Here is a 57,671-nt window from a genome sequence, read left to right on the forward strand (position 1 = left end):
CTTCCTGCACCACGAACGGCGGCGCCATTTCGAGCAGGTATTCGTGCGCGCCGACCGGCCGGCCGTCGACGAGCAAGGCGCCGTCCGCGCGCGTGTCGGCGTGCAGCACGACCACGCGGCGCCCGGGGTCGATCGTGAAATGACGCGTGCGCGCGGCGGCCAGCTCGGCGGCATCGGGGCGCTCGCCCGCGCGGTACGGCGACGCGATTTCGGCATGCGCGCGACTCCAGGCGACGCGCGCATCGAAGCGGGCGACACCGCGCGATGCGGTGCCGGTTTCGTCCATCCGCGGCGCGGGCATCCGGCGCGGCATGCCGCCGCGCCCCTTCTGGCGCGACCACGCGTCGTTGTAGAACGCGCGATAGGTCGCGCCGTCCGCCCCCGACGTGTGCACGTCGCCCAGCGTGCTCGCCAGTCGGTCGACCGTGCCTGCGTAGTCGTGCGACCGCCCGCGCCAGTTCGCGCCTTCGCGCGCGATCGGGTCCGGGTGAGCGAGGTGCGCGGCAATGTCGGTGCCGCTGGCCAGCCTGATTTCGTAGCGGGCCTCGAACGCGCTGATCTGCGCGCGCGCCTCGGCCTCGAGCGCCTTGCGCGTGAAGCCGCCGCGCTGCCCGGAGTCGTGGTCCAGCACGCCGGCCATCGCCTCGACGGCCTTGCGCGACTCGCGCGCGAGCACGTACGTGATGCTGCCCGCATCGCGGAGGCCGCCGTCGATCGTCACGCGGCGCTTGCGCGTATCGACGTGGCTGCCGCGGCCGCGTTTGCCGATCGTCACGCGCCAGCCGGCGTCCTGCAGCATGCGCAACTGCGTCGCAAGCGTGCCCGACTGCATCGCGAGCGCCTGTACGGCTTCCGGCAGCGGTGCGCCGCCCAGCCGCATCTGCATCCGCGTGATCCAGCCGGGATGCGGGGTGGCGTAATCGGGTGTCGCGGTGCCGGGCGTTTCCGCGGGCGCCGCGCGCGCCGGATCGTCGGTCGGCAGGGGCGTGCGTGCGTCACCGGCCTGCGTGCGGACGGTCTTGCCGCCGGCGGCTTCGGCGGGCGTCTCGTCGCGCGCAGAGACGGCGGCCGTACCGCGATCCGCCACGGGTTCGGCTGCTGCTTCGGCAATGGCGGGGTGGTCCGGTTTGACCACCACGAGCACGCGGTTCGGCGCGCTGAATATGCCGTCGTGCGCGGTGACGGGTTCGGGCGTGGCGACCGCGCGCGGCATCGCCGGCTCGTTCGGGCCGCGCTTGCCCGCGAGCACGATCAGCGTTTCGTCGGGCGCCGCGGGGCGCGACGGCGCCGGCGATGCTTCTTCAGTCACGGCGGCTCCGGAAGGGCCGTTTTCCATCGCCACCGCTTCCGGTTCCGGGTCGAAACGCAGCACCCGCGCATCGGCGCGCAACTGGCCATCGGCGCCGAATGCGTCGGGCGCGGCCGCATAGACGGGTTTCTGCCAGCGGTTCGCCAGCTCGGGCGCGAGTGCCGCGTCGTGCTCGCCGGCGACGACGATCACGGGCTCGTCGAGTGCCTGCGGACTCGGGGCGGGCGTGCCCGGATCGCGGCTCGCGCCATTTCGCACGAGATAGACCGTGCGCTCGCCGACCTGCATCGGCTCGACGCTCGGCCCGCGCGGCACCGCGATGCCGGCCGGGTCGGACGTCGCCGGCCGCGTGGCGGGCGCTGCGTCCGTCAGGTCGACGACCCGTACATCGACGCGCGGCGGCGTGCCGTCCGGCTTCGTGCGCGTGCCGGCGCCGGCCGGTTCGTCGCTCTCGGCGGCGCGTGCAGCGGCGCCACGGGTGGCCGTCGTGCGGTCCGCGTCGATGTCGTCGTGCTGCCGGTCGGCCTGCGCGCGCGCCTCGCTCGTGCGCTGCGTACTGTGGGCATCGTGGGCCGCATTCGCGCTTTCACCTTCGGCGGCGGCCTGCTGGACGCGGCGTGCCTCCCTTGCCGCGGCGTCGCGCAACTGGCGGTGCAGGTCCTTGCCCTGATCGATGACCTCGTCCAGCCTGTCGAGCCGCGATTTCGCGACGATGTTCGACGTCGTGCCGATGGCGCCGTCCGGGCCGAACGTCAGGCGTTCGCCGGTGTCCGTGACGCTGTCGACCCGCGTGCCGTGAGTCCAGGCCTTCGGTGAAGCCGACACGACGGACAGCGTGCCGTCCTGGCCGAGCACCACCGACTTGCCGGGCGGCAACCGCTTCGCCGACGTCTTGTCGAGCACGCGGATCGGCTGGTCTTCGTAGGTCAGCACTTTGTCGCCGACCATCAGTACGCCGTCGGGTGCGACCTTCACGGCCTCGCCGTCGAGCGTCGCACGTGTGCGGTCGGCCGACAGCGACGCGGCGCCGTCCTTGTTCAGGATTTGCCCGATCGTCCGGTCGTCGATCTTGACGACGTTGCCATCCGTCGTGTGCGCGGCGATCGGTCGTCCGGTGCGGGTGCGGATGCCCGTGACCGCGCGTTGCTTGGCCGCCCCCGCACCCATCAGCGCGGTGTTGATGACGCCGGATTCGAACGCTTCGCCGGCTGCCTTCGTATTGCCTTGCCACAGGTCGACGCCGGATTCGACGAACGCCTCGCCGGCGCCGGCGACACCGGTCGCGAACGCCGTCCGTTCCGCACCCTTGGCGATGACCGACGCGACCTTCGTCGTGACCGCGCGCTCGAACAGCTTCGTGCCCGCGAGTTTCGCGGCGCCACCGGCGGCCATCGGCACGAGATTGATGTAGTCGGCGCGGGCGCCGGCGTCGAATGGGCTGATGCTCTGGTCGTGCTGGACACGGTTGGCGAGATCGAGGCCCGCCTTCGTCATCGCGGAACCGATCGCCGTGTAGGTCATCCCCGCGCCGATGATGTTCAGCGGCACGCCGATCGCCGCGCCGATCACCGTGCCGTCGAGCGCCGTGCCGATCACCTCGAGCGCCATCCCGCCGAGCAGCATCCCCATGTTGACGCCGGTGCCCGTGAAGAAATTCAGCACGGAGTCGAACGTACTGTCGTTGTGCGCGGCCTTCGACACGAGCTGCGGCGCGCCGTTCTCGTCGTGGCCGGTCAGGATGTCGACGGTGCCGTCCGACGACAGCTGATTGCTGTCGAGATAATCGTCGATGCTGTCGTAGTTGCCGGCCGATTCGTCGATGTAGTGCGTTTTGCCGTCCTTGCCCGTTACCTTGAACAGCGCGCTCGTCGTCGTCCCGGTTTCCTTCGCGGCATACACCATCGGCAGCACGCTGATCTGCGTGTCCTTGCCGCCGCCGACCGACAACAGCTTGTCGCGCACGGCGTCGATGACCGACAGCTTGTCCTTGTCGACGAAGCGCGCAGTCGAATCCTCGGCAGCCGAGACGGATGGCGACGAAGCATCGGCCGGCACGTCCGGCTGTTGCCCGAGCGCGATGCCGATCAGGTTGCGCTGCCGATTCTCGCCGAGCGAGCCGAACGCGATCGTGCCGCCGTTCCCGGTGCTCAGGCTGGCCGCGTCGAGCATCGAATTCGACATTTCGGTGCGATGCGCTTCGTAGAAGTCATGCATCGCCTTCTTGTAGTCGTCGGCCGCGTCGGATTTCTCGTCGACATAGCGCAGCCGCTCCTCGAGGCCCGCGTCGAACCGGTCGAGCAGAACCTGCTGGCGCGACGTGTCGCGCAGCAACTGCAGTTGCGGAAGGGCGTTCTCCGCCTTCGTGACGGCGTCCCGCGCGTCGTTCAGCTCGGATTGGTATGGGTTCGGGCGATACGACGGCGCCGGCATCACGTCGCCGTCCGGCAACGTGCGCAGCCGCAACGGCGGCGGGTTGGCGGCGGCCCATTCGTCGTACTGCTTCTGCTTGGCGGCGAGTGCACGCTTTGCCTGATCGACGTCGTCCTGCGCGTTGCTCAGTGCGACGTCGGCTGCACGCGAATTGACGTCGTCCGACAGCCGGTTGCTGGCCATCCTCAGCGCGCCGGCGACCACCTGCAGGCGTGTGGCGTCGATCTGCGTCGGGCCGTTCGCCGCAGCCGGCAGCGGCATCGTCGATCGCGACGGGTCGGTCAGCGACAGGATCGGCGCTGACGATGCGGCATGCCTGCCGGTCGGTACGGGCGCCGCGAAGGCCGTGGGCAGCGACGGGCTCGCGCCCGGCGCGGCACCCGCGGCCGTCGACAGCGACGAAAAGGGCGCCGGCGGTGCGGCGGTCGACGTCAGTTGCGGCGGTTGCTGGAAAAACGGCTTCAGCAGCGGCTGCTGCGCCTTCACCTGCGCGCTGATCTTCGACGCCTGATCGTCGTACTGCTGCGCGAGCGTCGCACCGTACGCGGCGACGAAGCCGTCGTGCGCGATGCTCGCCTGCTGTTTCGCCTTGTAGAGCTTCGCGTACGCGGCGGTGAGATCGAGATCGACCTTCGCGTCGACGGGCGGCAGATGCGGCGGCCGCGGGTTGTCCTTGTGCCACTTGTCGGACGCCTGCTGAGCGAGCGCACAGTCGTCCTGTGCGCCGTCGACCCGTTGCTGCGCGGCCAGCATCTGCAGATAGCCGCCGCTCGTGTTCGCGGCCGTCTGCGCGCGCTTGAGCGCGGCGTTCGCGTCCGAAGCCGAGTTCGGCGCGACGATCACCGTCCCCTGCTTGCCGGCGACCACGTCGAATTTCTGCTGTGCCTGCGCGAGTGCGATGGCGTCGTTGGCCGCGGCGAGCGCCGCGTTCGTGAGGTTCGCCGATTTTGCCGCGGCCGTGACGTCCTTTTGCGCGGCTTCCGGCGATTCGGGCGCCTCCGGCAGGTTCACCTGCAGATCCTGATCCGCCAACGCCCTGTTCAGCCGGCCGATCCCGGCGTCGAGTGCCGCCTTGTAGTCGGGATCGACGAGATACGATCGGAGCTGCGTACGGGCGAGGTACGCGTTCGACAGATCGGAAAAGTATTTCGCGGTACCGGCAGCCGCTTGCGCGTCGGCGTTTTTCCAGTCGTCGTAGCGCTTCGACTGCTCCGCGTTCTTGCAGTCGCCCGGCTTCGGTATCCAGTTCGGGTCGTTCGCGTGGTCGGGAAAAGCGGCCTGCAGCGCCTTGAGCTTGTCGTTGGCCGCATTCTGCGCGTCGCCCGGGTTCGTCACCTTGCCGTCGTCGTCGATCTGGATGCCGGACGGCTTGTCGGCGTCGGCCTGTTCGCGATACAGGATCGTGTAGCCGGCGTCGGTCGTCACGTTCAGCTCGCGCTGGGCGGCGTCGGCCGCCGTGCGCGCTTTCGCATAATCGGCCTGCGCGGCCTTGCGGGCCTCCGGCGTCGATTCGGGATCGCGGTTGACCACGTGCAGCACGTTCTGCGCGCCCTGCAGCGATTTAGACGCGTCGTCGTATTTCGTCTGCGCGTCCTGGATGGCCTGCCGTACCGCTTGCGTCGTCTTGTTCTCGACGGTGATGTCGGGCGGCGGCGCCGTGTATTGCGCGGCCATGCGCTGCATCAGCGACGTCGCGTCGGCGATCTCCGCGTTGGTCGGCTTCGACGGGTCGGTGGCCAACGACGCATTGACGGGAATCGGCGGGGCGGTGACCGGGTTCGCCGGGCCGGCTGCCGGATCGTCCTGTTTCGGTGGCGGCGGTGGAGGAGGAGCAACGACAGGATTCAGCGTTTCCGACAGGAAGCGCTGCCAGTTGACGCCCAGTCCCAGTCCGTCGATCAACAGCATGCTCGTCTCCGTTGAGCCGCGCGATGCGCGGAGCACCCGGCGCACGGTACGTCGCGCCGTCAGCTTTCAAGTGTAAGGAGACGCCTCGCGGCTGGCATGCCGCTGTTTCGTAGCGTGGCGGCGCGCTCGGGAGGCGTGCGCAACGCGTGCTACGAGGCGCGCACGGCGCGGCGTTCGATCAGCGCACGGCGGCCAGCGCCGCAGGTCGTCACTGATCGAGACACCGCACGCAGAGCCGCTTCGCCTGGTTTGCCGGCAGCCCGCGGCACATCATCAGAACCGGGCGCGCATGGCACGACGGCGCATCCGCGGATGCGGCGGCCGACGGCAGGCGGCGCGCGCGTTCGGGCGGCGTCGCGGCGGCCGCGGCCATGCGCCGCTGGCGCGCGGGCGGCGGCGTGTCGGTCACGACGGGAATCGGCTCGATGCCGCCTTCGCGCGCATTGCGCTGCGCGCTCGCGACGACGCGGCTCACGTAGCCGCTCGAAAAACCGGTCGTGAAGTTGCCGCTGTAGTAGCACGACAGCGCCGCGCGCAACGCGGCCTGCGTGGCGCGGCCGGTGCCCGACGAGCGCGCGAAGCATTCGGTCAGGATCGCGCCGCCGGCCTGCAGGTTGCGGCACGGCTCGAACATCGTCGCTTCGTCGAGCCCGTATTTCGCGAAATTGCGTTCGTTCACCTGCGCGAGGCCCACGCTGTAGCTGAAGCCGCGCGACGACAGCTCGCGCGCGGTCGCGCGCGCCTCGTCGAGCGAGGCGGGCTGGCGTGTCAGGTGCCCGCCGACCACGCCGATCGCGTACGGATTGAAACCCGACTCGGTGCGCACGAGCGCGGCGAGCGTCGCGGGATCGACGTTCGGCGCGCAGGCGCGCGCCAGTTGCGCGAAACCGGCGCCGCCGCCGGCCGCCTGCGCGACGCGCGCCGGCAGGCACGCGAGCGCGAGCATGGCCAGCGCGCACAGGCAGGCGGCGGCGGTCCGCAGGCGGCGCGCGTTCATCCCGCCCCCGCGACGCGGTACGACAGCACGAGCCCGTGCACGAGCAGCGACCAGCCGTCGAGCGCGACGAACAGCAGCAGCTTGAACGGCACCGAGATCGTCGTCGGCGAGATCATCTGCATCCCGAGCGCCAGCAGGATGTTCGCGACCAGCAGATCGACGACGATGAACACGATGTAGATCACGAAGCCGATCTGGAACGCCTTCGTCAGCTCGGCGAGCGTGAAGCTCGGCACCAGCACGAGCAGGTCGTCGTCCTTGATGCCGTCCGCACGGTTCTTCGGCCAGACCGACGTCGCGGTGCGCACGAAGAATTCGCGGTCGCGCTGCCGCGTATGCGATATCAGGAAATCCTTGATCGGCGGCAGCGCCGCATCGGCGAGCGCGCCGATGTCCGAGGTCGACAATTGCCCCGACGCATCGAAGTGGCGCGCCTGCAGCGCGTCGCGGATCGACATCCCGACGGGCGCCATGATGAACAGCGACAGGATCAGCGCGATGCCGTTCAGCACGAGGTTCGGCGGCACCTGCTGGATCCCGAGCGCGGAGCGCAGCAGGCCGAGCACGACCACCAGCTTCGTGTAGCTCGTCACCATCAGCGCCGCGAACGGCGCGATGCCGAGCGCGGCGATCACCGCGATCAGCGCGACCGGATTCGGCAGATTGCCCATCGTTCAGCGCTCGCGCGGCGCGGGTTGCGTCAGCGTGACGACGCGTACGCCGAGCTTCTGGCCGACCGCGATCAGATGGCCGGTGCCGATCAGCATCCCGTTCGCGACGAGATGGATCACGCTCTGGTTGATCCCTTGCTGCAGCTCGATCACGGCGCCCGGCTGCAGCGCGCTCAGTTCGCCGAGCGGCATCGACGTGGGCGGCAGCTCGAAGCGCAGATCGACGGCGAGGCCGTCGAGCGAGCGCGGCGCGTCGGCGGCCGGCGCGTCGTGCGTCGTCGGCGGCGAGTCGGTGCGGGTCGGTTCCAAAGGCATCTCCCTGATTCGTTCGACGGTCAGCCGGTTGCCCGACGGCAGTCCGGTGATCTCCCACGCCGGCGCGGCCGGCAGACGCGCGACGCACAGCAGGTTCTGCTCGTGCGCCTGCCAGCGCTCGATCGCGATGATGTCGCCGCCGACGACATCGGCCAGCTCGGCCGTCGTCAGCTCGGTACGGCCGATCTCGAACACGAGCGGCACGGGCAGGCTCGCATAGGCCGCGCGCGCGTCGGCGGGCGCGGCCGGCGCGGCCGCGAAGAACACGGCCAGCGCATCCGGTGCGTCGAACAGCAGCGCGCCGTGGCAGCGCCACGCGGCGTCGGCGCGCCGCAGCTCGAACCGCAGCGCGGCAGGCGATGCGTGCGAGGCCGGGGCGCCGTCCGGCGGCGGCAGCAGTTCCACGCGCTGCCGCGTCGCGGCCTGCAGCACCGCCGCGAGCGGCGCGCACAGGTCGGCGAGCAGCGCCGCGCGGATCACGGCCGGGACCGCCGGGTCGGCTGCATCGCCGAGCCATTCGGTTTCCGCGACCGGGTCGATCCACAGCGTGCCGGCCGCCGGGCCGACGACGAACCGGTACGCGTGCGCATCGGCGGCCGGCTCGGCGTCGACGCGCCAGCGCACCTCGTACGCATGCTCGCCGAGCGTGACCGGGACGGCGCCGGTCGCGCAGTACGCATGCGACAGCCCGCGCGCGGCGGCGGCGGACAGGCGCGGCAGATGGGGCGACGCGTCGAGCGCGACCGCGGCCGGCGCGGCGGCGGGCGGCGGGGAAGCGGCGGGCATGGCCCGGTTCGCGGCGTCGCCGGCGTCGGCATTCGTCAGGAACAGCGCAGGCACGGCGGGATCGGGGCGGATTCGGCGTTGGTTCGACGGATTGTTCTGGGGCCGGCGGCGCCGAGGGGCGCGCGGCTGCTGCGTCGATTGTAGGGACGGCGATGGCCGCGTGCCGCGCCGGAATCCGTAGTCGCGACCATCGCGCGAAGACGGCGCGAGCGGGGCGCTACGAAGCGCGACGAACGACGGCGGACGGCGGTGGAGCGCGATGAAGCGGGCGGCGCCGCGGCGGGCGCTCAAAAGCAACCGCCGCCCGGAGGCGGCGGTTGGGGTGCGACCGGCTGGCGGGCCGGGCGGCGTGCAGGCCGCGTCCGGCCGGCCGGTCGCGAGGGGCTGCGAATCCGCGCGGCGCGGTGGGGGAAGCGTTGCCGGCGTGCCGCGATCGAGCAGCGCGCGGATGACGCGTCAAGCGTAGTCGGCGGCCATCGACGGTTGCGGCGCCGTGCGCTGCATCGGCGCCGCTTCGTGACGTTCGACGTGCGTCATCGCCGCACCGAACAGCACCAGGCGATAGCCGACCGCGTAGATCGGGATGATCCGCAGATTCTTGTCGTGTTCGAGCTGCAGCTTCGAACGGATCCGCGAGATATGGGTGTCGAGCGTGCGCGACGACACGCCGAGCTCACGGCCCCACACGGCCTCCTGGATTGCCTGCCGCGGCACGATCTTGTTCATGTTGTCGAGCAGGAATTCGACGACGTCGAATTCGCGCGGCGTCACGTCCACGACCTTGTTGTCGATTTCGATCGTGCGGCGCACGAAGTTGATTTTTATATTGTCGATGTACAGGTATTTGCAATCCATGGTGGCCCTCGCATGTCCGTAAAGGAGTGTTTGCGGGCCTTGTGCTGCAACTTCCGGGCCAGGGGCGGATCGTCAGACGGTAATAACGGGCGGTCGCGGCGCGGAAGGCGCGGCAGCCTTGAATTTAAAAGAATTTTTAACGGGAAGCCGCTGGGCGATCGATGAAAGGGGCGGAACGGCGCTGAAGGATTGTTACGTAGCATCGCGTCGCGACGTTACGGGCGTTACGTCCGACGTAACGTGGCGGAGACGCCGGCGCCACGCGCTCGACCGAGGTGGGCGGCGGGCCTCGGAAACCCGACATGGAACCCTACATGGAAGCCTACATGTGACAATGAAAATTCAATATAAATCAGTGACATAAGTGACTATAATTGCCGACATCGAACCCTACATGGAACCGTACGAGAAAGCATGACGACCGTCGCTACCTTCGAACCGTTGTTTCCCGAAGATCGCGTACTCGATCCGCTGCTCGAGCAGGCCGCCGAGCTGGTCGATTCTTCGCGGCGGTTACTTGCCATCAGCGATACCCCGCTGGCCACTGCGCTCGTGCCGCAATTGCGTGCGATGAATTCGTACTACACGAACAAGATCGAAGGCCAGCACACTACGCCTGCCAAGATCGAGGCGGCGCTGCTTCGGGACTATTCGACCGATATCGTCGAACGCAGGAAGCAACGTTTCGCGGTCGCGCATATCGCGGCGGAAGCTGCACTCGAGGAGGAGTGGAGTGCGCTCCCGGTCGCTGCGTTGTTCGAGCCGGCGCGAATCTCGGCCATTCACGATCGTTTCTTTTCCTGCTTGCCTGACGATGAGCGATTGACCGGGGAGGGGAATGTCATCGTTCCGGGCGAATTTCGGCGCTCGGATGTGACGGTCGGCCGTCATCTGGCGCCCGAACCGGAAATGATCGAGCCGCTGCTTCAGGCGTGGGCGACACGTTATGCCCGCATCCGCGCCAAGGAATATCAACTGATCGGCATCGCATGTTCGCATCATCGTCTCGCCTGGGTACACCCGTTCATGGACGGCAATGGTCGCGTGGCGCGCCTGCATTCGCATCTCGGGTTGCGCGCTGCCGATCTGACCCACGGTCTCTGGTCGCCGCTTCGGGGGCTGGCGCGAGAGCATGAGCAGTATTACGCGAGGCTGAGCGAGGCTGATCAGACGCGTCGCAACGATCTGGACGGCCGTGGCAACTTATCCCAGGAAGGATTGGTCAAGTTCGCCCGGTTTTTTCTCGACTGCTGTCAGGACCAGGTCGGTTTTATGGTGCATATGACCCAGTTTGACGGGGTCACGGGGCGACTGCTGGATTTGCTGCGATTCCTGGAGGCCAACCCGTGGACGATTCGCTCGGAAAAATCCGTGATCAAACCGGAAGCCGCAGCGCTGGCGATCGAATTCGTGGCGCTGCGCAGAACCGTCACGCGTGCGGAATTCGCGCAGATGCTGGGTGTAAGCGACGTATTGGCGCGCAGGATCATTCGATCGCTGCTGGATTACGGGCTGCTGACCTCGCCGTCGCATCGCGGCGAGCTTTCTTTCGGATTGCCGTTGAACAGCCTCCGGTTTCTGTTTCCGCGGCTTTGGCCTGAAGTCGACCAAGCGTGAGCGGCGCCGGGCCGCCCCATATCGCGCGGCTTTAGCCCGGAAAAACACGGTGTTCCCGCGATGCATTGAAAAACGCCGGCCCCCGGGCATGCGTCGCCCGGCAGCCGGCGTTCCCGCGTATCAGGCCTTCGCGCTATCCGCCGAATCGAACGGCAGCACGTAATGCCGCTTGCCGGTCGCCGCGAAGATCGCGTTCGCCACGGCCGGCCCGACCGGCGCGACGCCCGGCTCGCCGACGCCGGTCGGCGCTTCCGCCGACGGCACGATATGCACTTCGACCTTCGGCATCTCCGCCATCCGCAGCACGTGATAGCCGTCGAAGTTGCGCTGCTCGACCTGGCCGTCCTTCAGCGTGATCGCGCTGTGCATCGCCGCGCCGAGCCCGAAACCGATGCCGCCCTCCATCTGCGCGGCGACGATGTCGGGATTGATCGCGATCCCGCAGTCGACCGCGCACACCACGCGCTCGACCTTCACCTTGCCGTCCGCGTCGACCGATACCTCGGCCACCTGCGCGACATAGCTCTTGAACGCCTCGGCCACCGCGATCCCGCGCCCGCGACCCTTCGGCAGCGGCTTGGCCGGATCCCAGCCGGCCTTCTGTGCGGCCAGATCCAGCACCGCGCGCATGCGCGGCTCCTTCGCGAGCAGATCGCGGCGGAACGCATACGGGTCCTTGCCGGCCGCATGCGCGGCTTCGTCGATGAATGCCTCGACCGCATAGGCCGTGTGCGAGCTGCCGACCACGCGCCACCACAGCACCGGCAGGCCGACCTGGGTCGTGGTGAGTTCGACCGACACGTTCGGCACCGCGTAGGGCAGGTTCGCCGCGCCCTCGACCGACGTCGCGTCGACGCCGTTCTTGACCATGAACGCCTCGAACGGCGTGCCGGCGAGGATCGACTGGCCGACGATCCGGTGGCGCCAGCCCACCAGCCGGCCGTCCGCGGTCAGGCCCGCGTCGAGCTTGTGGAAGTACATCGGCCGGTAGAAGCCGCCCTGGATGTCGTCCTCGCGCGTCCATTGCAGCTTGACGGGCTTGCCGTCCGCGCCGAGCGCCTTCGCGATCGACACGGCCTCGACCACGTAGTCCGACCACGCATTCGCACGCCGGCCGAAGCTGCCGCCCGCATACAGCGTGTGAATCCGCACCTGTTCGGGTTTCAGCCCGGCCGTCCTGGCCGCGTTGCCCTGGTCGACCGTCTGGAACTGATCGCCGGCCCAGATCTCGCAGCTGTCCGCCGTCAGCTTGACGACCGCGTCGAGCGGCTCCATCGGCGCATGCGCGAGATACGGGAATTCGTACGTCGCGCCGATCTTGCGCGCCGCGCCGGCGATCGCCGCATCGGCATCGCCGTCCTTGCGCGCCGACGTGCCCGGCTTCTCGGCGAGTTGCCGGTATTCGCGCATCAGCTCGTCCGAGCCGCGCTTCTCCGCCTTCGTTTCGTCCCATTCGATCTTCAGTGCATCGCGGCCCTGTTTCGCGGCCCAGAAGCCGGTCGCGACGACCGCGACGCCGCCCGGCACCTGCACGACCGATACGACGCCCGGCACGGCCTTCGCGGCCGTCGCGTCGAACGATTTCACCGTCGCGCCGAAGCGCGACGGCCGCTGCAGCAGCGCGACGCGCATGCCGGGAAACGTCGTGTCGAGCGTGAAGTGCGCGGTGCCGTTCGATTTCGACGACGCGTCGACGCGCGGAATCCGGTGCCCTATCAGCTTGAAATCGGCCGGCTGCTTCAGCGTGACCTTGTCGGGCACGGGCAGCTTCGACGCATCGGCGACGAGCGTGCCGTACGCGGCCGTCCTGCCGCTCTTCGCGTGCGTGACGACGCCGTCGGCGGTGGTCAGCTCGGCGGCCGGCACCTTCCAGCGGGCCGCCGCGGCCGACACGAGCATCGCGCGCGCCTTGCCGCCCGCTTCGCGCAGTTGCTGCCACGAGTTCGACATGGCCGAACTGCCGCCCGTGCCCTGCATCGTGCCGAACGCGAGGTTCGCATAGCGCTTCGCATCGGCCGGCGCGCTTTCGACGCGCACGCTCGACCAGTCGGCGTCGAGCTCCTCGGCGACGATCGTCGCGATGCCCGTATACGCGCCCTGGCCCATTTCGACGTGCTTCGCGATCACCGTGACGGCGCCGTCGGGCGTGATGCGCAGGAATGCGTTCGGCGCGAAATCGCCGGCCGGCGCGGTCGCGGCGAGCGCGCGGCGGCCGAGGCCGGCCCAGTCGAAGCCGATGGTCAGGCTGACGGCGGCGGCTGCCCCGGCGGCCTTCAGGAACGTGCGGCGCGACGGGCGCACCGAATCGGTGTGGTCGAGTTCGATCGTCATGGTCAGGCTCCCAGCGTCGCGGCGGCGTCGTGGATCGCGGCCCGGATGCGGGCGTAGGTCGCACAGCGGCAGAGGTTGCCGTTCATCGCGGCGTCGATGTCCGCGTCGGTCGGCTTCGGATTCTGTTCGAGCAAGGCGGTGGCCGACATGATCTGGCCGGACTGGCAATAGCCGCATTGCGGCACCTGCAGCTTGACCCACGCGGCCTGCACGGCCTGCGCGGGCTTGCTCTGCAGGCCTTCGATCGTCGTGACGTGCTTGCCCGCGATGCCGGCGAGCGGCAGCACGCACGAGCGGACGGCCTGGCCTTCGAGATGCACCGTGCACGCGCCGCACTGCGCCATGCCGCAGCCGAATTTCGTGCCGATCAGTCCCGCGTGTTCGCGAATCGCCCAGAGGACGGGCATCGACGGATCGGCGTCGAGCGTGACGTTCTTGCCGTTCAGGACAAACGAGGTAGGCATTTTGGGTTGTCTCCGTGGGGAAAACCCGGCGTAGGCCGGATTAGCGCGAGTGTGCGCGAGCCGCCGGTTTTTGCGTCTACCCAATCCTGCAAATTTATTGAACAATCCTGCAAATCCCCTGCGCGCCGCGAGCCGTTTCGCTATGCTCGCGCGACACGGGAAATCATTCGAGGATGCGTCATGGACATGACCGATATCGTGGCGTCGCGCGAATCCGGGCGGCGCGAGCTGGCGTCGCTGATCGGCCGTTTCGCGCCGGCGGACGGCTCGCACTCGACGGCCGTGCCGGGCCTGATGCTGCATCGGCACACGCGGCCGGTCGATCTCGGCTGCGGCGTGTCGCGCGCCGCGCTGGTGATCGCCGCGCAGGGCGCGAAGCGCGTGATCGTGGCCGGCCACGCGTACGAATACGACGCTCACAATTGCCTGATTACGTCGATCGACTTGCCGATCCTCTCGCGCGTGACGCGTGCGTCGGCGGAAGAACCGTACCTGTGCCTGTCGCTGACGCTCGATCCGCAGCGCATCGTCGAGTTGGCGGCCGAGATGCGGCTGCCCGAGCCCGACGCGGGCCCGGAAGGCGAAGGGATCGCGCTCGCGGAGCTGACGCCGCCGCTGCTCGATGCGGCGTTGCGGCTGCTGCGGCTGCTCGATACGCCGGCCGACATCGCGGTCGTCGCGCCGCTGATCGAGAAGGAAGTGCTGTACCGGCTGATGACGAGCGGGCAGGGCACGCGGCTGCGGCACATGGCGATCGCCGGCAGCCAGACGCACCGGATCGCGCGTGCGATCGAATGGATCCGCGATCACTTCGCGGAGCCGATGCGCGTCGAGTCGCTCGCGCAGGCGGTCAACATGAGCGTGTCGTCGCTGCACCATCATTTCAAGCACGTGACGACGCTGAGCCCGCTGCAGTACCAGAAGCAGTTGCGGCTGCACGAGGCGCGACGGCTGTTGCTGCGGCAGGGCGGCGACGTCGGGTCGGTGGCGGCCGTGGTCGGCTACGAAAGCGCGTCGCAGTTCAGCCGCGAATACAGCCGGCTGTTCGGCGCGCCGCCGATGCGCGACGTCGTGCATCTGCGCAAGAAAGAACTGCTCGGCTGACGGGCAGCCGGCCGGTCGTCGATCGTCATGTCGCGATGACGGCGCGTTGCGGTCGAGGATATCGGCCGCGACGCGCGGCCCGCCGCGGCCCGCGTCGCAATGGCCGGGCGAGCGATCGTCGTATGCGACACGGCTCGTGTTCGGTTTTCGCGAGCGCCTTGAACGGATGGCTGCCGATATGGCCGGCTGCTCGTGTGACGCGTGCTTTCATGCGAACGCTCCGGCGATGTCGACGAAGCGTCGCGACGGGCGCTCCGGTTTCGCCGACACCCCCGTTGATGCTTGAACGACGCAAGTATCGACCGGTGGCGACCTTCATCGCCTTTTCCACGACATGCCGGTTCAAGAGGGCCGCCGCCTGTATTTCGTGCGCCGTGACGGGCTGCTCGTCGAAAGCCGGACATCGGGCAACCGGCATGCCATGAACGGCGAAGTCCCGCTGCATGCGGGCGCGGCCGGGTCATGACCGTTCGGTGCACGCATCGGTGTTTCGTGCGTGAATCGTGGGGACAGGGAAGTACTCGCGGCGATCGCGGGATCGATACGGTTCGATGCGACGAAACGCGCGCCCAATCAGGTTTTTACGAGATTGACGATGTGCATGCTGTTTTGGGTCGTCATGTTTCAGTGATGAGAAAAGCCGGATAAATTCTCGAAAACGTTTCTTCGATGAATCGATCGTCGGGGATTCATGAAATGGCTGGTCGAATCGAAATGAAAAAGCGACGGGCGCGTTTTTTGTCCGGATCTCGTGTTTACATTTGTTTTAATTGTTACGCCCGCAGCGTGCCGGATGGCAAGGTTTTTCACCACACGATCGTGTGGCTATTTTCACGGATGAATCAAATTCGTTTCGTATTTCGGGGGAAACCCGTGTTCCGGCCGTATCGGCGGCCGGGCGGCGCGGGGCATCGAGCGGCCGGAACCCCTTTCGCTCCGAGGTAACGGACGGTTGCCGGCCTGCCGCAACACGCGGTTTGTCAGCGGAAACGCGCGAACCACGGGCCCTGCGTCGAGAGACGGCTCTCAAGTTTGAAACAACCGTCGGCGGGGACGTCCGGCGCGCCCCGGTTTGCCCGATTCGTCCGTCAAATCAAGGCATTGCGTCGTCGTGTTCAATGATCGCCGCCGTGCGGGGATCGTTATCGCGATACATTCGTGAAACGAAAAATGCCGTTCCTGGCGAAATGGGCGGGGCTGGCGGCCGCGAGCCCCGCGCAATGCGCAGTGGAATATCGCATGGCATGCCGTTTGCGAGAGTGGACGCACCGGCGAGCGGTCGACACGATGCAACAACGATGTGGGGGCGGCCAGTTCGTCACGAGCCAGTCGGGGAAGCGGCGATGAACACTATAAGCAGTGGCTTGATCCGCGCGTTTCTCGCGCACCATAGGGGTAGTCGGATCGATGGGGGTAGCGCTTGCGACGCAGTGCCAGCGTCGTCGGTGGCGCCTTGCCGATTGCCCGCCCTCCGCGCGCATCGCGTGCTGGAGCGCTTGTCGTTTCGCGCGACAACCTGGCGACAGCGATGCTCGACTTCATTCGGCGTTTCCGGGTGGGGCGCGCTGTTCGTGCCGGACAGCGTCGCGCCGATTCCTCTTCAACCGTGCAGAGCCGTTTCGATCGCGCCGGGCCAGTGCCGGCGCCGGCTGGGCTAGATCGAACGCGCGTCGGCCGGGTTATCCGGAAGGCCTTTCTTCGTCAGCTCAGGGAGCAGACATGTCGTCTGGCTGCAATGCAAGTCCGTCGTCGCCCGGCTGAAGGGCGCGTGTCGAGCGGGCGCTGCGTTTTGCGGTAGTCGATACATTCGCCAGTTTTCAATTCCGGAAACGGGTGCCGGTGCCGGTATCCGTTTTGGACGGGGTATTGAAAACCGCGAGCCGGAAAGATGTGTGCGTCATTCCGGTAAATTTAATGAATGGTGTTTGGAGTGAATTCCAATGTTCATAAAAATGATAGAAAACACCTACTCATAAATTTTGGACAACTTAGAAACATAAAACTAGACTTCGGCTGGCCAAAAAAATAAAAAAGCCAATTTACGAGCATGAAATAATTTCTTTATTCGATAGCAATCCTTATTTTTGAGGATTGTTCGAGGCAGGAAGGTCGATGGCGTGCGATCTTCCATGCTCATTCTCTCCACGCCGTTATGGAGTCGACCATGAAGAAGCTTCTGATTGCAGCAGCAGTTCTGGCGGTTTCGGGTGCAGCGTTTGCAGCGAGCGGCACGATCTCGAGCAGCAACTCGTCGAGCGGTGGCCAGACGATGGCCGGGGTCGCCGGGTTCGGCCACTTCACCGCAACCGATTCCGGCTCGGCACTCGGCGCAGCCGGCGCAACGGCCGGTGGCGGCAGCAGCGGTTCGATCTCGTACACGAACCATACGCAAACGTCGACGGTCGGCGGCTTCGGCTTCGGCGGCGCACAAGCAGGCGGCAGCAGCGGCGCGAACGCGGGCTCGACCGGCTGGACGTATCACCACTAAGCCGCGACGCGTAGCGTTCGTCATTGGCTGGCGGTACGGATGCCGGGCTTTGTCCCGCCAGGGCAGGCCCGGCTCCGCCACCGTCGAACTTCCTCACAGCAAGGAATTGCTATGAAAGCCAAAGTCATGTTAGCGACAGCGCTCACCGTCATTTCGTCCGCTGCGTTGGCGGCCGGATCGTCCACGACCAACCAGACGCAGTCCGTTGCGGCGGGTGTTTCCGGTTCGGTGCTGGTCGGCTCCGGCAGCTATACCAGCAATTCGACCTCGACGGCCGGCGCGAATGCAGGAAGTACCGTGACACCCGCCGGCTCCGCCGGCACGGCGTCCGCGTTTCACAACTCGACTTCGACGGCCAGCGGTTCGGGCACGAACGGGGGCGCGTTCGCGGCAGGCGGCGGGATCGGCGCCGCGGGCTCGTTCGCCGGAAACGGCAGCACGAACGAGAACGCGAATGCGCTGTCGGGAGGGGTGACCGCCACGATCGTACTCGGCGCGAACCACTACACGGCCACGGGCGCGAACGATCACGGCACAGCCAACGCGGGTGCCGCGGGGTGGACGGGCAGTGGCGGGTCGGGCGCGATCGCGGGCTCGAATCACTTCAACTCGTCGAGCGTGTGGAGTACCGGTCCGGCCGGTTCGCCGTCCGCGTCGGGCGGAAGCCAGGGTGACTCGAGCGCGACCGGGAGCAGTCATTAGTCAGGTGTGGGGGGACCAGTTTCCCAGCGACGCTGGTCTCTTTTCCGCATCGTTGTCACGTAAGGAGTTGGCATGAAGCAGAACCTGATTGCCGCCGCTCTGATGCTCGCGTCTCTGACGGCGTATGGCGCTGACCGTGCTGCCGATGGTGGGCAATCGAATATGCAGACGTCAAACAACCTTTCTCAGACAACCAAACCGTCAGAACAACAAACGCTTTCGTCGGGCAGCGCGATCGGCGGACCGGACGCCCAGCAATGGCAGGGCATGTCGGCCGGATCGTGGTCCCAGCTGGGCAGCGGCTGGAAGCAGTTCGGGGGAGCAGCGAAAACTGAAGGCATTCAGGGGAATTAGTACGGTTGCCTGGGTGGGAGGTCAAACCTCGTCCGGAGAGTGAAATGAACAGCAACAGGATCAAGGTGGCATGTGCGGCGATGTTCGCGATGACCACGATCGGCGCCCACGCGCAAACCGCCGATTCGACGTCGAGCGCGCAATCGTCGACCTCGTCGACGGCGATCAGCCAGGGCGGCGGCTCGAGCATGAACACGAATACGACGAGTTCGCGTGGGGGGAATGCCACCAGCTCCAGCGGGGTGCGCGGCAGCGGCAATTCGAGCGTGAACGTCAACGTGACGATGCCGGCCAGCACGGCCGGCGGCAACGTGACGCCGCAGAGCGTGAACTCGTTGCAGTCGTCCGGCGCGCCCGGCACCAACCCGTACAACACCCAGACCTCGGAAAACGTCAATTACTCGGGCACGCAGACGATCAAGACGAACCCGTCGATCCAGGCGCCCGGCCTCACGACCACGCTGTCCGATACCTGCATGGGTTCGGTGAGCGTCGGCGTGTCGTTCCCGGGGTTCGGCGCGACGGGCGGCACGACGCTGGTCGACCAGGCCTGCGTGCGGCGTCTCGATGCGCGCGAATTCCGTGCGATGGGCCTGACCGACGTGGCGCTCGCGCTGTTGTGCCAGAGCGATGCGAACCGGCGCGCGGTGGAGGCGACCGGGCATCTGTGCCCGGGCACGACCGCGCCGCTCGCGCGTTCGAACGTGGCGCCCAGCGTCGAAGCGACCGTCGCGGACGACATCAAGTATCGCGATCCGATCGTGCGCGACCGGATGGGCCTGCCGCCGCTCGGCTCGGCCGCGCCGGCGTCCGCGCCGACGCGCCCGATCGAGACGACGTCGGTGCGCGCTGCGCCGGTTTCGGTGCCGGTTCCTGTGCCGACGATGGCGCCTGTCGCCGCCGCTCCGGCTGTTGCGACGCCGGCTGTTGCCCCCGCTCCGGCAGTTGCAGCGCCGGCCGCTGCCGCCGCAGTCCCGGCTGCCGCGGCGGCTGCCGCACCCGCCGTCGCCGCTACCGCGCCCGCAGCGTCGGTGGTGCCGGCTGCCGTCATGGCTACCGTGCCGGCAGCGGCCGTCATCGCTGCGCCGGCCGCACCGGCCGTGGCGGACAAGGCTTCGCCGGAGCCTGTCGCGCCGGTCGCCGACAAAGCGCCCGAGCCTGCCCCGGCAGTGGCCGACAAGGCACCCGAGCCGGTGCCGGCAGTGGCCGACAAGGCGTCCGAACCTGTGCCGGCCGTCGCGGACAAGATGCCCGAGCCTGCCCAGCCCGTCGCCGCCAACGCACCGGAGCCGATGCCGGCCGCGACCGACCCGGTGCAGGTCGCAGGCGAGCCGGTTGCCGAACCGATGCCGGCGGCAACCGTCGCCGTGGCGCCGGCTGCCGATGCGAAGGCTGCCGAGCCGGCGCCGCAGGCAGCCGCCGAAGCGCCTGCACCGGAGGCCGCGCTGCCTGCCGTCGCGGCAGCGCCCGCCGACATGCCCGCAGCGGACGCGAAGGTGCCGGACGCAGCCGCGGCCGCAACGACTGCGCCGCCTGCCGACGTGCCGACGCTGACCGATCCGGCGCAAGCGTTGTCGCCGGCCACGGTCGACCAGCAGGCGGCACCGGCTGCACCGGTCGCGCCGGCGCCGGCCGTCATCTCGACGAGTACCTCGTCGTGAGCATGCGGGCCGGTTTGCCGTGCGACCGGAGCGCGGGTCGCACGGCAGGCGTTCGGCCCGATGCCCGACGGTTTTTTCCGGTTTGACGGGTGTTGTTCCCCTCCCCGAGGTCAACACCTCTTTTTGCGTGACGAGGATGCGAGGAGGCCGCAATCATGAGGATCTTTTTGGTCGCTTTGCTGCTGGCCAGCGTGCAAGCCGCTGCGCAGTCGCTTTTCCAGAATCCCGCGGTCTTCGTCATCCTGAACGAGCAGACCCTCGCGAACGCCGCGAGCGTCCAGCAGGCGCTGTCGACGCTCGGCCGTCCCGACAACACCGCATGCGCGCCGATGGTGATGATCGGCGACCCGCAGATGATCTACATGATGCCGGAAGCGGGCCATGCGCCGTCGTGGCAAGCGCCGGTATACGGTCGCGGTGCGCCGTTCGATGCGCAGAGCGGGCCGAAGTCGACCGGCAAGACGGTCGACGCGACGCAGCACACCGAGGCGATGCAGACGCAACCGTGGAGCGACGGCAGCGCGATCACGCAGAAGATCGCGGGCGAGTCGAGCGTCGCGGCGGCCGACCGGGTGAACGAATGGCGGTACACCGGGCTCGACAGGATCGAGACGGCCCGCGCGGCGGACGTGACGGTGAACGGCAAGACCTACCGCGCCTATCGCGACGATCTCAACGGCGCGGCGAAGCCCGCCGTCGAGCCGCAGATCTACACGCAGCGCGTCGTGTTCTGCCGATAGCGCGGCGTCGATTCGAGGACGGAGCGGCGCCGCGCCGCGGGACCACGGGCCCCGCCACGCGCGATCGGCAACGGCCGCTTCGATACACAACCTTATGCGGCGAGGCAATCGTGAACCATTGCTGTCAACTCGGCATGCCGGGCCCGCACGACGTCGAACGGCAGGCGAGCACGCCGCCGTTCGTCGCGGTCCGGCGCAGTCCCGTCGCGCCGTCGCGGCCGCTCGTCTACCTGTCGCGGCAACACGATGCCGCGCTCGTCGATTCGCTCGCGTCGCGCGGCTGGGAGGTGTGGTGCGCCAAAACCGTGGCAGACGCGCAGAATCTCGCCAAGGCGAACCGTCCGCATGCGGGCATCGTCGATTTCGGCAGTTTCGCGTCGCCGGACGTCGCGTCGTTCGAGGCGCTGCTGCGTGACCCGCGCGTCGGCTGGGTCGCGCTCGCCGACGGCGAGCGACTGCGCAACATCACGATCGCGCGCCTGATCCGCCGTTGCTGCTTCGACTACGTGCGCCACGCGACGGCCTACACGACGATCGGCTATCTCGTCGGCCACGCATACGGGATGCTCGAGCTCGCGGACGGCGACCCGGCCGCGGAGGCGCCGCCGCCCGGCGGCGCGATGATCGGCGCGTGCGATGCGATGCGCCGGCTGTTCGCGACGATCCGCAAGGTTGCGCACACCGACGCGACCGTGTTCATCGCCGGCGAGTCCGGCACCGGCAAGGAGCTGACGGCGGCGGCGATCCATCGGCAGTCGTCGCGTGCCGACGCACCGTTCGTCGCCGTGAACTGCGCGGCCATCCCGACGATGCTGGTGCAGGCCGAACTGTTCGGGCACGAGCGCGGCGCATTCACCGGCGCGCACCAGCGCAAGATCGGCCGCGTCGAGGCCGCGCACGGCGGCACGCTGTTTCTCGACGAAATCGGCGACATGCCGTTCGAGAGCCAGGCGAGCCTGCTGCGGTTCCTGCAGGAGGGCACAATCGAGCGGCTCGGCGGGCATGCGTCGATTCCGGTCGACGTGCGGATCGTGTCGGCGACCCACGTCGATCTCGAAGCCGCGATGCGGGCCGGGCGATTCCGCGCCGACCTCTACTACCGCCTGTGCGTGCTGCGTATCGACGAGCCGCCGCTGCGCATGCGCGGCCGCGACATCATGCTGCTCGCCGACGACGTGCTGCGGCGCTATCGCGACGACGGCGCGTACCGGATTCGCGGCTTCACGCCGTGCGCGATCGAGGCGATCCACAACTATTCGTGGCCCGGCAACGTGCGCGAGCTGATCAACCGGATCCGCTTCGCGGTCGTGATGACGAACGGCCCGCTGATCTCGGCCGCCGATCTCGAGCTGCGTCCGTACACGTCGCTGCGGCCGCCGACGCTCGCGCAGGCGCGCCGGCAGGCCGAGCGGCACGCGATCGAGGCAACGCTGCTGCGTCACCGCCACCAGCATGCGGACGTCGCGGCGGAGCTGGGCATCTCCCGTGCGACGCTGTACCGCCTGATGACCGCGCACGGGCTGCATGGCTGACGCGCCGCTGCGCGCGTGCGCTCAAGACCGCGCGGCGGCGGCCGTTAAAACATGAAACGGCCCGGCCGGAACGCGTGCATCGACGTGCGCGCGTTCCGGCACGCGGCGCATCACGTTCATCCGAGGTCATCGTGGCAGAGTGCAGTCAGTGCGGCAGGACGTTCCTGGTCGGCGGGCGGTCGATCGACGGCCGCCGCTATTGCGGCCCGGCGTGCGCTCAGGCGCATCCGGTCGTCGTCGAGGCCGAACGCGTGCCCGACGCGAAGGTCCGGCAGTACGTCGACGACTGGCGCTACGGGCCCTGTCCGGTCTGCCTGCGCGAAGGGCAGCCGGTCGACGTCCATGCGTCGCATCGCGTCGTCTCGCTCGTGTTCGTCACGCGCTGGGCCACGCGGCGCCACGTGTGCTGCCGCCGCTGCGGCCGCCGCAAACAGGCGATCGCGCTGCTCGCGTCGGCCACGCTCGGCTGGTGGGGGCTGCCGTGGGGCATCGTGCTGACGCCGATCCAGCTCGCGCGCAACCTGCAAGGCCTGGCCGCGCGCGATCCCGAGGAAGCGACGCCGCAGTTCGAGGCGCTCGTGCGGCGCAAGCTGGCTGCCCGCCGGCTCGCGCGCGCGGAGCGGGGCGCCGGCGCCTGATCGCGCCGTCAGGCCGGCCGATCGAAGCCCGATGCGGCCCAGCGCTCGGCGCTGGCCTTGTTGAGCTTGAACCCGGCCGACACCTTCGCTTCGGCCAGCAACTCGCCATACGGATCGAACGCCTTGAGCTGCGCATACGGCTCGAACTCGTCCGGCACGATGTCGAGCGTCACCGACACATCCTGTCCGCCTTCGTCCTGCACCGTCACTTCCTTGTGCAGCATCGCGCGCCGCTGCTGTTCGTGCCGCATCAGCACTTCGGTCGCGGTCTTCACGAGCGTGCGGAACGCGTTCGCATCCATCGGCTTCGGGTTCTTCTTGTCGCGGCCCATGGTCCACGGCCCGACGAGCGCGGGTTCGGACTCGCCGTCCTTGACCATCTCGACGGCCCAGCCGTCGTCGTCTTCGTTCTTGATGATGCGGGCCGTCCAGCCGTTGTCGCGCCAGAGGCCGTCTTCGTGGATGGAGGTGTCGTCGGATTGCAGGTCGGAATCGGTCATGAGGAAAGCGGGGAGGTCGGGCAAGCCGGTGTCGGGGCGGGGGCGTGCGGCCGGCATCGGCGCGTCGCTCGCCGCCGGCGCGCCGGGGTGGCATGCAAACGCGCAATTTTACCTGCTGGCCGGCCGTGCCGGCGCGCCAGGCTGGCCATCGGGCCGATGTCGCGACGGTCGTGCGCCGGTCGCCGGGCGTTGAACCGGCGCAAATATCAAACCCGTATTACGCCTTCGGCAGCCAATTCGTACGCCGTCCGATATCGCGCGCGGGCATACGTTCATAGAATCGACATCCAGGCTAAAAATCGCCTGCATGTCCTTTCAACGCCCAACCGGGCGCGCGCGTTGCGCGTAGCGCGGCCGGTGAACCACCAGGAATTCCGCATGAGGAAATTCAATGTTCGCATCGTCTTCGCATACGACTGGCCATTGACGCTGGCCGGTATCGAGCAGATCGCAGGCGGCGCCTGCGCGATCGAGCTCGCCGCGGTCTACCGGAGCGCGGCCGAACTGGTCGCATCGCTCGGCGGCGTCGATTGCGACGTCGTGCTGGTCGACTATGCGATTCGCGGCGACGAGCAGATGGATGGCCTCGCGCTGTTCGACTGGCTGCGCCGCACGCGGCCGAACGTCGGGATCGTCGTGCTGGTCGCGAACGAGAACCCGCTGATCTTCCGGTCGATCTTCGCGATCGGCGGCGTGAGCGTCGTCAGCAAGCTCGACGAGGTCGGCCATATCGTCACGGCGATTCATTCGAGCTACAGCGGCGCGACCTACCTGTCGCCGTCCGTGCGTCGCGCGCTCGATGCGCTCGGCACGCGCGGCGACACGCCCGTGAAGCTGTCGGCGCGCGAAATCGAGGTGATTCGCCTGTATCTGTCGGGCGTGCCGATCAAGACGATCGCGCAGCGCCTGAGCAAGGGCAAGCAGACGGTCAGCGCGCAGAAGATCAGCGCGATGAAGAAGCTCGGCGCGAGCAACGACGTCGAGCTGATCCAGCGCGCGGCGGGGCTGGGGCTCGGTAGCGGCGAGGCCGCGCTGCGGGCGGGCAGCGCGGCGTGAGGGCGGGGCGGTGCGCCGTCAAACCGGCAGCGCGAATCGCGTCACCGCGTCGCGCAGCGCCTCGGCCTGATCGCGCAGCGAATGCGCGGCCGCCGCGGCCTGTTCGACGAGTGCCGCGTTCTGCTGCGTGACCTGATCCATCTCGCCCACCGCGCGGTTGACCTGCTCGATCCCGGCGCTCTGCTCGCGCGAGGCGTGGCTGATTTCGTCGAGGATCTCGTTCACGCGCCGCACCGACTGCACGATCTCGGCCATCGTCTCGCCCGCATGCGTGACGAGCGTCGCGCCGTGCTGGACCGTCTCGTTCGACGACACGATCAGCGACTTGATCTCCTTGGCCGCCGTTGCCGAGCGTTGCGCGAGCGAGCGCACTTCGGCCGCGACGACCGCGAAGCCGCGGCCCTGTTCGCCCGCGCGGGCCGCTTCGACGGCCGCGTTCAGCGCGAGGATGTTGGTCTGGAACGCGATCCCGTCGATCACGCCGATGATGTCGCCGATCTTGTGCGAGCGGTCGGTGATCTCGTTCATCGTACGCACGACGTCGTCGACCACCGCGCTGCCGCGCGTCGCGACCTGCGCGGCCTGGCCCGCGAGCGACGCGGCCTGCTCGGCGCTGTCCGCGTTCTGCTTCACGTTCGCGGTCATTTCGTCCATGCTCGACGCGGTTTGCACGAGTGCGGCCGCCTGTTGCTCGGTGCGCTGCGACAGGTCCGTGTTGCCGGATGCGATCTCGCTCGCGCCGACGTTGATGTTCTCGGTGCCCGCCCGGACGCGCGACACCATGTCGATCAGCCCGCCCTGCATCGTATGCAACGCATGCAGCAGGCTGCCGCGATCGTCGTGCTTCACGCTCACGCGCGCAGTCAGGTCGCCCTGCGCGATGCGCCGAGCGGCGTCGAGCGCCGCTTCGAGCTCGCCGCCGAGGCTCGCGCGCACGCTTTTCAGCACCAGCACCATCACGGCCGTCGCGATCGCGCCGAGCACGGCCGTCATCGCGAGCCAGCGGCCGATGCTCGCGAGCACCGCCGAGCGCACGTCGTTCATGTACATGCCGGTCACCAGATACCAGTCCCACGGCGCGAAGCGCTGCACGGCGCTGGTTTTTTCCTGCGGCTTGTCCGCACCCGGTTTCGGCCACAGATATTCGACGAAGCCCTTGCCGCCGTCCGCGTTGCCGGCCTTCACGATCTCGACGAACAGGTGCTTGCCGTTCGGATCGGTGAAATTCGACACGTCCTTGCCGTTGAGCTCGGCCTTGATCGGATGCATCACGAGCACCGGCTTCGAATCGTTGACCGAGATATAGCCGTCGGCGCCGTAGCGCATCGCGGCGATCGCCTCGAGCGCCTTCTGCTTCGCGTCGGCTTCCGGCATCGCGTTCTGCTGCGACAGCTTGTAGTAATGGTCGGTCACGCTCGCGGCCTGTGCGACCAGCGACGCAAGCTGGTCGCGGCGGTCGGCGATCATCGACGCGCGGGTCTGCCATGCGCCCAGCCCGGCGATCACGAGCAGGCCGAGCCACAGGATGACGATCATCGAGGCGAGTTTCTGATTCAGGGAAAGATTGCGCATGGTATGAGGTCGGTCAGTCGAGGAAGCTCGCCGGGACGGCGTGACGGGGTAAGTGTCTTGACGGCGCACGAGGCGCGTCGCCGTAGACGGGAAATCCCTTAGAAGCGGTCGTTCGATGACTGACGGCATTCTTGCGACCTGGGTAGCGTCACGGACGATGATTGCCGCTCAGTGGGAAGTAAACAAGCCAGTTGAATCGACCGACTGCAACACTTTTTAAACCTCTCTCCGACCGCGGATTTGCAGATGAAGCCGTTGTCGTTCCTCTCGCCGCCGGAGTGCGAACCATGATGGCGAAGACTTCTCGGCATGGCAGCCGCGCGGCGATAGTCTTGTTGGATATTTAATCTCAAAAAATAATCGATCGACTCGGGGATCTTGGCGCTGGTTGTGTCGATTATTATTTAATAATCAAGATTAAAGGTGCGAAAGAAAATGTTTGCAATATGCATGTGCTGACTGATTGGGTATGACAATTGTTGACCATCTTTCGGTTCCTGCTATGCAATGATCTACGGAAAATTCCGAGTGAGACCAACCATGCGCCGACTGATGCGCGAAATAGAAGCTCGGCACGTTCAACGGGGAACGGCCAAACAGAAAATCATATTCAGTCAAGCTTTGCTGAGCCGCGAAGAGCATGCGCTTTGGGTCAAGGCGACCGCGTGGGTCATGTCGGTCGTGATGTATCTCAGCCCCGCAGTGCTTTTGATCGACCAAACAGCGCATGCTGCGCCGATCATTGACCCGCGCGCACCGATTCCATTTCTGCCGACGGTTACCGCGACCAGCACGGGCGTTCCGGCTGTCAATATTCCAGCTCCGAATGCCAATGGGGTGAGCCTCGGCCAGTATCAGTCGTTCAATGTGGGACTCGAAGGACTCGTCCTAAATAACAGTACGCTCCCCGGGACTCCGCTGCTAGGCGGTTCGCTTGGTGCGAATCCGAATTTGAATGGTCGACCTGCATCGTTGATTATCAACCAGGTCACGTCAAATAATATCGCGGTGTTGAAAGGGCCGCTTGAGACATTTGGCGCTGCGGCTCCGGTCGTGATCGCGGCGCCCGGGGGAATATCGGCAAATGGGCTGTCGCTCACGAATATCCCGAATCTCACGCTGACCACGGGCACGCCGCAATTCATCACGGGCGTCGGTGGTGTCCCAACCGATTTCGCGCACGCCGGTGCGGTCGCGTACGACGTTCGATCCGGCAACATCTCGATCAATGGACCGGCAGGCGTGAACGGCCCGGGAGCCGGCATCGAAGGGACCGTCGGGAATATTGACCTCATCGGGCAAACAGTCACGCTGGCGGCGCCGATCCGTGCGGATCAGCGCATCAACGTCGTGACGGGCAACCAGCTCGTCACGCCGACCACGACGGGCAATACCGGCACGGCATACGGTACCGCAGCCAACGGTCTGCCGAACAATGTCACGGCGATCCAAACCGCAAACGGTTTGGCGATCGATGCAAACCAGTTCGGATCGGTCACCGCTGGCCAGGTCTACATCGTCCAGACGGCAGCCGGCCTTGGCGCGAACATGCAAGGCCCGCTGACCGCGACGGCAGGGAACGTGGTCGTGAATTCAAACGGCGACGTCACGGTCGGTCAAACGTTTGCCAGTCAGAACGTCAATCTGACGAGCGCGGGCAACACGACGATCAGCGGTACCGGCCTCGCGAACCAGAGCTATACGGTCGCGGCGAACGGCGACATCAATGCGCCAGGGGCCGTGTCGGCCGGACAAAGCGTATCGATGACTGCCGGTCGCAACTTGAATGCTGCGTCGGTTGCCACAAACGGCGCGGCCAACCTAACGGCCGGCGAGTCGATGGCGATCGATTCGCTGTCGGCTCACGATATTGCACTGCAGACGACGAACGGAGATCTGACGGTCGGCGGACTGAGCGCGCCGGGGACGATCTCGGCGCAGGCTGGACGTGATCTGACTGTGAAAGGGGCGGTACAGGGCGGCAGCACGGTCACGCTGGCGGGGGCGCGCAATGCGACCGTGAACGGCGCGGTCACGTCCGTCGGCGATACGAATCTCACCGCGACGACAGGGTCGGCCGCCGTGAGCGGCAATCTGCAATCGAACGGGGCGGCGACCGTGACTGCAGGCCAGGACGCGACGATCGACGGTACGACGCAGGCGCAAGGCACGGTGTCGATCGCCGCGCAAGCTGGTTCGATTTCCGGGCAAGGCAAGCTTTCGTCGTCGCAAGGCGCGGTCACACTGGACGCCGGGCAGGCGATCGGCCTGAACGGCGCCGTACAAAGCGGTACCACGATCGCCGTGAAGGCCGGTACGAACGCTGATTTTGGCGGGACGGTGACGGCACCGGCCGCGGTGACGATTCAATCGGGACAGAATTCGACGTTGGGCGGCGACGTCACGAGCGGCGACAAACTGAGCGTGACGTCGGGTGGCAGTACGCAAGTGAACGGCAACGCCGCGTCTGTCGGCGACATGACGCTCACCGCGAACGGCGGGACCGTCAGTACGACCGGCAACGTCGTGTCGCTCGGTGGATTGAACGCGGCCGGGCAGCAGGGCGTTAATCTGGGCGGTACGGTCTATAGCGGTGGAAACGCGTCGATCGGCTCGAGCGCGGGCAGCGTGTCGGTCGCCGGGGCAGTATCGACGCCGGGCACGGTGAACATCGCTGCAGCGCAGGACGCATCCGTCGCGGGCACCATGCAGACGGGGCAAAGCACGACGATCGCGGCGGGGCGCGATGTGAATCTGAACGGCGGTCTGTCGGTGAACAACACCGGCAATGCAACCGTTTCGGCCGGTCGCGATATCAACGGTACGGGCGCGGTCAATGTCGCGAATGACACGACGTTGAATGCAGGAAACAGCATCGGCATCAGCGGTGCGATTCGGACGGGGAACAATCTCGAGGCTACGGCGGCAAACAATCTGAGCGTCGGCGCGACAACGGCGGTCGGCACGACGACGCTGACGGCGACAAGCGGTAGCGCGACGCTCGCGGGTAACGCGCTGTCCGGCGGCGCAACGACCATTACTGCGGGCACTGACGTCACGACGCAAGGCAGCGTAACGAGCCTCGGCGACCTGAGCGTGAATGCGAAGGGCGGCAATGTGATGGCCTCCGGGCCTATTTCGACAGCCGGGAACGCGAGCCTGAATGCGGGCCAAAACCTGACGCTGAACGGCCAGACGACCGTCTCGAAGGATGGGACGCTGACGGCGGCGAACATCACGACGCAAGGCGTGTCGATCGGCGGCAATCTGACAGCCACGGCGACGAGCAATCTTGATACGTCGGCTGGCCAGCTCAACGCAGCATTCGACGCGAAAGCACCGGCCTTGTCGGTGAACGGCAACGCGACCCTGAGCGGGGCGAACGTCACGACAGCGAACGCAGTGGTTGGCGGCACCACGCAAATCACGGGTTCACAGAGCGTCACGACAGGCGGCACGGCCGCGTTCAAGGGCGACACGAGCCTGAATGGCGGCGCCGTATCGAACGTCGGCACGCAGATGGCGGGCGGCAACCTGAACATGTCGGGCTCGACGGTCACGAACTCGGGTAGCTTGTCATCGCTGAAATCGGCAACCTTCAACGCCGCGAATCTGAGCAACGGTGGTTCGATCTACGCACCGACGGCGAATTTCAACGTCAGCAACGCGACGACCAATACCGGCGAGTTGATGGCGACGAACGCGCTGAACCTGACGACGAATAGTCTGAGCAACGCCGGTCTGATCTTTGCGGGCGACGTTAGCAATTCGACCGCGGCGACTGGCAACACCACCGTGACGGTCACGGGTGGCAACGGATCCTTCGACAATACGAACGGCAAAATCCTCGCGCAGAACATCGCGACGCTCGCTTTGCCGAATCAAGCGCTCGATCCGTCGGCAGCCAGTTACGGGACGGTCAATGGCGGCTACGGGCTGAACCTGTCCGCACAGTCCGTCAACAATTCGGGCACATGGACGCTGCCGGGTACGACTGTAACGGTGTCGGCTGCGCAGGGAATCAATAACGCGGGCACGATCAATCAGGGTGTGGGCTCGTTGACGCTGAATGGTGCGGTGGGCAACACCGGCGCGATCAACGGCAACGATCTGACGATCAACGGCTCGCTGGCGAATGCGTCCACCGGCACGGTGACCGCCAACAATGCCTTTACGCTGAACGGCTCGGGATCGAACGCGGGTACGGTTCAGGCTGCCAATAGGCTCGCGATTACCGGGGCAAGCTACGACAACTCTGGCGGCACGACCCGTGCCGGAAATGCAAACAGCCCTGCAGGCAGCGGCAACGCGACGATCAACCTGTCGGGCGATCTCGGGAATGCCGGCGGTACGCTGACGGCGACCAACGACCTGTCGCTGACCGCCAACAACGTTAACAATTCCGCAGCATCCGTGGTTACGACGACCACGACCACGAAGACGGTCGACAATCCGGGCCTGCTAATGGCCACGCCGATTGGCTCTGAACTGGTCTATGCGATCTACAACGTCGGCAAGGATGGTGGGACGTTCATGCTCGGGCAGGCGAATCTGCCGGCAACACTCGGCGGGCTCCTTTCACCCGGCGGCGAGCAGCCGACCAAACAGACCGTATGGTCGCTGTCCAGCGTCCGGCTGATCTATCAAGGATGGGGCGATCCGTCGTCGCCAGTCGCGAGCTCGGGCCCGATCCAGTTCGCTCTGGTGCCGACGAGTAATGCGCCCAAAGGCGCCATCTGGGTCGTAGTGCCGCCCTCGACACCGATCTCGGGCGCAACGACAGTCCAGACCCTGACCTTGCCGACCGTCACGGAGACCACGACGTCGACGGGTGCAACTGTAACGCCATCGACGATCGCGGCTGGCCACGATCTCAGCTTGACCGCCAATACGCTCAACAACCAGAGCGGTGTCGTCAGCGCGGGCCATGACGCGAACGTGAATGTGCAGCAACTTCAGAACGGTGGTTCGAGCTTCACGTCGACGGTCACGGACTCTGTCGATTCGGCGTCGCTGAACGCTTTCCTGACTTCGCTACAGGCTTTGCAGAAAACCGCACCGATTGGCGTGGCGGGCACGGCCAATCCGAGCGGCACTTATCAGTGCGAGGGAGGATACTGCGCGGTGGGTCCGCCGACCCCGCCTGCCACGTACACCATCAGCGCGCCCGGCACGGTGCAGTTGGAAACGGTGTCCTCCAGCGTGACCAAACAAGGCGCTGTCGGGCAGATCATCGCGGGCAACAACCTGAATCTGTCGGGCGGCAATCTGACCAACACCGGCACTTTGGCGGCGGGCAACGACGTCAACATTCAGGCGGCCAGCTTTACGAACCAAGGCTCCAACGTTGGATCGAAGGCCGTGACGGCGGGATGTGCATCGGGAGTCTCGAACGCGGGTTGTAGTTCGCTGAACACGACCAACCCGAACTCGGAGGCGTACAGCTATCAGCAAACCAACAGCAACGTCACCGCCGGCCACGACATCGTGATTGCCGCGAATCAGGTCGCCAATACCTACGGCAATCTGGTGGCGAGAAACGATGTCGTGATCGGCGGTGCAGGAACGACCGCGGCCAATTCGACGCAGGCTACGAGCGTGACAAACACGTCGGCCGCGATCGAGGCGGGCAACAACGTGCAAATCAATGCGGCGAGTGTGACGAATACGATCGCCGCACCGGTCGCGGTTCACCAGAACTATGGGACTGCATCTCCGTACACGGGCTGCGGACAGAACTGCGAAGCCTATATCCAGGTGCAAGCGGCCAATCCGTCGACGATCACGGCCAATAACAATCTCTCGATCTCGGCAGGGACGTTCAGCAATACGGGCAGTCTGGTGACTGCGCTGAACAACGCGACGATCGATGCGTCGACGAGCGCGTCGAGCGACAACCAGTATCTGCATGCATTCTGGACCGGCAATCCCGGCGCGACACGCACGTGGGGCTGTCTCGGCATGGCCGCAGACTGCCAGAATCTGTACGGCGGCGCGTTCAGTCAGGGCGATACGCAAGCGGCTTCGGGCCTTCCATCGAACGTCGGCATGAAGGATTTCGTGCCGGGAACGATTCAGGCGGGCAACCTGAGCGTCCACTCGCCGACGCTGACCAATACCGGTAACGTGATCGGCCAGTCGATCACGCTGACGGGTTCGACGCTCGTCAACGGGATCACGAACCCGAACGTCTTTACGCCGCCGCCTGTCGTGTCCGGGCAAGTGATCTCGCTGGCTCCGCCGACGCTGCCGCCTTCGCTGACGGCTGCCGTAAGTCAAGCCGGACTGGTGACGAATCAGGAGGGGCGGCCGACGTCGGTCACCGGCATGGCGGCTCTGCCGCCCAATACACCGATCGGTGCACAAACGGTGGGCAAGCCGACGGCGCCGGTCGTGACGGGCGTGAATATGCCGACTATCACGACCGTCAAGACGGTGTCCGGTCAAACCGTGACGGTGTCGTACTTGACGAGCAATCCGGCAGCGCAGGTGGTCGACTCGCTTTCGTCTGCATCGCTGATCGCGAACTTGCCGGCCAACCTGCAACCTGGCAGCGTGCCGTTCTACTACGACCCGTATACGGAGAACCAGCAGATCCAGCAGGCCGCGTTGCAAGCAACCGGCAAGAGCAGCTTCTACAGCACCCCGAGCGCGACTGACAGCACGAGCCAGGCGTCGATCAACAATCAGGACAAGGCAGCGCTGTATGGCGCGGCGCTCGAGTACGCGAAGCAGAACAATATCGCGCTCGGCACGCAACTGAGCGACGCTCAGCTCGCGCAGATCAATGCGCCGATGCTCTGGTACGTCCAGCAGGCGGTACCGGAACCGGGATGTCAGGCATCGGGTGGCGCCGCCTGCCCGACGGTGCAGGCATTGATGCCCGAGGTTCTGCTGCCGAAAAACTACGCGGTCGTGAACGCCGACGGCGAAATCACGGGAACGAATGTCGCGCTGAACTACGCGAACAGCATCCTCAATACCGGTTCCGTGACGGCGCAAAACTTGACCGTCAACACCGGCAGTCTGACGAACGAACAGCGTTCGACGAATATTGGAGAGATCTACCAGTTCGGGGACGAAGGCGTGTTCCTGCGCACGACGGGCACTATCGCGCAACAGGGCGGATTCATGTCGGCCGCGAACTACGACCTGCATGTACAGAGCCTGAACCAAATTGGCGGGGCATTGCAGCAGACCAGTGCCGACGGCAGCGTGAATCAGGCTGCGACGCAGCAGATGCTGTCCAACCTGAAGGCGCAGCTCGGCGGGCAGTTCAGCCAGTCGACCGTGACCGATCACCTGAATACGGAAGCGGTAGACGGCGATTCATGGTTCGATCAAATCTTCATGACCGGCGTGATCGTCGGACTGTCAATCATGGGCGGGATGGCTGCATCGGGGGCGATCGGTGCAGCAGCAGGGGCATCGGCCGGCTCGGGTTCGGCGTTTGCGGCGGCCGGAACGACCGCGGGCTCCCTGGGCGCCGGTACGGCGAACGCGGCACTGTCGGCGGGCTTCGCCGGCATGATGAACAGCACGATGAGCCAACTGAACGGTAGCGGCTCGTTCAACCTCGGATCCATGCTCACGACGGCCGGTGCGGCGGCGCTGACGGCCGGGCTGACGAACGGCATCACGTTCAGCAATGGCGCGGCAGGGTGGTCGTGGGCGGCGTCGAACAACAGTCTTGCTGCTTTGGCCGGTGTGCAGACGGTGGGGAATACGTTGGTGCCGCAGGCGGGGGCGGCGACGGGCTCGCTGCCAACAACGATTACCGCAATCGCTGCGGAATCGGTGCTCCAAGCGACGGTCCAGACGGCCTTGCAGGGGGGCAGCTTCCTGACGAACCTGCGCAACAGCGCAGCGACCAATGCTGCGGCGTCCATCGCCTACACGATCGGCAACCTGAATCAGGATGGCACGCTGACTGGTGCGGCGTACGTGGCGGCACACGCCGCGCTCGGCTGCGCCGCGGGTGCTGCAACGGGTCAGGGCTGCGGTGGCGGTGCGATTGGTGGGGCCGTGGCAGCCGCACTGACACCGGATGTGTTGAGGGTGATCGATCCGAGCGGCGCGGCGCTCGATCAAGGCCAGATGGCCATGCTGGCGGCGATTTCGACCTGGGCAGGCGGTGGCATCGCTGGCCTTGCAGGTCAAAACGTGATGGCTGGTGCGACGGCAGCTCAAAACGAGGCACTGAACAACGACGCGGGAAGTCCGAGCCATACGGCTGCAGCCGTGAAGAATGGTGGGGCGCTCAGTGCGGCCGCAGAGATGCTCTTGACGGCAATGATTCCGTGGAGGAGCCAGACGGGGCAAACCTACATGCAACCGGTCACGTCGACCGCGAAAGGTGTGGGGGACATTGTTCAGGCAAATTACGGAAACAAGTCGCAGCCACCGACCGACGCAAACAGGCAAATCGATCCCAGTGGTGGGCCGGACAATACACCGACCGCGCCGGCGACTGTAACGCCTGTTCTGGCCGCATTGTGTGCGGTCACGGGCGGTGCTGCCTGCATGACCTCGCTGCTGCTTGGATTCACTACGTCAACTCCGACAGTGCCCAGCAATGTTAGTTTGTCGAGTGGTAATGGCGATAGCGGTTCGGGTAGTAGCACGGGCGGTCAGGGTGCCGCAAATGCGTCTGGAGACGCCGCGCGGCTCGCTGGACAAAATCGCGAAACTTCAGTCGCCAATATCGTCAAAGGGTCAGTGTCTGGCGAGAAGGTTTCTGTCCCGGGGCTCGGGTCAACAGATATTGACGTTGTTGGTGCGAACGGGAACCTGATCGCGGTTGGTGGTCCAGCAAAAGCGAATAATCTAGGTAAGCTGGGACAGGAGCTTCGGATCTACCAAGCGATCGCGAATCAACGTGGTGTCTCTGCCGAGGCCTACTTCGCTGAAGGTACGCCTCAGTCAGCGATTAACCTAGCGACTAAAATACTTGGTGCTGAGAATGTCAAAATTTTCCCCGGGAGTAAATGATGGCGAGGCCGGTGTGTCATATACGAATTCCTGAAAGCTTGGATCAGGCATTCCCTTTTGTCGTCTCTTTGTTGGACGAACTCGGACTGTCGCTTACAAATCCGGGCAACGCCAAGATAACTGCATGGAACGATAGTGGTGACCAAGTGGAGCTTGCCACAGAAAAAGTGCATTTGGCGGTGATCTCTGGATCTGTTCGTAATATTCAGTTCTGGAGAACTGTCAGCGAAGACGTGTTTGTTGCGTGGGAGAATGCACAAGTTGGGTGTCTTTTCTCATTCTACTTGGACGGGTTGGATCCCGCTTTCGCAGTTTTGTTGGCGTCAAGATTGGCAGAGTCAGTATTAACGACGTTCCGGTCCAGATGCGATGACGGTGATGTATTGACTATTTCATTTGAATAGTTCGTAGCATTTCAGACGGTTTCAGGTGGTTGTCTTGCCGACCTTGCGGTCAGTATGAGGTGGCCGGTGCGACGGCTGCGCAGAACGAGGGGCTGAACATTCTGGGAAGCCATGACAGCAGAACGAAAGCGAGAAATTTGTGGTAAAGCCAACGCCGTAGGGTGCACTGGTCAATCAGGGACCACAACGTTGGGCCAGTTGGTGTGACATCCGTGGGTTAGCTCCAGGCAACCCACGGGAATATCGTTCCGACGGAACTTCTTACTTTGCCGTGAGGTTGGGATGGATATTATGAGGTTCGAAGTTGAAGGAAAGCCACCCATTGATAACGTTCGCGAGGCGCAGGTGGTTCGAGCCATCAAGGCATTGAAGAGCTATGGACCGTCGTCATATGCGTCTATTACTGACGCTGATGGTAATTATGTTCAGGTTGCAGGAGGAGGGGCGTCGTGCATGGTGGAGCGTTACGTCGTTAAAGATTCGAAACGCACGCGTGCCTATCACGATAATCCAAGCCTTATCCGACCAGATGGCACAATTCTTTCGTTCCGAGCAGGTAATATCCCGTTGCGTTCAGATGAATGGTTCATGGCAAGCCAAGTTGTTGAGATTTTTCTTTCATTTGTCAATGGAACAAAATTTCCGACCTATTGCCATTGGCGCGATTCGCCCGGGTTCTGAAATTGACTTCCGACTCCAATGAGAATGATAGATAGATTAGATGGCGCGGGTGAGGTGAGATCATGTCACGGTTTCGCAAAGCGAACGCGGTTTCGGCTGTCTCGGTGGTCAAGGAATCGTGTCCAGTTTGCGGAGAAGGGTGTGTTTTGGTGGCTGTCGAGAAGGACGGTCACTCTCTCTCTTCGTGATATGTGAAGATTGTGAGTCGGAATGGAGTACCCCCATCGGATCGTCTGATGCGTCGCTAGCGACGCGTGAAAAGCACACGTTTCTCCGGTACTTGGAGCCTGTTGATCTTATTAGCCATCAATGGCATTCGCAGATGCTGAATGCTTAGCTCCTCGATACGGAAAGGGCATGACCACTTGCCCTAGTTTGATGGATCAATATCCGAGTGGCGATCGAACCAGCTAGTGGAGGCGGAGGTGTTGTGACCGCGGTACCAACGAACGTTGCGAGGAACCATAGGTGACAGTAGATGAGTCTCACCTTGATGAGTTGCCCCGACTACTTCAGGAATCGCTCGCGGCGATTGAAACGGAACTGTCCGAGCAAGATCGGAGTGATGTCCGTGAATATCTTGACCATGGCGAATACGGGGGCGCATATGAACTGCTGGCATTCGTATTGGATAAGCAGAAGCTGCCACAACCTACCGCGCTGATTGTGGCCGGCAGGAAAATGGGAAAATGTTGAGCAGAAGAGACTCTGCGCAGACTTAGAAGTAAAAAAATGAAAAACTTTCCGGGGTCGAGACGGATGATTTATCGAAAACCGCTCCAACATAGCTTAATGCTGACGTGGCTTGGCGTGTCTTGCTCTGCTTTTGCGTCAGGCATCGTCGCGGATGGAGGCACCGCAACGTCTATTTCGACAGGTGCGACGGGGCGACAGACCGTCAACATCGCGCCTGCCATCGGCGGTGTTTCGAACAACACCTATTCGTCGTTCAACGTCTCGAAAGCCGGCGCGGACCTCAACAACGTCGGCATCAACGCGCGCACGATCGTCAATCAGGTCACGAGTACGAACCCGTCGCTGATCCAGGGCAACATCAACGTCCTCGGCCCGCGCGCGAACGTCATTCTGGCCAATCCGAACGGTGTGACGATTGACGGCGGAAGCTTCACGAACACTGGCCACGTCGTGCTGTCGACGGGCCAAGTGAGTTTCACCGACGTGACGCTTGCGCCCGGTACGGTACAGCGCAACGTCGTGCTGAACACGGACCGCGGTGCGATCACGATCGGTGCGGGCGGCCTGACGGGTGACCTGATCGGCCTCGACCTTGTCGCCAAGCAACTGGCTGTGAACGGGCCGGTCACGAATACCTACGACAACAAGACTGGCGTGCCGAGCTTTATTCGTGGCATGGTCGGCAGCAGCACGACAAGTTGGAACGGCGGGATGTCGCCCACTGACAACGGACACGACTGGCGGATCGGTGCGTCGTCTCCTGGTGCGACGAGCAAAGCGCTCGCCGTCGACATTACTGCCGCCGGCGGTCTAACCGCCGGACGTGTCGAACTGGTCGTCACCGATCAGGGAGCAGGTGTGCGCAGCCTCGGCAAGCTCTACGCGAACGCTGGCGATGCCGTGGTCACGTCGACTGGCGACGTCACGATTGCCGACAACCAGTTTTTCGGCGCACATGACGCCTCGATCTCGACGACCGGCGCGGTTACGCTACAGGGCGCGCAACTGAATGCCGGAAACAACGCGACGGTTCATGCGGGCTCGATCTCGCTTTCGGACGATGCAGCCGGCCCGTCGACGATCAGTGCAACCAACGCTGTCAATCTGGCGAGCAGCGGCGACATTACGAATGTCGGCAGCGTGATTCAGGCGGGTACGACGACAAATGGCACACCTTCCGGCGGCGACCTGACGCTGAACGCGGCCGGCGATATTCGCAACGGATCGAGCGCGAGCAATCAAGGCATCATTTTCTCGGCCAATGGCAAGACGTCGCTGACTGCGGGCGGCAACATCGTCAACGATAATGCGCGCGTCGCATCGAACGGCGGCATGAGCTTGACGGCGGCCGGCGACGTGCTCAACGTCATCGATCATTCAGGTGGCACGAACGGCGGTCAGTCGACGACATACACGGATCGAGGCGGCAGCTTCCTGTTCTTCACGCATTCGACGACGGGCGTGAACGTCGACTACGGCACCGTCGACCGGCCCGACCAAATTGCCTACCTCGCGACGACGAGCGGGCCGTTGACGATCACCGGGCGGAACGTGACAAACTCGGGCGGTGTGATTCAAGCGACTGGCGGTGATATCGCCATTGCTGCACAGAATGCGTTCACGAATGCGGCCGTGTTCTCGGGGAAGGCGAACTATTCGCGCAGCTGCTGGATCTTCTGTCACGCCAACGCGTCGAGTAGCGTCACGCCCTACGGCGGCACGATTCAGGCGAGCGGCGGTTCGCAATCCGGCGCGGGCGGCAACATCTCGATCAAGAGCGGCACCGTCGCGCGCAACGTCGGCGGGAATGTCTTCGCAACGGGTGACATCAAGGTCGACGCGCCCGTCACCTACGCGCAGGGGGTGACCGGCTACTCGGCGATCAATCAGGATCGTGGTTTCAAGGCGTTCTTCGGTAGCACGTGGGCGCAGTTGATCGCGATGGATATCGGCGGCAGCTTTGCCGCGAACGGACAGGTCTTTCTGACCGGAGACGGCGTGATCGACGGCGGCTCGTTCAGCGGCGGAAAGGGTGTCACGGCTGCTGGCGGCATCACTACCGTGCGTGCGCTGTCGCGAACGCCGGTCTCGATCGATCAGCACTTGGGTTTGACGACGTGGTGGTGGCGTTAAACGAATGAACTATCGAACGAAAAATCGCCTCGACATAGTCGTCGTCGCTTTTCTGACTATCACGGTCGTCTTCGCCGCATCGATAAGCGGCGCGACCCGCAACGCCACGTCGGCTCACGGGTTTCTGCACGCACAACAACGATGAAAGCACCCGTCTTCCCCCGATACAAGCTACCGCTGCTGATCGCGAGCCTCGCTGCGTGGTACATGCCGGCGCATGCGCAAACGGTGCCTCCGGCGGTCCGGCCGGTGCAGGACCCTGCGCAATTGATCATCGAGCAGCAGCGCGAACAGGCGCGCCAGCGTCAGCTCGAGCAACCGCCGCCTTCGGTGACTGTCCCTCCGCCGGCCGATACGGCGCTAGACGTTCCGCTCGGTACGCCGGTCGACGCGATTATCGAAAGTGGCCCAACGTTTCGGGTCGGACAGATCCTGCTGCAATCGGCCGACGGTAAGCCGTTCGAGTCGCCCGGCGGTATATCGCGAACGAAACTTGATTCAATCATCGGAGAGTTTGCGAATCACGATCTCGGCTCGCATCGGATCAATGTGCTGCTGAAACGTCTCACGGATGCCTTCGTTTCGGCAGGTTACGTGACGACGCGCGCACTGCTTGGCAAACAGAATCTGTCGTCAGGTACGCTCACGGTCACGATTCAGGTCGGTCACGTCTCGGCATTTGTCGTCAACGGGCAACCGATCCATCGCCTCAAACCCGGTGAAGCTTCGGCAGGTGGCGGCTGGTTCACCGACGTCGGCTATGCGAATGCATTCCCTGTCTCGCCCGGCGATCCACTTCGTCTACCGGACATCGATCAAGGCGTCGCGCAAATCAACCGACTGCGCCGCAATCAGGCCGCGGTACAAATTCTGCCGGGCCAGAATGCCGGTGACTCGATCGTCGCCATCGACAACAAGCCAGGCGACCGGCTGTATTTCAATCTCGGCGTCGACAACTACGGCAGCGCCGCAACGGGTGTGACGCGCTATCGGGCCGGTGTCGAAGCGAACAACCTGCTTGGTTTGCAGGAATCGTTTAGCGTCAACTTCCTCGACAGTCAGGACAGCAACGCGCTGGTGAGTTCTTTTGCCGTGCCGTTCGGGCGCAGTACGTTTAGCTACACGATTGCGGACTCCGAGTATCAGCAGCTGATCGGCTCGACGGCGCTGCTCTATGGTCGCACGCTCTCGCATATTTTCGGCTGGAATTATCAGTTCGGCAGAACCGTGAGCGACATCACCAGCATCGACACGACGCTCTCTTGGCGTCGCACAGATCGAACGATCAACGGAGCAGACCTCGATCCGCAGCGCGTTGCCGTGTTACGAATCGGCGGCAACTGGCTGCACAAGTTTGTGATGAATGACGCGCAGGGGAATTTCACCGTCAATGGCGGAGTGTCTCAGGGTCTCCCGTGGTTCGGCGCAAATCACGATGAACATGGCATTGCGCGCGACGCGGCGCATAGCCAGTTCACCAAGCTCGATGTGACCGCGACGGTGACGTTGCCACTGCCCAGGCTGAACGGGGCAGTGCTGGTGTACCGTGGCGTGTTGGGTGGCCAGTACACGAATACAGCGCTGTACGGCTCGGAGCAGCTCTATCTCGGTGGCATGGATACGATCCGCGGCTTTCGGTCGGGTGAAATCGCCGGGGACCGCGGCCTCTACGCGCGTAACGAGCTCGCGTGGGTGAACGTGCCGATGTGGAAGGAAGGTCGTATCGAGCCGTATATGTTTCTCGACGCCGGCAAGACGAGCCTGATCGGCGCGTCCGGCTTTCCGACGCTCGCCGGCATCGGCGCCGGGCTGCGGGCGCAATGGCAGTGGCGTAAGCAATCGTTGTCGGGCGAGGTGTTGGTCGGCCGCGCGTTGACACAGCCGGCCGCACTTGGCAACAAGGCGACACTGGTGCTAGGTACCTTGAATTGGTTTTACTAGGACGGCTTTGGTCGTGTCCGGTTACCCCTCAATGTCGGACACTTTGAGTAGCGGCGGAGGTCGCTGTGCCTTCTTATTCAAGCAGGAGCATTGAACATGCAAACGACGTTCAACCGAATGCTGATCGCGACCGCGATTGCATGGCAATTGGCGTTGCCTGTCCAGGCACACGCACAATCTTCGACATTGCCGACCGGCGCTGTCGCAATGGTGAACGGTACGCCAATCACCAAGGCGGAGGTCGACGCGGTGTTGCAGGCATCTCGCCAGCCTGATACGCCGCAGTTTCGCCAAGCAATCAAGAACCAACTGATCGCGCGCGTTTTAATTCAACAAGCGGCCGACAAAGCGAACTATGGCAGCAAACCAGAAGTGCAGACCGCTATTCAGCTTGCGAAATCGACCACCGAGACGCAACTTTTCGTGCGCGACAACGTGAAACCGGAACCGGTTACAGATGCCCAAGTGAAGGCTCGATATGACGAGATCGTTGCATCGCTCGGAAAGGAGGAGATCAAGCCGCGTATTATCGTGACGAAGGACGCCGCGACTGCCACGACGGTGTTGGCCGGCTTGAAAGCAGGGCAGTCGTTCGACGCACTGGCTCGTCAGTACAGCCAGGCGCCGACCGCTGCTGCCGGCGGTGAGCTGCCGTGGGTGAGTTTCAAGATGCCAGTGACGGACGGGAATACGCAAGGATTGCCCGTCGCAGTTGCGCAGGCGATGACACAGTTGCCCGCAGGTGGCGTGACGCCTCAGTCGATCGCACTCGGCGATGACGCCAATGGCCCGCGTGCGATCGTGAAGATCGATGCGAAGCGACCGACGCAAGTGCCGTCGTTTGATGCAGCGAAGGCGACTATTCAACAGCAGTTGCAGGCATTGGCGGTCGAGAAGGCGACAGCGAGTTTCGTCGGCGGATTGATGAAGAATGCGACGATTCAGCAGTAAGCGTCGTCAATGAAATGTCGTGGAATGCCTCAATCTCCGATCATGCAGCGAGTCCGGTAACAATGGCGTTTGATGATCGTGCAGTGAATATCAGCACGGCTTTTGAAGCGGATATGACGGGACAGAAGTAATGCAGCCAAGGGCGCACGTCATGGACGGGGCTGATGCGGACACCAAACAAAACCAAAAGGAGGCAACGATGCGGATTCTGGTAGTAGGGGCCGGCGCGGTCGGCGGGTACTTCGGCGGCCGGCTGGCCGCGGCGGGGCGCGACGTGACGTTCCTGGTGCGCGACGGTCGCGCGGCTGCGCTTGCACGCGACGGGCTGCTGATCCGCAGCCCGCGCGGCGACCTGACGCTCGCGAACGTGCAGACCGTGCGCGCGGGCGACGCGGGCGCCGGCTTCGCGCCGTTCGACCTCGTGCTGCTGAGTTGCAAGGCGTACAGCCTCGACGACGCGATTGCGTCGTTCGCGCCGTTCGTCGGCCCGCAGACGCTGATCCTGCCGATGCTCAACGGGATGCGTCACCTCGACGTGCTGCGCGAGCGCTTCGGCGCCGCGCAGGTGCTCGGCGGGCTGTGCGTGATCGCGGCGACGCTCGATCGCGAGCAGCGCATCGTGCACCTGAACGACACGCACGGCGTGACGTTCGGCGAGCTTGCCGGCGGCGAATCGCCGCGCGTGCGCGCGGTGGCCGACGTGCTCGGCGGCGCGGGCTTCGACGCGACGCTCAGCGACGATATCGCCGCGCGGATGTGGGAGAAGTGGGTGTTCCTCGCGACGCTCGCCGCGAGCACGTCGCTGTTTCGCGGCTCGATCGGCGACATTCTCGCGGCGCCGGACGGCCGCCGCCTGCTCGAAACGATGCTCGCCGAATGCAGCGCGATCGCCGAACACAACGGCCACCGGCCCGACTCGTCGGCCAGCGAGCGGATGCAGCGAATGGTGCTGACGCCGTCGCCGTTGACCGCGTCGATGCTGCGCGACGTCGAGAATCATGCGCGCGTCGAAGCCGATCACGTGATCGGCGACCTGCTCGCGCGGCGCGACCCGCAGGCGGCCGATGCGTTGTCGCTGCTGCGGATCGCGTACAACCACCTGAAGACGTACGAGGCGCGCACGGCGCGCGAGCGCGCGGCGACGTAAGCCGGTGCGGCCGGCCGCCGCGCCGTTGCGCGCCGCAACAAATTTGCCGTCCGGCGCCGTTTCCGGCCGGATCGTGCAAAAAAGTATCGGAAATCAGGCGTAAAGTTGGTGGAGCCGCGCGCTCGATCGACCTACATTGCTTCCCATGCGACCGGTCCGCATCGCCGCGCGAAACCGCCGGCGGACGCGCGAACGAGCCGAACAGGCCGGCCAGCGATACATGGGAATGGAGACGCCAACATGATGCACCCCGATCTCGAAGTGGTCGAAGTGCGACGCGACGAGTCGTTCAAGGTCTGGTCGCACGGCTATCCGTATCGCACGATCCGCTGGCACTTCCATCCCGAATTCGAGCTGCACCTGATCGTCGCGACGCACGGCAAGTATTTCGTCGGCGATCACATCGGCTCGTTCGGCCCCGGCCATCTCGTGCTGCTCGGCCCGAACCTGCCGCACAACTGGGTCAGCGACATGGCCGAAGGCGAAACCGTCGAGCGGCGCAATCTCGTGATCCAGTTCGATCCTTCGTTCGTGCGCCGCTGCATGGACGCGTTTCCCGAATGTCGCGACGCGCAGACGCTGCTCGACGATGCGCGGCGCGGGGTCGGCTTCGACGCGGCGACGAGCGCCGCGATCGCCCCGCTGTTCGACGCGTTGCTGAGCGCGCGCGGCATGCACCGCATCGCGCTGTTCATGACGATCCTCGAGCGGCTGTGCGGCGCGGCCGAGCGCACGTTGCTCGCGAGCCCCGCATACGACCAGGCCGACGTCACGCCGACGCGGCTCAGTCACGCGCTGTCGTATATCGGCAAGAACCTCGCATCCGAGCTGCGCGAATCCGATCTCGCGCAACTGACCGGGCAGAGCGTCAGCGCGTTCTCGCGCGCGTTCCATCGTCACACGGGTATGCCGTTCGTCCAGTACGTGAATCGTCTGCGGATCGAATCCGCATGCCAGATGCTGCTTGCCGACGACGCGAGCATCACCGACGTCTGTTTCCAGGCCGGCTTCAACAACGTGTCGAACTTCAACCGCCAGTTCCGCGCGGTGAAGGGGATGGCGCCGTCCGAATTCCGCGCGTTACAACGGCTGAACGCGCGCAGCCGCGAGCTGGCGCTGCATGCGGCGCCCACCGGTAACCCGCTGCCGCCGCGCGTGCTGACGCCCGGCGCACCCGAACTCGCGCCGCAGCCCGGATGATCGCCGGGCCGCCGCCCGCCCGAGTTTGCTCCGTCGTTTTACCCAGCCGATCGCGTCGCTCACGTCGCGAGGGGCGCATTCACCCACGAAAAAGCCGCACACAATTCAGGAGACACCGTCATGACGCACGCATCGCCCGCCTCATCCTCCCGTCGCGCCGCCCACCTGGCGGCCGTTGCCGCGCTCGCCGTCGCGGCCCTGCTGCCCGCCGCCGCGCACGCCGCGCCGCTGCGGATCGGCATGACGTTTCAGGAACTGAACAACCCGTATTTCGTGACGATGCAGAAGGCGCTGAACGACGCGGCCGCGTCGATCGGCGCGCAGGTCGTCGTCACCGACGCGCATCACGACGTCAGCAAACAGGTGAGCGACGTCGAGGACATGCTGCAGAAGAAGATCGACATCCTGCTCGTGAACCCGACCGATTCGACCGGCATCCAGTCGGCGATCACGCAAGCGAAGAAGGCGGGCGCGGTGGTCGTGGCCGTCGACGCGAACGCGAACGGCCCGGTCGATTCGTTCGTCGGCTCGAAGAATTACGACGCGGGCGTGATGTCGTGCGAATACCTCGCGAAGGCGATCGGCGGCAGCGGCGAGGTCGCGATCCTCGACGGCATCCCGGTCGTGCCGATTCTCGAACGCGTGCGCGGCTGCAAGGCCGGGCTCGCGAAATTCCCGAACGTGAAACTCGTCGACACGCAGAACGGCAAGCAGGAGCGCGCGACCGCGTTGTCGGTCACCGAAAACATGATTTCCGCGCATCCGAACCTGAAGGGCATCTTCAGCGTGAACGACGGCGGCTCGATGGGCGCGCTCGCCGCGATCGAGGGGTCCGGCAAGGACATCAAGCTGACGAGCGTCGACGGCGCGCCCGAGGCGATCGCCGCGATCCAGAAGCCGAACTCGAAGTTCGTCGAGACGACCGCGCAGTTCCCGGCCGACCAGGTGCGCATCGCGCTCGGCATCGCGATCGCGCGCAAGTGGGGCGCGACGGTGCCGAAGGCGATCCCCGTCGACGTGAAGGTCGTCGATCGCGGCAACGCGAAGGGTTTCAGCTGGTGAACGACGTGCGACGCGACGCGAAGGGCGGCGGCGTGGCCGACGCCCTTCGCACGGAGAAGCCGATGGATACGATACTCAGGCTCAGCCACATCACGAAAAGCTTTCCCGGCGTGAAGGCGCTGTCCGACATCGATCTGGAGATCGCGCGCGGCGAGATCCATGCGCTGCTCGGCGAGAACGGTGCGGGAAAATCGACGCTGATGAAGATCCTGTGCGGCATCCACCAGCCGGATGCCGGCACGATCGAGATCGACGGCGCCGCGCGCCATTTCGCGGACTATCACGACGCGGTCGCGGCCGGCGTCGGCATCGTGTTCCAGGAATTCAGCCTGATTCCGCACCTCGATGCCGTCGACAACCTGTTCCTCGGCCGCGAACTGCGCAACCGCTGGGGCGCCCGCGACCGCAAGCGGATGCGGGCGATGGCGGCGGCCATCTTCGCGCGGCTCGGCGTGGCGATCGATCTCGATGCGCCGATCCGCGCGCTGTCGGTCGCGCAGCAGCAGTTCGTCGAGATCGGCAAGGCGCTGTCGCTCGACGCGCGCATCCTGATCCTCGACGAACCGACGGCGACGCTCACGCCGGCCGAGGCCGAGCACCTGTTCGCGATCATGCGCGAGCTGAAGCGGCAGGGCGTCGCGATGATCTTCATCTCGCATCACCTCGACGAAATTTTCGCGGTGTGCGACCGCATCACGGTGCTGCGCGACGGCCAGTACGTCGCGACGACCGACGTCGCGCGCACCGACGTCGAGCAACTGGTGCGGATGATGGTCGGCCGCCGGATCGAAAGCAGCTTTCCGCCGAAGCCGACGCTGCCGGCCGACGCGCCGGTCGTGCTGGAGGTTCATGCGCTGCAGATCGAGCGCGACGGTCCGGTGAACGGCTTCGCGCTCCGCGCCGGCGAGATCCTCGGCTTCGCGGGGCTGGTCGGCTCGGGCCGCACGGAAACCGCGCTCGCGGTGATCGGCGCGATGCGCGCGCATCGCAAGGAGCTGCGCGTCCGCGGCGCGGTGGCGACGCTCGCCGATCCGGCCGACGCACTGCGCGCGGGCATCGGCCTCCTGCCGGAAAGCCGCAAGACGGAAGGGCTCGTCACGTCGTTCTCGATCCGCGACAACATCTCGCTGAACAACCTCGGCAAGTACCGGTCGATGCGCTGGCTGATCGACCGGCGCGGCGAGGCGCGCACCACGCACGACGTAATGCGGCGCGTCGGCGTGAAGGCGCCGTCGATCCACACCGAGGTCGCGACGCTGTCCGGCGGCAATCAGCAGAAGGTCGTGATCGCGCGCTGGCTGAACCATCACACGTCGGTGCTGATCTTCGACGAGCCGACGCGCGGCATCGACGTCGGCGCGAAAGCCGAAATCTACGGGCTGATGCGCGAACTCACCGCGCGCGGCTACGCCATCATCATGATCTCGTCCGAACTGCCGGAAATCGTCGGCATGTGCGATCGCGTCGCCGTGTTCCGGCAGGGCCGCATCGAGGCGACGCTCGCCGGCGACGAGATCGATCCCGACACGGTCATGACCTATGCCACGGCCGGCACGCGAGGAGCGACCCATGAACCTGCCTGATTCCTCTTCCACGCATTCCACGACGCTCGCGGCCACGACCGCCGATGCGCCGCCGCCCCGCGCGATGTGGGCGCAGTTGCGCCGCTCGACGCTGTTCTATCCGCTCGTGGGCCTCGTCGTCGTGTGCATCGCGATGATGATCGCGAGCCCGAGCTTCCTGTCCGCCGCGAACCTCGAAAACGTGCTGCGCCAGGTCTCGATCAACGCGATCATCGCGGTCGGCATGACCTGCGTGATCCTGACGGGCGGCATCGATCTGTCGGTCGGCTCGGTGATGGCGCTGTCGGGCACGCTCGCGGCCGGGCTGATGGTCGCGGGCGTCAACGCGGCCGCCGCGCTGGGGATCGGCATCGCGGTCGGGCTGGGCTTCGGCTTCCTGAACGGCGTGTTCGTCGCGTTCGCGGGGATGCCGCCGATCATCGTCACGCTCGCGACGATGGGCATCGCGCGCGGCCTCGCGCTGATCTACACGGGCGGCTATCCGATCGACGGGCTGCCCGACTGGGTCGCGTTCTTCGGCAGCGGCAAGGTGCTCGGCATCCAGGCGCCGGTGCTGATCATGCTGGCGATCTATGCGATCGCGTGGCTGTTGCTCGACCGGATGCCGTTCGGCCGCTACGTGTACGCGATCGGCGGCAACGAGCAGGCGACGCGGCTCACCGGCGTGCGGGTCGCGCGCGTGAAACTGATCGTCTACACGCTGGCCGGCGTCACGTCGGCGCTCGCCGCGATCGTGCTGACCGGGCGCCTGATGAGCGGGCAGCCGAACGCCGGCGTGGGCTTCGAGCTCGATGCGATCGCGGCCGTCGTGATGGGCGGCACGTCGATCTCCGGCGGGCGCGGCGCGATCCTCGGCACGCTCGTCGGAGCGCTGCTGCTCGGCGTGCTCAACAACGGGCTCAACATGATCGGCGTGAACCCGTACGTGCAGAACGTGATCAAGGGCGGAATCATCCTGCTCGCGATCTACATCAGCCGCGAGCGATCGCGGTAAAGATCGATCCATCGGTCATCCGAATCAATTGGAAAAGAGACAACTCATGACGACACCCGAAGCCCAGCCGCGCATGACCGCGGTCGTCTGCCACGGCCCCGAGGACTATCGCGTCGAACAGGTCGCGAAGCCGCGCCCCGGTACGAACGAGCTCGTGATCCGCATCGCCGCGTGCGGCATCTGCGCGAGCGACTGCAAGTGCTATACCGGCGCCAAGATGTTCTGGGGCGGACCGAGCCCGTGGGTAAAAGCGCCGGTGATTCCCGGCCACGAATTCTTCGGCCATGTCGAAGCGCTCGGCGACGGCGCGGCCGAGCATTTCGGCGTGGCGATCGGCGATCGCGTGATCGCCGAGCAGATCGTGCCGTGCGGCAAGTGCCGCTATTGCAAGTCGGGCCAGTACTGGATGTGCGAGGTGCACAACATCTTCGGCTTCCAGCGCGAAGTCGCCGACGGCGGAATGGCCGAGTACATGCGCATTCCGCCGACCGCGATCGTCCACAAGATCCCGCTTGGCGTATCGCTCGAGGATGCGGCGATCATCGAGCCGCTGTCGTGCGCGATCCACACGGTGAATCGCGGCGACGTCCAGCTCGACGACGTCGTCGTGATCGCGGGCGCGGGCCCGCTCGGGCTGATGATGACGCAGGTCGCACACCTGAAGACGCCGAAGAAACTCGTCGTGATCGACCTGATTGACGAACGGCTCGAACTCGCGCGGCAGTACGGCGCCGACGTGACGATCAACCCGCGGCGCGACGATGCGCGCGAGATCGTCCGCGCGCTCACCGACGGCTACGGGTGCGACGTCTACATCGAGACGACCGGCGCGCCGGTCGGCGTGAACCAGGGGCTCGACCTGATCCGCAAGCTCGGCCGCTTCGTCGAATTCAGCGTGTTCGGCGAGGATGCGACCGTCGACTGGTCGATCATCGGCGATCGCAAGGAGCTCGACGTGCGTGGCGCGCATCTCGGGCCATACTGCTATCCGGTCGCGATCGACCTGCTCGCGCGCGGGCTCGTCACGTCGAAGGGCATCGTCACGCACGGTTTCGCGCTGGAGGACTGGGACGACGCGATCCGCATCGCGAAATCGCCCGAATCGATCAAGGTGCTGCTGAAGCCGGCCCGCTGACGGCCGGCGTGCGCCTCACCGGAGACATCATGGAATACGTCATAGGCGTGGACATCGGCACGCAGAGCACCAAGGCGCTGCTGGTCGACCGGCACGGCACGATCGTCGCGCGGCGCTCGGCCGGTTACCAGCCCGATACGCCGCGCCCGCTGTGGGCCGAGCAGTGGCCGCAGGTGTGGTTCGACGCGGTGCTCGACTGCATCGCGGGCTGCGTGAGCGACGCGCGCGCACACGGCGTGCCGGCCGATGCGATCCGTGTGGTGTGCGTGAGCAGCCTCTACGGCGGCTCGGGCATCCCGGTCGACATCGACATGCGGCCGCTGCATCCGTGCCTGATCTGGATGGACCGGCGCGCGACCGCGCAAGTCGACTGGGTCGACGAGCACGTGAACGTCGAGCGGCTGCGCGTGATCACCGGCAATGGCGTCGACAGCTACTACGGGTTCACCAAGATGCTGTGGCTGCGCGACCAGCGGCCGGACGTATGGGCGAACGTGCGCTATTTCCTGCCGCCGAACGCGTACGTGATCTACCTGCTGACCGGCGAAGTGGCGGTCGACCACAGTTCGGCCGGCAATATCGGCGGCGTGTACGACGTCGCGCGCCGCGAGTGGTCCGACGACGCGCTCGACATGCTCGGCATTCCGGCGACGATGATGCCCGAACGGCTGGTCGATTCGACGGACATCGTCGGCGGCCTGCTGTCGCAATGGACCGCGCAACTCGGGCTGCCGGCCGGCACGCCCGTCGTCGCGGGCGGCGTCGACGCGGCGGTGGCGACCTTCGCGGCCGGCGCGACGCGTGCCGGGCAGCACGTCGCGATGATCGGCACGAGCATGTGCTGGGGCTACGTGAACCGGCATGTCGATGCGCGCCACGGCCTCGTCAGCATGCCGCACGTGTTCGACGGGCAGCGCGACCTGTACGTGTTCGGCGGTGCGATCGCGGCCGGCGCGTCGGTGGCGTGGTTTCGCGACCAGTTCTGCCACGCGGAAATCGATGCGGCGCGCCTGCTGCCGCACGGCGATCCGCATGCGCTGCTCGAGGAGGCGGCCGAGCGTGTGCCGGCCGGCGCCGACGGCGTGCTGTTCCTGCCGTATTTGATGGGCGAGCGCAGCCCGGTGTGGGATGCGAAGGCGAGCGGCGCGTTCGTCGGGCTGAGTCTCGCGCATACGCGTGCGCATCTTTATCGTGCAGTGCTCGAAGGCGTCGCGTTCGCGTTGCGCCACAACATCGAGGCCGGCCGCCGCGGCGCGGTGGCGCTGGACGATCGGTTGATCGTCGTCGGCGGCGCCGCGCATTCGGCGCTGTGGATGCAGATCATCGCGGACGTGACGGGCTTCCCGGTGTGGACGATCGAGCAGGACGTCGAAGCCGCGATGGGCGCTGCGCTGCTCGCGGGGGTCGGCGCGGGGCTCGTGTCGCGCGACGACGCGCAAGGCGGCTGGGTCACGCTCGTCGAGCGCGCACGGCCCGATGCCGACCGCGCGAAAACGTACGACGCGCGTTTTTCGCTGTACACGGCGCTGTATCCGGCACTCAAGCCGATCATGCACAGGCTGGGCACACCATCATGAACACACGATTCGATTTCGGCGGGTCAACGGTGCTCGTCACGGGCGCATCGAGCGGAATCGGCCGCGCATGCGCGGTCGCGCTGGCGCACGCCGGCGCGCGCGTCGTCGCGGCCGGGCGCGACATGGCCGCGCTCGACACGCTCGCCGGCGAGATTGCGTGCGAGACGTTGCGCATGGACGTCGGCGGCGACGAACACGCGATCGATGCCGCACTCGCTGCATACGATGCGTTCGACGGTCTCGTCAATTGCGCGGGGATCGCGTCGCTCGAACCGGCGCTCGATGTCGGAGCCGCGGATTTCGATCGCGTGATGGCCGTCAACGCGCGCGGCGCGGCGCTCGTCGCACGGGCCGTGGCCCGAAAGATGATCGAGCGCGACGGACGCGGCGCGGCGCACGCACGGGGCAGCATCGTCAACGTGTCGAGTCAGGCCGCGCTCGTCGGCTTGCCCGCGCATCTGAGCTATTGCGCGTCGAAGGCGGCGATGGACGCGATCACGCGCGTGCTGTGCATCGAGCTCGGGCCGCACGGCATTCGTGTGAACAGCGTGAACCCCACCGTCACGCTTACGCCGATGGCGCAGTTCGCATGGAGCGAACCGGAGAAGCGCGCGCCGATGCTGGCCGCGATCCCGCTCGGCCGGTTCGCGGAGCCGGACGAAGTCGTCGAGCCGATCCTGTTTTTACTGAGCGAGGCGGCGTCGATGATCAGCGGCGTATCGTTGCCGATCGACGGCGGCTATACGGCACGCTAGACCGCAGTCGCGCAAGGCGCAAGGCGCAAGGCGCGTTCGCGGAGCGGCCGCGCGCGGCTAGACCGGATCCTTGCTCGGCGGTCCGTCCGGCTGCTGCGGGTTGTCGTGATGACCGGGCGGCGACGAGAACGGATCGTCTTCCGGATCCCGGTTCGGGTCGGCCGGTGGCTCGGGCGTCGGGGTCGTGTGATCGCTCATGGAGAACTCGCGCGGTGCGTGACGGCGGCGGCGCGGCGGGCGCGCCTCGTCTCCGTTATAGCCAATCGGGCGCGGGTTTGCAGCGGGATTCTTGCGGCGGGCGGTCGATCGTCGGCGAAATCCGCTCATTGGCGGTGTTCGGTCGGGATCTTGCCGGCCTGCGCAATCGACGTCAGCGCAAATCCGCCGGTGTATCGACGTCGCGCAGGATGCCGGGGTCGTCGACGTCGAGCAGTGTCACCGGCGCGCTGGCGAGCAGCGCGCGGGCGCCTGTGTCGCCGTCGAGGGCGGCGAGCGCATCGAAATGGTGCGCGGCGAAACCGACCGGGTGGCCGCGCACGCCGCGATGCGCGGGCGCGACGATCGACGCGTGGTCGGCCTCGAGCGCGCGTGTGACCGTTTCGTAAGTGGACGCCGCGATCCATGGCATGTCGCCGAGCGCGACGAGCCAGCCGCTCGCGTCGGGCGTGGTGCGGACGCCGGCCGCGAGGCTCGCGCCCATGCCGCGCAACGCGTCGGGTGCATAGATGACCTGGCAGCCGGCTTCGTTCAGCAGGATCGCAAGCTCTTCGGCGCCGGGACGCACGACGGCGATCACGTCGGCGGTGGCGGCCGCGAGACGGCGGGCGGCGGCGACCGCCACCGGCGTGCCGTCGGGAAGCCGAGCGAGCAGCTTGCTGTGCAGGCCGCTCGGGTCGAAGCGTTGACCAAGGCCGCCGGCGAGCAGGACGCCGGTGGCGAGTGACGCATAGGACATCGGCGCGAGGGGAGTGAGGCAGGTGCTGCGATTGTGCGGGAGCACGCGGGGATCGGCAAGTGAGGATGTTACCGGGTCACGCGTGTCGGATCGGGAAAACCGTCATCGCGACGATACGTCGAGCATGCTTTCGTCGACAGGACCGCAAATTGCATGCGATTCGTTCTGCATGACGGCCCAATGGCGATCGCCGAACGAGAGATCGACGAACCCTTCGTGCGACTCCCGCAGGGCGATCGACCGGACGGCGGGATCGGAGAGCGGTATCACGGTAGCGGGCCAATGGCGCGAGGACGGTTGCGGGCCACGCGCCGATATCGAGTGGGGCGGCCGCGGTCGTTTTGGTCAGACGAATCGCCAATATGCCAGAGTCCGGCGGAGCGTGCGGTGCGGTTCGACCCACGGGCGGGCAACGCTCACCAGAGCGTCTTGACGTGCGCGTACGCGCGGATTTTTTCGTCGCGCGTGACGAGCGGCGCGCCGAGCCGCCGCGCGGTCGCGACGATCATGCGATCGGCCGGATCCTTGTGGAACGTGCCGGGCAGGTCGGTGGATTTCGCGGCGATGTCGGCATCGACCGGCACGAAGCGCATGCCGTCGATCTGCGCGACGGTGGCGAGCCATGCGTCGACATCCATCGTCAGTGCGAGGCGGTCGTTGCGAACCAGCATCGCAATTTCCCACGCGGAGATGGCGGATGCGGCGAGCGCGCCTTCGCTCCGTGCACGATCGATCGCGCTTCGCGCCTTCCTGCTGAGCGCAGGGTCGCCCGCTACCCACCACACCAATGCATGCGTATCCAGCACGATCACCGCGACGCCTCCCAATCATCTTCCGCAATCGGATCGAGAGGATTGTCGTAGCGCATGACCGAACCGCGCAATATGTCCAACGGCTGAGTTTCGCGCGAGCGATACGGCCGGATCTCGAGCGTCGGTTTGCCGTGGTCGGTGACGATCAGGCTTTCGCCCGACGCCTCGACGAGCCGGAAGTACTCGAGTGCGCGAGCCTTGAATTCGGATTTCGATACGGGAGCGTGCGGCATCATGATATGAGCATGGTCATTTGACGATGGTCATTTTAGACCCGCCTTTCGACGCGGCGCAAGCGCCGGGGCGTGACCGGCTCGCGCTACGCGTCCGCCCACTTCCTCAACAGGTTGTGATAAATCCCGGTGAGCGAGATGACCACGGGATCCTTCGCCCCTTTTTCGGCGGAAAGCGCCTGAATCTGCGTATCGAGCTGAAACAGCAGTGTGCGATCGCCATCGTCGCGCACCATGCTCTGAATCCAGAAGAACGACGCGACGCGCTCGCCCCGCGTCACCGGCGTCACGTGATGCAGGCTCGACGCCGGATACAGCACGAGATCGCCCGCCGGCAGCTTCGCGCGATGCACGCCGTACGTGTCTTCCACGCACAGCTCGCCGCCGTCGTACGCTTCGGGCTCCTCGAGAAACAGCGTCGCCGACAGGTCGCTGCGCACGCGGAAATCCGTGCCGCGCAGCAGCCGGATCGCGTTGTCCACGTGCGTGCCGAACGCTTCGCCGCCTTCATAGCGATTGAACAGTGGCGGAAACACCTTGAGCGGCAGCGCCGCCGAAAAGAACAGCGGATGGCGCGCGAGCGCGTCCTGGATCGCGTCGCCCACCGCGCGCGCGGCCGGCGAGCCTTCTGGCAATTGCCGGTTGCGTTTCGCGAGTGCCGACTGCGCGCCGGACGTCGCGTTGCCGTCGACCCATTCGGCGGCATCGAGCAGGTCGCGGCATTGCGCGACTTGCGCTGGAGTCAGTACGCCGGGGATATGAAGCATCATGTTGCGGACTCCATTGCGTGCGGCGCCAGTTGCATGGCCGCCGCACGAAAAGCGTCGACCGGCGACTGTGCGAGATACGCGCGCATCTTCGCGACGAACGCGGGTGTCGCGGTGGCCGGCACGCGCGCGAGCCAGACGAGCGCTTCGTCGACGCGCCCGCGCTCCGCGAGCAGCCGCGCATAGTTGAACTGGCCGCGGAAGTCGCCGGCAACGGCGGCGCGGCGATAGTGGTCGAACGCGGCGTCGGTGTCGACGGGTACGACCCAGCCGTCCTCGTAGAAGCCGCCGATCAGGTTGATCGATTTCGCATGGCCGAGCGCGGCCGCGCGGCGGAACCAGTCGAGCGCGTCGGTGCGGTTCTCGTCGACGCCGTTGCCGAGCGCAAGGGCAGTCGCGTAGTTGTACATGCCCCAGTCGAGGCCCGCGTGCGCGGCGAGCCGGTACCAGTACACGGCGACCGGCGCGCACGCGGCCGTGCCCCAGCCGAACTCGTAGCAGCGCCCGAGCATGTTCATCGCCATCGGGTGGCCGGCCCGCGCCGCGTGCCGGAACCAGTTGAGCGCGGCGGCCGGATCGCGTGCGACGCCGTGCCCGTCGAGCAGGTACTGCCCGTAGACGGCCTGCGCGTCGACGATGCCGTGGTCGGCCGCCGCCGCGACCCACGCGGCGGCGCGCTCGGGCGGCCCGGCCAGGATGTCGGCGAACGCGCGCGGCGATACCGACGCGAGCGCCTTCAGCGATACGGCTTCCATCGATCAGTAGCGCGCGTTCAGCGTGACGAACGCCGAGCGGCCCGGGGCGATCGACGCATAGTGCGCCGGATACGCCTGATCGAAGTAGGTGCGGTTGAACAGGTTGTTCACGTTCAGCTGCAGGTCGAGCTTCTTGTTGATCCGGTACTGCGCCATCGCGTCGAAGCGCCAGTACGACGGCACGGCGCGCAGGTTCGCGGGATCGCCGAACACTTCCGACATGTAGAACGCGCCGCCGCCGACCGTGAACTTCGGCGTGACGTCGTAGTTCGACCACATCGTGAGGCTGTGCTTCGGCGTGTTCGGGAAGCGGTTGCCGTTGTTCGCGGCGTCCTTGCCGTTGTCGCGCAGTTCGCTCTTCATGTACGTATAGCCGCCGAACACTTGCCACTGCTTCGTGATCTGGCCGGCGAGGCCGAGCTCGAGACCCTGCACGCGCTTGTTGCCGACCATCGCGTACTGATTGTTCGGCAGCGTCACGCGCGCGTTCGTCGTATCGATCTGGAACAGCGCGGCCGTCAGCGACAGCTTGTCGTTCAGCACGTTCCACTTCGTGCCGAGCTCGATACTGCGGTTCTTCTCGGGCGCCATCTGGTCGGCGTTGGGCCCGACGCCGCCGCGGCCCGGCGTGAGCGATTGCGTTTCGCTGCCTTCGCCGAGTAGCATGCCGGCGGGCGTCGACGACGTCGCATACGACGCGTAGATGCTGCCGTTCTGCGCGGGCTTGAACACGAGGCCGGCTTGCCAGTTGAACAGCGTGTCGTCGCGCGTATAGGTCTTGCCGCCGTTGGCCGCGGTATCGGTGAAGCGGGTCGAGTAGTCGTCGACGCGTACGCCGGCGTTCACCTGCCAGCGCGGCGTGAGCTCGATCGTGTCGAAGCCGTAGATCGACTTCGTCGTCGTGCGCGCATGCGCGTAGTCGTTGTTGCGCGTGATCGAACCGGCCCACGGGTCGTTCGGGTTCGGCGACCAGAGGCTCGTGCAGTTGTAGCCCGACGGCGCGCCGATGCCTTTCTGGCAGATCGTGCCCTTGTCGGTCGCGACCGTGTACGAATCGCGCTTGCCCCATTCGCGCGACAGCTCGATACCGGTCGTGAAGCTGTGCTTGAACGGGCCCGTACGGAATTCGCCGAACAGCTCGGTCAGGTTCGCGAGGCTGTTGATCGAGCTGTCGCGATTGTTGTTGCGGCGCCAGACCTTGCCGTTCACCACGTTGCCCTGGCTGTCGTCCGGCTGCGTCCAGATGTAGTCCTGCGTCGATTCCGTGTAGCGCGTGGTGTTGCGCACCGTGAGGTTCGGCGTGATGTCGTGCTCGATCTTGATCGTGCTGATGTCCGACGTCGTCTTGCGGAAATCGCGGTCGATCAGGCCGTAGAAGTTGTGGCGATCGACGGGCGCCGGATAGATCGTGCCGACGTTCGCGGGCTTGTTCGAGGTCGTGTAGAAGTACGGGATGCCGCCGTCGGGCATGTCGTCCGTCTGCAGGTGGTAGTAGCTCGCGGTCACGCGCGTCGGCGTGCCGAGGCCGAACGCGATCGACGGCGCGACGCCCCAGCGCTCGTTGTTGACGGCATCGCGGCCGGCGACGTCGTTGTTGTGGCTCATCAGGTTCAGGCGGAACGCGGCGTGATCGGCGAACTGCCAGTTGCCGTCGGCGGTGAAGCGGCGATAGCGGTCGGTGCCGAGGCCCGCGCTCGCGGCGGCCGTCGTGCCCAGATGCGGGGCCTTCGTGATCAGGTTGATGCTGCCGCCGGCGCCGCCGCGGCCGCCGTACGCGCCATCGGAGCCCTTGGTGATCTCGACGCGCTCGGTGTTGAAGACCTCGCGCGTGGTGGCGCCCGTGTCGCGCATGCCGTCGACGAACATGCTGCCCTGCGTGTCGTAGCCGCGGATGAACGGACGGTCGCCGAGCGGATTGCCGCCTTCGCCGGCGCCGAACGTGATGCCGGGCACCGTGCGCAGCGCTTCGGTCAGCGTTGCCGCGCCGCTGCTCTGGATCAGTTCCTGCGGGATCACGGTGACGGATTTCGGCGTGTCGACGAGCGGCGCGGTGAATTTCGCGGAAGCGGAAAAGTCGGCCTTGTAGCTGTGCTCGGTCTTGCCCTGGATCTCGATCGGCGCGAGGTGGCCTTCGGTGCTGGCGGGCGCCGCGGGCGGCGTGCCGTCGGCGAACGCGGGGCTCGCGGCGAGCACGCTGCACAGGGTGGTGAATTTACCGAGCTTCAGCTCGTCGGGACGGGACTTCATGGTGCGCTTCGACCTCGCGGTGTGGCCCCGGGACGCTGCGGAAATGTGCATGCCGCCGGGAATTATTACGATTTGTTTTCAGGCGGCATTCTATGTAATTTTTGGTTGAATGAGAAGCGTTCTTGTTATCGTTTGTAAGGGAATCGTTGACGAATGTTGCGGAGGGGTGGCGGCGGCTGGTCGGCGGAATTGGCTGATCGGCCGGGGCGAACGGCTTGATCGCGGCCACGCGCTAGTCGAGACGATGGGGCTTCGAGCGATCGATTGGCGGGCGCGGAAACTTCCGGTTGCCGGCCGCCATCAACCGCGCCGAAACGAAAAACGCGCCGTGCAATGCGGCGCGTTTCGAACCGAGCGAGCGTGCCCGCTGCGCCAGCCAATGGCAGGCGGGCGCGACACGCCGGTGCGGCGTCAGTCGATGCCGTGAAACACCGCATCCTCCGGCCCGAGGTACGCCGGCGGGCGCCACGTCGCGTCGCGCATCGAATGCTGGACGAGGTTCTCGACGCCGAGCAATACCGCGAAAATCGCCATCCGCACCGGAATGCCGTTGTCGGTCTGCCGGAAGATCGCGAGACGCGGGTCGCGGTTCAGGTCGACCGACAGGTCGTTCGCGCCGGGC

The 57,671-nt window shown here is 65.8% G+C and carries 42 protein-coding genes (2 of these 42 cut by a window edge); 25 read left to right on the forward strand and 17 right to left on the reverse strand.

The features are described from left to right. From WT53_RS14495 to WT53_RS14515, 5 genes are all read right to left on the reverse strand, one after another. Positions 1-5,647 carry the 5' portion of an LWXIA domain-containing protein gene (locus tag WT53_RS14495; protein WP_060260332.1) on the reverse strand. The gene continues 5,951 nt to the left of window position 1, outside the view, so 5,647 of the gene's 11,598 nt are visible here — the first part of the coding sequence; it begins with the start codon at positions 5,645-5,647; its stop codon lies beyond the left edge, outside the window. A gap of 208 nt (positions 5,648-5,855) precedes the next feature. Further along, on the reverse strand, positions 5,856-6,644 hold the full coding sequence (locus WT53_RS14500) for a lytic transglycosylase domain-containing protein (protein WP_034204437.1): 789 nt from the start codon (positions 6,642-6,644) through the stop codon (positions 5,856-5,858). Beyond that, positions 6,641-7,315, reverse strand: coding sequence for a type III secretion system export apparatus subunit SctR (gene sctR / locus WT53_RS14505; RefSeq protein WP_034204438.1), 675 nt, complete (start codon positions 7,313-7,315; stop codon positions 6,641-6,643). The genes WT53_RS14500 and sctR overlap by 4 nt, the downstream gene beginning before the upstream one ends. Positions 7,316-7,318: 3 nt before the next feature. Continuing rightward, positions 7,319-8,470, reverse strand: a complete 1,152-nt coding sequence (gene sctQ, locus WT53_RS14510; RefSeq protein ID WP_034204439.1) for a type III secretion system cytoplasmic ring protein SctQ — start codon at positions 8,468-8,470, stop codon at positions 7,319-7,321. A gap of 402 nt (positions 8,471-8,872) precedes the next feature. Continuing rightward, positions 8,873-9,271 (reverse strand): winged helix-turn-helix domain-containing protein, encoded by a 399-nt coding sequence (locus WT53_RS14515; protein ID WP_034204440.1) that lies wholly within the window; start codon positions 9,269-9,271, stop codon positions 8,873-8,875. 414 nt (positions 9,272-9,685) lie between these two features. Here WT53_RS14515 and WT53_RS14520 point away from each other — a divergent pair, with 414 nt between their 5' ends. After that, entirely contained in the window at positions 9,686-10,888 is a 1,203-nt protein-coding gene (locus WT53_RS14520; RefSeq protein ID WP_034204441.1) for a Fic family protein, read from the forward strand. Positions 10,889-11,008: 120 nt separating this feature from the next. On the opposite strand, the gene WT53_RS14525 is transcribed toward WT53_RS14520, so the two are convergent. Together WT53_RS14525 and WT53_RS14530 are read right to left on the reverse strand one after the other, a co-directional pair. After that, positions 11,009-13,219, reverse strand: coding sequence for a xanthine dehydrogenase family protein molybdopterin-binding subunit (locus tag WT53_RS14525; RefSeq protein WP_034204442.1), 2,211 nt, complete (start codon positions 13,217-13,219; stop codon positions 11,009-11,011). A gap of 2 nt (positions 13,220-13,221) precedes the next feature. Next, positions 13,222-13,683, reverse strand: a complete 462-nt coding sequence (locus WT53_RS14530; RefSeq protein WP_034204443.1) for a (2Fe-2S)-binding protein — start codon at positions 13,681-13,683, stop codon at positions 13,222-13,224. 180 nt (positions 13,684-13,863) lie between these two features. On the opposite strand from WT53_RS14530, the gene WT53_RS14535 reads away from it, so the two are divergent. The 8 genes from WT53_RS14535 (at position 13,864) to WT53_RS14570 (ending at position 22,902) form a co-directional block, all read left to right on the forward strand. Then, the gene (locus WT53_RS14535; protein WP_034204444.1) at positions 13,864-14,787 is read left to right on the forward strand and encodes an AraC family transcriptional regulator; all 924 of its coding nucleotides are present in this window, start codon (positions 13,864-13,866) and stop codon (positions 14,785-14,787) included. A 2,164-nt stretch (positions 14,788-16,951) separates the two neighbouring features. After that, a complete protein-coding gene (locus WT53_RS14540; protein ID WP_034204445.1) occupies positions 16,952-17,275 on the forward strand; it encodes a hypothetical protein in 324 nt (107 codons plus the stop codon). Between the two features lie 111 nt (positions 17,276-17,386). Continuing rightward, the gene (locus WT53_RS14545; RefSeq protein WP_034204446.1) at positions 17,387-17,977 is read left to right on the forward strand and encodes a hypothetical protein; all 591 of its coding nucleotides are present in this window, start codon (positions 17,387-17,389) and stop codon (positions 17,975-17,977) included. 72 nt (positions 17,978-18,049) lie between these two features. Beyond that, positions 18,050-18,331, forward strand: a complete 282-nt coding sequence (locus tag WT53_RS14550; protein ID WP_034204447.1) for a hypothetical protein — start codon at positions 18,050-18,052, stop codon at positions 18,329-18,331. 44 nt (positions 18,332-18,375) lie between these two features. Beyond that, positions 18,376-19,992 carry a chemotaxis protein CheA gene (locus WT53_RS14555; protein WP_034204448.1) on the forward strand — a complete coding sequence of 539 codons (1,617 nt, stop codon included), beginning with the start codon at positions 18,376-18,378 and terminating at the stop codon, positions 19,990-19,992. A gap of 155 nt (positions 19,993-20,147) precedes the next feature. Then, entirely contained in the window at positions 20,148-20,732 is a 585-nt protein-coding gene (locus WT53_RS14560) for a hypothetical protein (RefSeq protein WP_034204449.1), read from the forward strand. Positions 20,733-20,866: 134 nt separating this feature from the next. After that, positions 20,867-22,264, forward strand: a complete 1,398-nt coding sequence (locus tag WT53_RS14565; RefSeq protein WP_052100085.1) for a sigma-54 dependent transcriptional regulator — start codon at positions 20,867-20,869, stop codon at positions 22,262-22,264. Between the two features lie 131 nt (positions 22,265-22,395). Then, a complete protein-coding gene (locus WT53_RS14570; RefSeq protein WP_034204451.1) occupies positions 22,396-22,902 on the forward strand; it encodes a hypothetical protein in 507 nt (168 codons plus the stop codon). An 8-nt stretch (positions 22,903-22,910) separates the two neighbouring features. Here WT53_RS14570 and WT53_RS14575 read toward each other — a convergent pair whose 3' ends face one another. Next, complete coding sequence (locus WT53_RS14575; RefSeq protein WP_034204452.1) at positions 22,911-23,402, reverse strand: hypothetical protein; 492 nt, start codon at positions 23,400-23,402, stop codon at positions 22,911-22,913. Positions 23,403-23,780: 378 nt separating this feature from the next. Between WT53_RS14575 and WT53_RS14580 the strand changes: the two genes are divergently transcribed. After that, a complete protein-coding gene (locus WT53_RS14580) occupies positions 23,781-24,458 on the forward strand; it encodes a response regulator transcription factor (protein ID WP_034204453.1) in 678 nt (225 codons plus the stop codon). A gap of 18 nt (positions 24,459-24,476) precedes the next feature. On the opposite strand, the gene WT53_RS14585 is transcribed toward WT53_RS14580, so the two are convergent. After that, on the reverse strand, positions 24,477-26,030 hold the full coding sequence (locus WT53_RS14585) for a methyl-accepting chemotaxis protein (RefSeq protein WP_034204454.1): 1,554 nt from the start codon (positions 26,028-26,030) through the stop codon (positions 24,477-24,479). Positions 26,031-26,570: 540 nt separating this feature from the next. Here WT53_RS14585 and WT53_RS14590 point away from each other — a divergent pair. The 15 genes from WT53_RS14590 to WT53_RS14645 all read left to right on the forward strand — a co-directional run bounded on the left by WT53_RS14590 (position 26,571) and on the right by WT53_RS14645 (position 51,280). Then, positions 26,571-35,021 carry a filamentous hemagglutinin N-terminal domain-containing protein gene (locus WT53_RS14590; RefSeq protein WP_080747636.1) on the forward strand — a complete coding sequence of 2,817 codons (8,451 nt, stop codon included), beginning with the start codon at positions 26,571-26,573 and terminating at the stop codon, positions 35,019-35,021. Between the two features lie 38 nt (positions 35,022-35,059). Beyond that, positions 35,060-35,425: a hypothetical protein gene (locus WT53_RS33510; RefSeq protein WP_155294365.1), complete on the forward strand. Its 366-nt coding sequence runs from the start codon at positions 35,060-35,062 to the stop codon at positions 35,423-35,425. A 291-nt stretch (positions 35,426-35,716) separates the two neighbouring features. Next, on the forward strand, positions 35,717-36,106 hold the full coding sequence (locus WT53_RS32405) for a hypothetical protein (protein ID WP_080747707.1): 390 nt from the start codon (positions 35,717-35,719) through the stop codon (positions 36,104-36,106). Positions 36,107-36,574: 468 nt separating this feature from the next. Then, positions 36,575-36,802, forward strand: a complete 228-nt coding sequence (locus tag WT53_RS33515; protein ID WP_155294366.1) for a hypothetical protein — start codon at positions 36,575-36,577, stop codon at positions 36,800-36,802. Positions 36,803-36,898: 96 nt separating this feature from the next. Next, entirely contained in the window at positions 36,899-38,935 is a 2,037-nt protein-coding gene (locus WT53_RS14595) for a filamentous hemagglutinin N-terminal domain-containing protein (protein ID WP_257127840.1), read from the forward strand. Between the two features lie 207 nt (positions 38,936-39,142). Then, the gene (locus tag WT53_RS14600; RefSeq protein ID WP_060260335.1) at positions 39,143-40,876 is read left to right on the forward strand and encodes a ShlB/FhaC/HecB family hemolysin secretion/activation protein; all 1,734 of its coding nucleotides are present in this window, start codon (positions 39,143-39,145) and stop codon (positions 40,874-40,876) included. A 96-nt stretch (positions 40,877-40,972) separates the two neighbouring features. Continuing rightward, complete coding sequence (locus WT53_RS14605) at positions 40,973-41,827, forward strand: peptidyl-prolyl cis-trans isomerase (RefSeq protein ID WP_034204456.1); 855 nt, start codon at positions 40,973-40,975, stop codon at positions 41,825-41,827. A 199-nt stretch (positions 41,828-42,026) separates the two neighbouring features. Then, positions 42,027-42,974: a 2-dehydropantoate 2-reductase gene (panE, locus tag WT53_RS14610; RefSeq protein WP_034204457.1), complete on the forward strand. Its 948-nt coding sequence runs from the start codon at positions 42,027-42,029 to the stop codon at positions 42,972-42,974. A 240-nt stretch (positions 42,975-43,214) separates the two neighbouring features. Next, on the forward strand, positions 43,215-44,174 hold the full coding sequence (locus WT53_RS14615) for an AraC family transcriptional regulator (RefSeq protein WP_034204458.1): 960 nt from the start codon (positions 43,215-43,217) through the stop codon (positions 44,172-44,174). Between the two features lie 120 nt (positions 44,175-44,294). After that, positions 44,295-45,236, forward strand: a complete 942-nt coding sequence (locus WT53_RS14620; RefSeq protein ID WP_034204459.1) for a substrate-binding domain-containing protein — start codon at positions 44,295-44,297, stop codon at positions 45,234-45,236. Between the two features lie 62 nt (positions 45,237-45,298). Next, a complete protein-coding gene (locus tag WT53_RS14625) occupies positions 45,299-46,819 on the forward strand; it encodes a sugar ABC transporter ATP-binding protein (RefSeq protein WP_034206138.1) in 1,521 nt (506 codons plus the stop codon). Beyond that, positions 46,806-47,813, forward strand: coding sequence for an ABC transporter permease (locus WT53_RS14630; RefSeq protein ID WP_034204460.1), 1,008 nt, complete (start codon positions 46,806-46,808; stop codon positions 47,811-47,813). The genes WT53_RS14625 and WT53_RS14630 overlap by 14 nt, the downstream gene beginning before the upstream one ends. A 46-nt stretch (positions 47,814-47,859) precedes the next feature. Continuing rightward, entirely contained in the window at positions 47,860-48,948 is a 1,089-nt protein-coding gene (locus WT53_RS14635; protein WP_034204461.1) for an alcohol dehydrogenase catalytic domain-containing protein, read from the forward strand. A gap of 29 nt (positions 48,949-48,977) precedes the next feature. Next, positions 48,978-50,525 (forward strand): FGGY-family carbohydrate kinase, encoded by a 1,548-nt coding sequence (locus WT53_RS14640; protein WP_060260404.1) that lies wholly within the window; start codon positions 48,978-48,980, stop codon positions 50,523-50,525. Further along, positions 50,522-51,280, forward strand: coding sequence for an SDR family oxidoreductase (locus WT53_RS14645; RefSeq protein WP_059823152.1), 759 nt, complete (start codon positions 50,522-50,524; stop codon positions 51,278-51,280). The genes WT53_RS14640 and WT53_RS14645 overlap by 4 nt, the downstream gene beginning before the upstream one ends. Before the next feature lie 57 nt (positions 51,281-51,337). Here WT53_RS14645 and WT53_RS33860 read toward each other — a convergent pair whose 3' ends face one another. The 8 genes from WT53_RS33860 to WT53_RS14690 form a co-directional block, all read right to left on the reverse strand. After that, a complete protein-coding gene (locus tag WT53_RS33860; RefSeq protein ID WP_012339712.1) occupies positions 51,338-51,478 on the reverse strand; it encodes a hypothetical protein in 141 nt (46 codons plus the stop codon). A gap of 172 nt (positions 51,479-51,650) precedes the next feature. Next, positions 51,651-52,235, reverse strand: coding sequence for an NTP transferase domain-containing protein (locus WT53_RS14655; protein WP_059823150.1), 585 nt, complete (start codon positions 52,233-52,235; stop codon positions 51,651-51,653). Between the two features lie 416 nt (positions 52,236-52,651). Further along, on the reverse strand, positions 52,652-53,047 hold the full coding sequence (locus WT53_RS14665; RefSeq protein ID WP_034206140.1) for a type II toxin-antitoxin system VapC family toxin: 396 nt from the start codon (positions 53,045-53,047) through the stop codon (positions 52,652-52,654). Further along, a complete protein-coding gene (locus WT53_RS14670; RefSeq protein WP_034204466.1) occupies positions 53,044-53,283 on the reverse strand; it encodes a type II toxin-antitoxin system Phd/YefM family antitoxin in 240 nt (79 codons plus the stop codon). Before WT53_RS14670 ends, WT53_RS14665 begins: the two co-directional genes overlap by 4 nt. Positions 53,284-53,366: 83 nt before the next feature. Further along, positions 53,367-54,050, reverse strand: coding sequence for a Fe2+-dependent dioxygenase (locus WT53_RS14675; protein ID WP_060260339.1), 684 nt, complete (start codon positions 54,048-54,050; stop codon positions 53,367-53,369). Next, a complete protein-coding gene (locus WT53_RS14680) occupies positions 54,047-54,802 on the reverse strand; it encodes a tetratricopeptide repeat protein (protein ID WP_060260342.1) in 756 nt (251 codons plus the stop codon). Before WT53_RS14680 ends, WT53_RS14675 begins: the two co-directional genes overlap by 4 nt. 3 nt (positions 54,803-54,805) lie before the next feature. After that, complete coding sequence (locus WT53_RS14685) at positions 54,806-57,049, reverse strand: TonB-dependent siderophore receptor (RefSeq protein WP_060260344.1); 2,244 nt, start codon at positions 57,047-57,049, stop codon at positions 54,806-54,808. A 411-nt stretch (positions 57,050-57,460) separates the two neighbouring features. Further along, a protein-coding gene (locus WT53_RS14690; protein WP_059780605.1) for an aspartate carbamoyltransferase crosses the window boundary here: on the reverse strand, positions 57,461-57,671 show its final stretch. Its footprint extends 1,085 nt past the window's final position; 211 of the gene's 1,296 nt are visible here — the last part of the coding sequence; its start codon lies beyond the right edge, outside the window; it ends in the stop codon at positions 57,461-57,463.

Origin of the sequence: Burkholderia sp. MSMB2157WGS (assembly GCF_001532755.1) — a bacterium.
Taxonomy (GTDB): domain Bacteria; phylum Pseudomonadota; class Gammaproteobacteria; order Burkholderiales; family Burkholderiaceae; genus Burkholderia.

What these genes read in the sequence shown, in the direction of transcription:
- WT53_RS14500 (WP_034204437.1), bottom strand. Translation starts at nt 6,644, where the DNA reads ATGAACGCGCGCCGCCTGCGGACCGCCGCCGCCTGCCTGTGCGCGCTG.
- sctR (WP_034204438.1), bottom strand. Translation starts at nt 7,315, where the DNA reads ATGGGCAATCTGCCGAATCCGGTCGCGCTGATCGCGGTGATCGCCGCG.
- WT53_RS14515 (WP_034204440.1), bottom strand. Translation starts at nt 9,271, where the DNA reads ATGGATTGCAAATACCTGTACATCGACAATATAAAAATCAACTTCGTG.
- WT53_RS14520 (WP_034204441.1), top strand. Translation starts at nt 9,686, where the DNA reads ATGACGACCGTCGCTACCTTCGAACCGTTGTTTCCCGAAGATCGCGTA.
- WT53_RS14525 (WP_034204442.1), bottom strand. Translation starts at nt 13,219, where the DNA reads ATGACGATCGAACTCGACCACACCGATTCGGTGCGCCCGTCGCGCCGC.
- WT53_RS14530 (WP_034204443.1), bottom strand. Translation starts at nt 13,683, where the DNA reads ATGCCTACCTCGTTTGTCCTGAACGGCAAGAACGTCACGCTCGACGCC.
- WT53_RS14535 (WP_034204444.1), top strand. Translation starts at nt 13,864, where the DNA reads ATGGACATGACCGATATCGTGGCGTCGCGCGAATCCGGGCGGCGCGAG.
- WT53_RS14540 (WP_034204445.1), top strand. Translation starts at nt 16,952, where the DNA reads ATGAAGAAGCTTCTGATTGCAGCAGCAGTTCTGGCGGTTTCGGGTGCA.
- WT53_RS14545 (WP_034204446.1), top strand. Translation starts at nt 17,387, where the DNA reads ATGAAAGCCAAAGTCATGTTAGCGACAGCGCTCACCGTCATTTCGTCC.
- WT53_RS14550 (WP_034204447.1), top strand. Translation starts at nt 18,050, where the DNA reads ATGAAGCAGAACCTGATTGCCGCCGCTCTGATGCTCGCGTCTCTGACG.
- WT53_RS14555 (WP_034204448.1), top strand. Translation starts at nt 18,376, where the DNA reads ATGAACAGCAACAGGATCAAGGTGGCATGTGCGGCGATGTTCGCGATG.
- WT53_RS14560 (WP_034204449.1), top strand. Translation starts at nt 20,148, where the DNA reads ATGAGGATCTTTTTGGTCGCTTTGCTGCTGGCCAGCGTGCAAGCCGCT.
- WT53_RS14565 (WP_052100085.1), top strand. Translation starts at nt 20,867, where the DNA reads ATGCCGGGCCCGCACGACGTCGAACGGCAGGCGAGCACGCCGCCGTTC.
- WT53_RS14575 (WP_034204452.1), bottom strand. Translation starts at nt 23,402, where the DNA reads ATGACCGATTCCGACCTGCAATCCGACGACACCTCCATCCACGAAGAC.
- WT53_RS14580 (WP_034204453.1), top strand. Translation starts at nt 23,781, where the DNA reads ATGAGGAAATTCAATGTTCGCATCGTCTTCGCATACGACTGGCCATTG.
- WT53_RS14585 (WP_034204454.1), bottom strand. Translation starts at nt 26,030, where the DNA reads ATGCGCAATCTTTCCCTGAATCAGAAACTCGCCTCGATGATCGTCATC.
- WT53_RS14590 (WP_080747636.1), top strand. Translation starts at nt 26,571, where the DNA reads ATGCGCCGACTGATGCGCGAAATAGAAGCTCGGCACGTTCAACGGGGA.
- WT53_RS32405 (WP_080747707.1), top strand. Translation starts at nt 35,717, where the DNA reads ATGAGGTTCGAAGTTGAAGGAAAGCCACCCATTGATAACGTTCGCGAG.
- WT53_RS14595 (WP_257127840.1), top strand. Translation starts at nt 36,899, where the DNA reads ATGCTGACGTGGCTTGGCGTGTCTTGCTCTGCTTTTGCGTCAGGCATC.
- WT53_RS14600 (WP_060260335.1), top strand. Translation starts at nt 39,143, where the DNA reads ATGCCGGCGCATGCGCAAACGGTGCCTCCGGCGGTCCGGCCGGTGCAG.
- WT53_RS14605 (WP_034204456.1), top strand. Translation starts at nt 40,973, where the DNA reads ATGCAAACGACGTTCAACCGAATGCTGATCGCGACCGCGATTGCATGG.
- panE (WP_034204457.1), top strand. Translation starts at nt 42,027, where the DNA reads ATGCGGATTCTGGTAGTAGGGGCCGGCGCGGTCGGCGGGTACTTCGGC.
- WT53_RS14615 (WP_034204458.1), top strand. Translation starts at nt 43,215, where the DNA reads ATGATGCACCCCGATCTCGAAGTGGTCGAAGTGCGACGCGACGAGTCG.
- WT53_RS14620 (WP_034204459.1), top strand. Translation starts at nt 44,295, where the DNA reads ATGACGCACGCATCGCCCGCCTCATCCTCCCGTCGCGCCGCCCACCTG.
- WT53_RS14625 (WP_034206138.1), top strand. Translation starts at nt 45,299, where the DNA reads ATGGATACGATACTCAGGCTCAGCCACATCACGAAAAGCTTTCCCGGC.
- WT53_RS14630 (WP_034204460.1), top strand. Translation starts at nt 46,806, where the DNA reads ATGAACCTGCCTGATTCCTCTTCCACGCATTCCACGACGCTCGCGGCC.
- WT53_RS14635 (WP_034204461.1), top strand. Translation starts at nt 47,860, where the DNA reads ATGACGACACCCGAAGCCCAGCCGCGCATGACCGCGGTCGTCTGCCAC.
- WT53_RS14640 (WP_060260404.1), top strand. Translation starts at nt 48,978, where the DNA reads ATGGAATACGTCATAGGCGTGGACATCGGCACGCAGAGCACCAAGGCG.
- WT53_RS14645 (WP_059823152.1), top strand. Translation starts at nt 50,522, where the DNA reads ATGAACACACGATTCGATTTCGGCGGGTCAACGGTGCTCGTCACGGGC.
- WT53_RS33860 (WP_012339712.1), bottom strand. Translation starts at nt 51,478, where the DNA reads ATGAGCGATCACACGACCCCGACGCCCGAGCCACCGGCCGACCCGAAC.
- WT53_RS14655 (WP_059823150.1), bottom strand. Translation starts at nt 52,235, where the DNA reads ATGTCCTATGCGTCACTCGCCACCGGCGTCCTGCTCGCCGGCGGCCTT.
- WT53_RS14670 (WP_034204466.1), bottom strand. Translation starts at nt 53,283, where the DNA reads ATGATGCCGCACGCTCCCGTATCGAAATCCGAATTCAAGGCTCGCGCA.
- WT53_RS14675 (WP_060260339.1), bottom strand. Translation starts at nt 54,050, where the DNA reads ATGATGCTTCATATCCCCGGCGTACTGACTCCAGCGCAAGTCGCGCAA.
- WT53_RS14680 (WP_060260342.1), bottom strand. Translation starts at nt 54,802, where the DNA reads ATGGAAGCCGTATCGCTGAAGGCGCTCGCGTCGGTATCGCCGCGCGCG.
- WT53_RS14685 (WP_060260344.1), bottom strand. Translation starts at nt 57,049, where the DNA reads ATGAAGTCCCGTCCCGACGAGCTGAAGCTCGGTAAATTCACCACCCTG.